This window comes from Sphingomonas changbaiensis NBRC 104936 (genome assembly GCF_000974765.1).
Taxonomy (GTDB): Bacteria; Pseudomonadota; Alphaproteobacteria; order Sphingomonadales; family Sphingomonadaceae; genus Sphingomonas_B; species Sphingomonas_B changbaiensis.
This window is the reverse complement of sequence record NZ_BBWU01000048.1, coordinates 109499-162695: the sequence shown is the minus strand read 5'-3', so window position 1 is coordinate 162695 and position 53197 is coordinate 109499. Positions and strand designations below refer to the sequence as shown.

General features: G+C 66.3%; 63 protein-coding genes, 1 tRNA gene, 1 pseudogene and 1 riboswitch (2 of these 66 cut by a window edge). Of the genes and pseudogenes, 36 read left to right on the top strand and 29 right to left on the bottom strand.

From position 1 onward, the window contains the following. Together SCH01S_RS13295 and SCH01S_RS13290 are read right to left on the bottom strand one after the other, a co-directional pair. Positions 1-222, bottom strand: the 5' portion of a protein-coding gene (locus SCH01S_RS13295; RefSeq protein ID WP_046349288.1) for a J domain-containing protein. Its footprint begins 54 nt before the window's first position; only the first 222 of its 276 coding nucleotides appear in the window; it begins with the start codon at positions 220-222; its stop codon lies off the left edge, out of view. After that, the gene (locus SCH01S_RS13290; protein ID WP_046349287.1) at positions 222-1007 is read right to left on the bottom strand and encodes a division plane positioning ATPase MipZ; all 786 of its coding nucleotides are present in this window, start codon (positions 1005-1007) and stop codon (positions 222-224) included. Before SCH01S_RS13290 ends, SCH01S_RS13295 begins: the two co-directional genes overlap by 1 nt. Before the next feature lie 84 nt (positions 1008-1091). Here SCH01S_RS13290 and panC point away from each other — a divergent pair, with 84 nt between their 5' ends. Then, the gene (gene panC / locus SCH01S_RS13285; RefSeq protein WP_046349286.1) at positions 1092-1940 is read left to right on the top strand and encodes a pantoate--beta-alanine ligase; all 849 of its coding nucleotides are present in this window, start codon (positions 1092-1094) and stop codon (positions 1938-1940) included. A gap of 75 nt (positions 1941-2015) precedes the next feature. Beyond that, positions 2016-2312 carry a hypothetical protein gene (locus SCH01S_RS13280; protein WP_046349285.1) on the top strand — a complete coding sequence of 99 codons (297 nt, stop codon included), beginning with the start codon at positions 2016-2018 and terminating at the stop codon, positions 2310-2312. 36 nt (positions 2313-2348) lie between these two features. Here SCH01S_RS13280 and SCH01S_RS13275 read toward each other — a convergent pair whose 3' ends face one another. From SCH01S_RS13275 to SCH01S_RS17360, 3 genes are all read right to left on the bottom strand, one after another. Next, positions 2349-3194 (bottom strand): hypothetical protein, encoded by an 846-nt coding sequence (locus tag SCH01S_RS13275; RefSeq protein ID WP_157032937.1) that lies wholly within the window; start codon positions 3192-3194, stop codon positions 2349-2351. Positions 3195-3384: 190 nt separating this feature from the next. Beyond that, the gene (locus tag SCH01S_RS13270; RefSeq protein WP_046349283.1) at positions 3385-3720 is read right to left on the bottom strand and encodes a hypothetical protein; all 336 of its coding nucleotides are present in this window, start codon (positions 3718-3720) and stop codon (positions 3385-3387) included. Positions 3721-3731: 11 nt separating this feature from the next. Further along, positions 3732-3866, bottom strand: coding sequence for a hypothetical protein (locus tag SCH01S_RS17360; protein WP_281174996.1), 135 nt, complete (start codon positions 3864-3866; stop codon positions 3732-3734). Positions 3867-4037: 171 nt separating this feature from the next. Here SCH01S_RS17360 and SCH01S_RS13265 point away from each other — a divergent pair, with 171 nt between their 5' ends. Further along, positions 4038-4901: a LysR family transcriptional regulator gene (locus SCH01S_RS13265; RefSeq protein WP_052733939.1), complete on the top strand. Its 864-nt coding sequence runs from the start codon at positions 4038-4040 to the stop codon at positions 4899-4901. Here the strand turns inward: SCH01S_RS13265 and ligD are convergent. Next, positions 4898-7414 (bottom strand): DNA ligase D, encoded by a 2517-nt coding sequence (ligD, locus tag SCH01S_RS13260; RefSeq protein WP_046349282.1) that lies wholly within the window; start codon positions 7412-7414, stop codon positions 4898-4900. The genes SCH01S_RS13265 and ligD overlap by 4 nt on opposite strands. 129 nt (positions 7415-7543) lie before the next feature. Then, the gene (gene ku / locus SCH01S_RS13255; protein WP_046349281.1) at positions 7544-8437 is read right to left on the bottom strand and encodes a non-homologous end joining protein Ku; all 894 of its coding nucleotides are present in this window, start codon (positions 8435-8437) and stop codon (positions 7544-7546) included. An 89-nt stretch (positions 8438-8526) separates the two neighbouring features. Between ku and pdxH the strand changes: the two genes are divergently transcribed. Further along, on the top strand, positions 8527-9105 hold the full coding sequence (gene pdxH / locus SCH01S_RS13250; protein WP_046349280.1) for a pyridoxamine 5'-phosphate oxidase: 579 nt from the start codon (positions 8527-8529) through the stop codon (positions 9103-9105). Continuing rightward, positions 9102-10037 (top strand): cation diffusion facilitator family transporter, encoded by a 936-nt coding sequence (locus SCH01S_RS13245; RefSeq protein WP_046349279.1) that lies wholly within the window; start codon positions 9102-9104, stop codon positions 10035-10037. The genes pdxH and SCH01S_RS13245 overlap by 4 nt, the downstream gene beginning before the upstream one ends. Before the next feature lie 117 nt (positions 10038-10154). Here the strand turns inward: SCH01S_RS13245 and rpoZ are convergent, their stop codons facing one another. Beyond that, positions 10155-10496: a DNA-directed RNA polymerase subunit omega gene (gene rpoZ, locus SCH01S_RS13240; protein WP_046349278.1), complete on the bottom strand. Its 342-nt coding sequence runs from the start codon at positions 10494-10496 to the stop codon at positions 10155-10157. Between the two features lie 104 nt (positions 10497-10600). On the opposite strand from rpoZ, the gene SCH01S_RS13235 reads away from it, so the two are divergent. Both SCH01S_RS13235 and SCH01S_RS13230 read left to right on the top strand, forming a co-directional pair. Then, positions 10601-11746, top strand: coding sequence for a phospholipase D-like domain-containing protein (locus tag SCH01S_RS13235; RefSeq protein WP_245612264.1), 1146 nt, complete (start codon positions 10601-10603; stop codon positions 11744-11746). After that, complete coding sequence (locus SCH01S_RS13230; protein WP_046349276.1) at positions 11743-12273, top strand: GNAT family N-acetyltransferase; 531 nt, start codon at positions 11743-11745, stop codon at positions 12271-12273. Before SCH01S_RS13235 ends, SCH01S_RS13230 begins: the two co-directional genes overlap by 4 nt. Here SCH01S_RS13230 and SCH01S_RS13225 read toward each other — a convergent pair. Then, positions 12270-12884: a class I SAM-dependent methyltransferase gene (locus tag SCH01S_RS13225; RefSeq protein ID WP_046349275.1), complete on the bottom strand. Its 615-nt coding sequence runs from the start codon at positions 12882-12884 to the stop codon at positions 12270-12272. The genes SCH01S_RS13230 and SCH01S_RS13225 overlap by 4 nt on opposite strands. Positions 12885-13081: 197 nt before the next feature. Between SCH01S_RS13225 and SCH01S_RS13220 the strand changes: the two genes are divergently transcribed. The 3 genes from SCH01S_RS13220 to ung all read left to right on the top strand — a co-directional run bounded on the left by SCH01S_RS13220 (position 13082) and on the right by ung (position 16751). Continuing rightward, positions 13082-14296, top strand: coding sequence for an MFS transporter (locus SCH01S_RS13220; protein WP_046349274.1), 1215 nt, complete (start codon positions 13082-13084; stop codon positions 14294-14296). A gap of 62 nt (positions 14297-14358) precedes the next feature. Further along, positions 14359-15990, top strand: coding sequence for a S10 family peptidase (locus SCH01S_RS13215; RefSeq protein ID WP_046349273.1), 1632 nt, complete (start codon positions 14359-14361; stop codon positions 15988-15990). A gap of 59 nt (positions 15991-16049) precedes the next feature. After that, entirely contained in the window at positions 16050-16751 is a 702-nt protein-coding gene (ung, locus tag SCH01S_RS13210; protein ID WP_046349272.1) for a uracil-DNA glycosylase, read from the top strand. Here the strand turns inward: ung and SCH01S_RS13205 are convergent. The 3 genes from SCH01S_RS13205 to SCH01S_RS13195 all read right to left on the bottom strand — a co-directional run bounded on the left by SCH01S_RS13205 (position 16740) and on the right by SCH01S_RS13195 (position 18193). Further along, positions 16740-17255 carry a 2'-5' RNA ligase family protein gene (locus SCH01S_RS13205; RefSeq protein WP_046349271.1) on the bottom strand — a complete coding sequence of 172 codons (516 nt, stop codon included), beginning with the start codon at positions 17253-17255 and terminating at the stop codon, positions 16740-16742. The two genes, ung and SCH01S_RS13205, sit on opposite strands and share 12 nt — an antisense overlap. A 68-nt stretch (positions 17256-17323) precedes the next feature. Beyond that, entirely contained in the window at positions 17324-17596 is a 273-nt protein-coding gene (locus tag SCH01S_RS15920) for a hypothetical protein (RefSeq protein ID WP_052733938.1), read from the bottom strand. 198 nt (positions 17597-17794) lie between these two features. Next, entirely contained in the window at positions 17795-18193 is a 399-nt protein-coding gene (locus tag SCH01S_RS13195; protein ID WP_046349270.1) for a DUF1801 domain-containing protein, read from the bottom strand. 80 nt (positions 18194-18273) lie between these two features. Here SCH01S_RS13195 and SCH01S_RS13190 point away from each other — a divergent pair, with 80 nt between their 5' ends. After that, a complete protein-coding gene (locus SCH01S_RS13190; protein ID WP_046349269.1) occupies positions 18274-18546 on the top strand; it encodes a hypothetical protein in 273 nt (90 codons plus the stop codon). 44 nt (positions 18547-18590) lie between these two features. Here the strand turns inward: SCH01S_RS13190 and SCH01S_RS13185 are convergent, their stop codons facing one another. The 3 genes from SCH01S_RS13185 to darT are packed head-to-tail and all read right to left on the bottom strand — an operon-like array spanning position 18591 to position 20722. Continuing rightward, the gene (locus tag SCH01S_RS13185; protein ID WP_046349268.1) at positions 18591-18968 is read right to left on the bottom strand and encodes a VOC family protein; all 378 of its coding nucleotides are present in this window, start codon (positions 18966-18968) and stop codon (positions 18591-18593) included. A 60-nt stretch (positions 18969-19028) separates the two neighbouring features. Next, a complete protein-coding gene (gene darG / locus SCH01S_RS13180; protein WP_046349267.1) occupies positions 19029-20069 on the bottom strand; it encodes a type II toxin-antitoxin system antitoxin DNA ADP-ribosyl glycohydrolase DarG in 1041 nt (346 codons plus the stop codon). 8 nt (positions 20070-20077) lie between these two features. Then, positions 20078-20722, bottom strand: coding sequence for a type II toxin-antitoxin system toxin DNA ADP-ribosyl transferase DarT (gene darT, locus SCH01S_RS13175; RefSeq protein ID WP_046349266.1), 645 nt, complete (start codon positions 20720-20722; stop codon positions 20078-20080). A 151-nt stretch (positions 20723-20873) separates the two neighbouring features. Between darT and SCH01S_RS13170 the strand changes: the two genes are divergently transcribed. Next, complete coding sequence (locus tag SCH01S_RS13170; RefSeq protein ID WP_169746397.1) at positions 20874-21935, top strand: PEPxxWA-CTERM sorting domain-containing protein; 1062 nt, start codon at positions 20874-20876, stop codon at positions 21933-21935. 30 nt (positions 21936-21965) lie between these two features. On the opposite strand, the gene SCH01S_RS13165 is transcribed toward SCH01S_RS13170, so the two are convergent. Together SCH01S_RS13165 and thiC are read right to left on the bottom strand one after the other, a co-directional pair. Further along, a complete protein-coding gene (locus SCH01S_RS13165; RefSeq protein WP_157032933.1) occupies positions 21966-22220 on the bottom strand; it encodes a hypothetical protein in 255 nt (84 codons plus the stop codon). 66 nt (positions 22221-22286) lie between these two features. Next, positions 22287-24131: a phosphomethylpyrimidine synthase ThiC gene (thiC, locus tag SCH01S_RS13160; RefSeq protein WP_046349263.1), complete on the bottom strand. Its 1845-nt coding sequence runs from the start codon at positions 24129-24131 to the stop codon at positions 22287-22289. 28 nt (positions 24132-24159) lie between these two features. Continuing rightward, positions 24160-24269: riboswitch (TPP riboswitch) on the bottom strand. Between the two features lie 32 nt (positions 24270-24301). Here thiC and SCH01S_RS13155 point away from each other — a divergent pair. Next, the gene (locus SCH01S_RS13155) at positions 24302-24946 is read left to right on the top strand and encodes a 2'-5' RNA ligase family protein (protein WP_157032931.1); all 645 of its coding nucleotides are present in this window, start codon (positions 24302-24304) and stop codon (positions 24944-24946) included. On the opposite strand, the gene SCH01S_RS13150 is transcribed toward SCH01S_RS13155, so the two are convergent. The 4 genes from SCH01S_RS13150 to SCH01S_RS13135 all read right to left on the bottom strand — a co-directional run bounded on the left by SCH01S_RS13150 (position 24939) and on the right by SCH01S_RS13135 (position 27974). After that, positions 24939-25481 carry an SOS response-associated peptidase family protein gene (locus SCH01S_RS13150; RefSeq protein ID WP_369385562.1) on the bottom strand — a complete coding sequence of 181 codons (543 nt, stop codon included), beginning with the start codon at positions 25479-25481 and terminating at the stop codon, positions 24939-24941. The genes SCH01S_RS13155 and SCH01S_RS13150 overlap by 8 nt on opposite strands. 75 nt (positions 25482-25556) lie before the next feature. Then, on the bottom strand, positions 25557-26366 hold the full coding sequence (locus SCH01S_RS13145; RefSeq protein WP_052733937.1) for a hypothetical protein: 810 nt from the start codon (positions 26364-26366) through the stop codon (positions 25557-25559). 22 nt (positions 26367-26388) lie between these two features. Further along, entirely contained in the window at positions 26389-27222 is an 834-nt protein-coding gene (locus tag SCH01S_RS13140) for a MipA/OmpV family protein (protein WP_046349260.1), read from the bottom strand. 50 nt (positions 27223-27272) lie between these two features. Further along, the gene (locus SCH01S_RS13135) at positions 27273-27974 is read right to left on the bottom strand and encodes a sterol desaturase family protein (protein ID WP_046349370.1); all 702 of its coding nucleotides are present in this window, start codon (positions 27972-27974) and stop codon (positions 27273-27275) included. A gap of 368 nt (positions 27975-28342) precedes the next feature. Here SCH01S_RS13135 and SCH01S_RS16560 point away from each other — a divergent pair, with 368 nt between their 5' ends. After that, a complete protein-coding gene (locus SCH01S_RS16560) occupies positions 28343-28795 on the top strand; it encodes a hypothetical protein (RefSeq protein WP_157032929.1) in 453 nt (150 codons plus the stop codon). A 298-nt stretch (positions 28796-29093) separates the two neighbouring features. Here SCH01S_RS16560 and SCH01S_RS13130 read toward each other — a convergent pair whose 3' ends face one another. Then, complete coding sequence (locus SCH01S_RS13130) at positions 29094-30821, bottom strand: FAD-binding oxidoreductase (RefSeq protein ID WP_046349259.1); 1728 nt, start codon at positions 30819-30821, stop codon at positions 29094-29096. A gap of 329 nt (positions 30822-31150) precedes the next feature. Here SCH01S_RS13130 and crtY point away from each other — a divergent pair, with 329 nt between their 5' ends. From crtY to SCH01S_RS13110, 4 genes are all read left to right on the top strand, one after another. Then, positions 31151-32266 (top strand): lycopene beta-cyclase CrtY, encoded by a 1116-nt coding sequence (gene crtY, locus SCH01S_RS13125; protein WP_046349258.1) that lies wholly within the window; start codon positions 31151-31153, stop codon positions 32264-32266. Continuing rightward, positions 32263-33768, top strand: coding sequence for a phytoene desaturase (locus tag SCH01S_RS13120; protein WP_046349257.1), 1506 nt, complete (start codon positions 32263-32265; stop codon positions 33766-33768). The genes crtY and SCH01S_RS13120 overlap by 4 nt, the downstream gene beginning before the upstream one ends. A 75-nt stretch (positions 33769-33843) precedes the next feature. Further along, the gene (locus SCH01S_RS13115; protein ID WP_046349256.1) at positions 33844-34425 is read left to right on the top strand and encodes an LOG family protein; all 582 of its coding nucleotides are present in this window, start codon (positions 33844-33846) and stop codon (positions 34423-34425) included. Continuing rightward, positions 34415-35350: a phytoene/squalene synthase family protein gene (locus tag SCH01S_RS13110; RefSeq protein ID WP_046349255.1), complete on the top strand. Its 936-nt coding sequence runs from the start codon at positions 34415-34417 to the stop codon at positions 35348-35350. The genes SCH01S_RS13115 and SCH01S_RS13110 overlap by 11 nt, the downstream gene beginning before the upstream one ends. On the opposite strand, the gene SCH01S_RS13105 is transcribed toward SCH01S_RS13110, so the two are convergent. Further along, positions 35325-35828: a sterol desaturase family protein gene (locus SCH01S_RS13105; RefSeq protein WP_046349254.1), complete on the bottom strand. Its 504-nt coding sequence runs from the start codon at positions 35826-35828 to the stop codon at positions 35325-35327. The genes SCH01S_RS13110 and SCH01S_RS13105 overlap by 26 nt on opposite strands. Before the next feature lie 97 nt (positions 35829-35925). Between SCH01S_RS13105 and sucC the strand changes: the two genes are divergently transcribed. From sucC to SCH01S_RS13090, 3 genes are all read left to right on the top strand, one after another. Beyond that, a complete protein-coding gene (gene sucC / locus SCH01S_RS13100) occupies positions 35926-37125 on the top strand; it encodes an ADP-forming succinate--CoA ligase subunit beta (protein WP_046349253.1) in 1200 nt (399 codons plus the stop codon). 100 nt (positions 37126-37225) lie between these two features. Beyond that, positions 37226-37975 carry an electron transfer flavoprotein subunit beta/FixA family protein gene (locus SCH01S_RS13095; protein ID WP_046349252.1) on the top strand — a complete coding sequence of 250 codons (750 nt, stop codon included), beginning with the start codon at positions 37226-37228 and terminating at the stop codon, positions 37973-37975. After that, complete coding sequence (locus SCH01S_RS13090; protein WP_046349251.1) at positions 37972-38907, top strand: electron transfer flavoprotein subunit alpha/FixB family protein; 936 nt, start codon at positions 37972-37974, stop codon at positions 38905-38907. Before SCH01S_RS13095 ends, SCH01S_RS13090 begins: the two co-directional genes overlap by 4 nt. Positions 38908-39065: 158 nt before the next feature. On the opposite strand, the gene SCH01S_RS13085 is transcribed toward SCH01S_RS13090, so the two are convergent. Beyond that, a complete protein-coding gene (locus SCH01S_RS13085; protein WP_046349250.1) occupies positions 39066-39923 on the bottom strand; it encodes an SDR family oxidoreductase in 858 nt (285 codons plus the stop codon). Between the two features lie 68 nt (positions 39924-39991). Between SCH01S_RS13085 and SCH01S_RS13080 the strand changes: the two genes are divergently transcribed. Then, a complete protein-coding gene (locus tag SCH01S_RS13080; RefSeq protein ID WP_046349249.1) occupies positions 39992-40603 on the top strand; it encodes a GNAT family N-acetyltransferase in 612 nt (203 codons plus the stop codon). A gap of 96 nt (positions 40604-40699) precedes the next feature. Here SCH01S_RS13080 and cobT read toward each other — a convergent pair whose 3' ends face one another. Further along, positions 40700-42526 (bottom strand): cobaltochelatase subunit CobT, encoded by a 1827-nt coding sequence (gene cobT, locus SCH01S_RS13075; protein WP_046349248.1) that lies wholly within the window; start codon positions 42524-42526, stop codon positions 40700-40702. 114 nt (positions 42527-42640) lie between these two features. On the opposite strand from cobT, the gene SCH01S_RS13070 reads away from it, so the two are divergent. Continuing rightward, positions 42641-43309 carry an Npun_F0296 family exosortase-dependent surface protein gene (locus tag SCH01S_RS13070; RefSeq protein WP_157032927.1) on the top strand — a complete coding sequence of 223 codons (669 nt, stop codon included), beginning with the start codon at positions 42641-42643 and terminating at the stop codon, positions 43307-43309. Here the strand turns inward: SCH01S_RS13070 and cobS are convergent. Both cobS and SCH01S_RS13060 read right to left on the bottom strand, forming a co-directional pair. Next, complete coding sequence (gene cobS, locus SCH01S_RS13065) at positions 43306-44310, bottom strand: cobaltochelatase subunit CobS (protein ID WP_046349369.1); 1005 nt, start codon at positions 44308-44310, stop codon at positions 43306-43308. The genes SCH01S_RS13070 and cobS overlap by 4 nt on opposite strands. Before the next feature lie 109 nt (positions 44311-44419). Then, entirely contained in the window at positions 44420-45097 is a 678-nt protein-coding gene (locus SCH01S_RS13060; protein ID WP_084689568.1) for a winged helix-turn-helix transcriptional regulator, read from the bottom strand. Positions 45098-45198: 101 nt separating this feature from the next. Between SCH01S_RS13060 and SCH01S_RS13055 the strand changes: the two genes are divergently transcribed. The 13 genes and pseudogenes from SCH01S_RS13055 to SCH01S_RS13000 all read left to right on the top strand — a co-directional run bounded on the left by SCH01S_RS13055 (position 45199) and on the right by SCH01S_RS13000 (position 52418). Further along, the gene (locus SCH01S_RS13055; protein WP_046349245.1) at positions 45199-45918 is read left to right on the top strand and encodes a DUF899 family protein; all 720 of its coding nucleotides are present in this window, start codon (positions 45199-45201) and stop codon (positions 45916-45918) included. Between the two features lie 16 nt (positions 45919-45934). Further along, positions 45935-46363, top strand: coding sequence for a VOC family protein (locus SCH01S_RS13050; RefSeq protein WP_174436041.1), 429 nt, complete (start codon positions 45935-45937; stop codon positions 46361-46363). A gap of 24 nt (positions 46364-46387) precedes the next feature. Continuing rightward, positions 46388-46684 (top strand): annotated as a pseudogene (locus tag SCH01S_RS17355) (DUF1428 domain-containing protein); the annotation flags it as partial. Between the two features lie 18 nt (positions 46685-46702). Beyond that, on the top strand, positions 46703-47119 hold the full coding sequence (locus SCH01S_RS17250) for a DUF1428 domain-containing protein (RefSeq protein WP_245612270.1): 417 nt from the start codon (positions 46703-46705) through the stop codon (positions 47117-47119). Between the two features lie 112 nt (positions 47120-47231). After that, a complete protein-coding gene (locus SCH01S_RS13040) occupies positions 47232-47717 on the top strand; it encodes a VOC family protein (RefSeq protein ID WP_046349243.1) in 486 nt (161 codons plus the stop codon). Positions 47718-47720: 3 nt separating this feature from the next. Beyond that, positions 47721-48404: a glutathione S-transferase family protein gene (locus SCH01S_RS13035; RefSeq protein WP_046349242.1), complete on the top strand. Its 684-nt coding sequence runs from the start codon at positions 47721-47723 to the stop codon at positions 48402-48404. Between the two features lie 25 nt (positions 48405-48429). Then, on the top strand, positions 48430-49206 hold the full coding sequence (locus tag SCH01S_RS13030) for a VOC family protein (protein WP_046349241.1): 777 nt from the start codon (positions 48430-48432) through the stop codon (positions 49204-49206). Further along, positions 49206-49865, top strand: a complete 660-nt coding sequence (locus SCH01S_RS13025; protein WP_046349240.1) for a glutathione S-transferase family protein — start codon at positions 49206-49208, stop codon at positions 49863-49865. The genes SCH01S_RS13030 and SCH01S_RS13025 overlap by 1 nt, the downstream gene beginning before the upstream one ends. Before the next feature lie 18 nt (positions 49866-49883). Further along, a complete protein-coding gene (locus tag SCH01S_RS13020) occupies positions 49884-50294 on the top strand; it encodes a VOC family protein (protein ID WP_046349239.1) in 411 nt (136 codons plus the stop codon). 13 nt (positions 50295-50307) lie between these two features. Further along, positions 50308-50766 carry an SRPBCC family protein gene (locus SCH01S_RS13015; protein ID WP_046349367.1) on the top strand — a complete coding sequence of 153 codons (459 nt, stop codon included), beginning with the start codon at positions 50308-50310 and terminating at the stop codon, positions 50764-50766. A gap of 3 nt (positions 50767-50769) precedes the next feature. Continuing rightward, the gene (locus SCH01S_RS13010) at positions 50770-51501 is read left to right on the top strand and encodes a DUF899 family protein (protein WP_046349238.1); all 732 of its coding nucleotides are present in this window, start codon (positions 50770-50772) and stop codon (positions 51499-51501) included. 32 nt (positions 51502-51533) lie between these two features. After that, on the top strand, positions 51534-52196 hold the full coding sequence (locus SCH01S_RS13005; RefSeq protein ID WP_046349237.1) for a glutathione S-transferase family protein: 663 nt from the start codon (positions 51534-51536) through the stop codon (positions 52194-52196). A gap of 148 nt (positions 52197-52344) precedes the next feature. Beyond that, positions 52345-52418: transfer RNA gene (locus tag SCH01S_RS13000), tRNA-Gly, on the top strand. Between the two features lie 5 nt (positions 52419-52423). Here SCH01S_RS13000 and SCH01S_RS12995 read toward each other — a convergent pair. Together SCH01S_RS12995 and SCH01S_RS12990 are read right to left on the bottom strand one after the other, a co-directional pair. Next, positions 52424-53089 carry a Fe2+-dependent dioxygenase gene (locus SCH01S_RS12995; protein WP_046349236.1) on the bottom strand — a complete coding sequence of 222 codons (666 nt, stop codon included), beginning with the start codon at positions 53087-53089 and terminating at the stop codon, positions 52424-52426. Between the two features lie 29 nt (positions 53090-53118). Further along, positions 53119-53197: the final stretch of a PhzF family phenazine biosynthesis protein gene (locus SCH01S_RS12990; RefSeq protein ID WP_046349235.1), read on the bottom strand. The gene runs 755 nt beyond the window's last position; 79 of the gene's 834 nt are visible here — the last part of the coding sequence; its start codon lies off the right edge, out of view — the gene reads right to left on this strand; the stop codon is at positions 53119-53121.

Genomic DNA, 53197 nt, shown 5'->3' with positions numbered 1-53197 from the left:
GGTGCGCCGCGCCAATTCGATCGTCCCGCCCGCGTCCGGATGCACGCGCGCGATGATGCGGCGGTGCGCGTCGCGAATCTCGTCCGATCCGGCGTCGGCACGAAGGCCCAGCAGCTCGCGCGCTTCGGTGAGCGGCATCGTCGTGCGCCGCCGCTGCTGATTGCCCCGCCACCAGAAGACGACCAGCGCCGCCAGCATCAGCAGCGTTAGCAGCTTGCCCATCAGGCGGCGGCGCCGATCCGGTCGGGGAGCGCCAGGCCGGAGACGAGCTCACGCAGCTCCTGCCGCGCGGCGACATGGCCGAGGCCGATGTCCGGAATCTGACCGATGTCGAGCATGGTCAGCCCGCTCGGAAACAGTTCGCGATAGATGACGCGTTCGCCGAGTCCTGGGATGATGCGGAAGCCGACTCGCTTCGACAGCTGGTTCAGCGCCTCGCCGACGCGGCGCATGTTGCGCGCCTCGATGTGCTGCATGCGGTTGCGAAGCACGATCCAGTCGATCGTTGCGCCGTCAGTCTTCGCGCGCGCCTTGCGTGCGTCCCAGATCAGCTCCGAATAAAAGCTCGGCCGGCTGACCTTGTAGTTCTCGGGGTCGACCTGCCCGATCAGGTCGAAGTCGACGAAGCTGTCGTTCATCGGCGTGACCAGCGTGTTGGCCATGGTCGCGGCACGCCGGGCGATCGGATCGTCACGACCGGGCGTGTCGATCACGACGAACTCGGCGTTCGCGGCCGCTTCGGCCAGCTTGGCATCGAAACCTTCTTCGCTCGTTCCGTCGACGACTGCGAAGACTGGCTGCGGCAGCTCGACGCCCCGGCGCTTCATCGTCGCGGCGCGATTCTCGAGATAGCGCGCCAGCGTGCGCTGCCGGTGATCCAGGTCGAGCGCCGCGACCGTGCGGCCCTGGGCGGCCAGGGCGACGGCGACGTGGACCGCCGTCGTCGATTTTCCCGTGCCGCCCTTTTCATTTGCGAAAACAATGACGTGCGCGCCGTGCAAGGCCATGCGACCGCTTTCCATACTCAGGTTACTTGATCGAGCGCATCGCGCCCCCCTATTGAGCCCCGTTCATATCAGTCCAGAGTCACCGTGCAAACCATCCGTCAGCTCAAATCGCTTCGGAAAGCGATCGCCGCGCTTCGCGCCCAGGGGGGCAAGGTCGCGCTCGTACCGACCATGGGCGCGCTCCATGCCGGTCATATGGCGCTGGTCGGCGAAGCTCGGAAGCGGGCCGGCCATGTCGTGGTCTCGATCTTCGTCAACCCGAAGCAATTCGGACCGAATGAAGACCTGGCCTCATATCCACGCCGCGCCGCCAAGGATTCGGCGATGCTGAACGAGGCCGGCGTGGCGGTGCTGTGGGTGCCGGACGTCGAGGCCATGTATCCAGCAGACTATGCGACCAACATCTCTATCGCGGGCGTGAGCGACGGGTTGGACGGCGCCGCGCGGCCGGGCCATTTCGACGGCGTGGCGACAGTCGTCGCGAAGCTGTTCAACCAGGTGCGGCCCGATGTCGCGCTATTCGGCGAAAAGGACTTCCAGCAACTGGCGGTGATTCGCCGGATGGTCGCGGACCTCGATTTCGGAATCGAGATCGTCGGCGTGCCGACAGAGCGGGAGGAAGATGGCCTCGCCCTCTCGTCACGCAACGTCTATCTGACGCCCGAAGAGCGCGTGCAGGCCCGGGCCCTGCCCCGTGCGCTCGGCGCGGCCGCAGCGGCGATCGAAAGCGGAGGCGATATCGCCGAGGCGCTGGCGCGGGCGGAAGCCGCGCTGATCGAGGCCCGATTCCAGTCGGTCGATTATGTCGCGCTGTGCGATGCGGCGACCCTGCAGCCGGTCACGGCGCTCCAGGGTCCGGCGCGGTTGTTGGCAGCGGCGCGCATCGGCGCGGCCCGGCTAATCGACAATGTGCCGGTCATGCCTAAGCAATAATCACCCAATCGCGTTAACCATTCTTCAAAACCCTCACCCCAGTCTGTGCCATGCAGCAGAAGGGGATTTGCTGAGATGGGTAGCAGCTACAAAAGCGCCGCATTCCTGATTGAGAGCCGCCTTGCGGGCGCCGCACGCGGCGACGCGGATGCGTGTTTCGATCTGGGCATCGCCTATTCGTCGGGCGCCGGCGGCCTCGAAGTCGACCTGGTCGAAGCGCACAAATGGTTCAATCTGTCGGCCCTGTCGGGCTCCATTCGCGCCGCCGAATGCCGCGCCGAAGTCGCCGACGAAATGACCGCGCGCGAGATCGCCGAGGCGCAGCGCCAGGCCCGCGCCTGGCTGAACGCGACGCAGCGCCGAGCGGCCTGACAAGTTCCCCTCCCTCGAGAGGGAGGGGTGATCACCTTACTTTCCTGCTTCGCCGTCGTCCGTTTCGAGCGCGGCGAGCGCTTCGCGGAGCGCCTTTGCGGCATCGCGGACGGCCTTGATGCGATCGGGCGCGAGCGCCGGCTTCGGCACATCGACGGCCGCGACCTGGACCGGCTGCGCCTCGACGGCCTTTTCCGGCATCGGCGCAGGCGGCGGGGGCGCCGCTTCGGCCACCTTCACCGCATTCGGATCGACCGCGACGGCCGGCCCTTCCGGCTCGACCGGCGCGAGATCCGGCCATTCGTTCTGGGCCGCTTCCTGTGCGACCTGCGGCACCGGCTCGGGCTGCGGCACCACTTGCGGCGCAGGCGCGAGTTCTGCCCGGCGGGCGGCATATCGCGGCTCGGGCGCGCAGAGCACGGCATCGTCTTCGTCGGGCACCGACTGGATCATGTCCATCAGCCCGCGTTCGGAGACGTAGCCCGCTTCGCGCAATTCGGCCGCGGCATCCGCACACCGATCGGGGGTGAAATCCGCGTCTGAGAATTGATTGCCCAGCGCGGTTTCATATTCCGAAAAGGCGTTCAGGCCGGCGGCCGGACCGCGGGTGCGGATAAAATGTTCGCGCACCAGGGCCTGCTTTTCCGCGATCAGCTCGCGGTTGGCGCGGACGAAGCGGTTGTAATCGACGCCGATGCCGGGTTCCTGATCCCGGCAGTTGAGCATCGCGACCAAAAGCGATGTCTTGAACCGCTGGACCTTCAATGCATCCAATTCGCTGCCCTGCCAGCAATCCTTGTCGAACGAACCGACGCTTGCGTGCAGCGGCGCGGACGCGCACGACAACAGCAGCGCTAACGCGCTGAAACGACGACCAATCATGTGATGTCCCCTTCATGGCCGGCGCCCGCCTACCGCTCTTACGGTCGAGGAGAGTCGCCGGATGTGAGACTATCACATCACTTATCCACAGCAACGGCAAGCCGTTCAGAAAAGGCGGTAAATCCCGCCCGTTTCTGTTCAGGAACGATCAGGCGAGTTTCCAACGCGATATTGCGAAGCCGGAACAATATCAGGCGGCAAGGTCCAACCGATCCGTGGCGTCGGACGTGACCAGTTCTATGAGCATGGCTTCGCCTATCCAAAATTCTACAAGCCCGCTTCGATGCAATTCCTCGGCGTGGAAGCCGTGCGCACAGGCGATCTCCATCACTCCTTCGACCGGCATCGCGGTTTCAAGCAACAGGCGCGCGATTCCCGCGCCCGACGGATTATCCGGCCGGCCCTCGAGAACGTGAACGGCGCCGCCGACCGTCCAGACATTCCCCGCGCGCATGCTTGTGGGAGCGGCCAGCAGGACGGCCAGCGCCGCCGCCGTGCGCTGCGGATCTTCCGCGTGAACGATCATCGGCGCCGCCCTCAACGCTGCACGGAGAGGATCGCAAAGAGCAGCAGCAGGCCGCCCATGCTGAGAAAGATGCTCGCAAGCACGGCAAGGCCGTCGTTTGGCGCCGGTGGAGGATGCGTTCCAGTCAGAGTCACCATCGTCTTCATACTCCGGACAAAGCTCCGCCGCGGCCGAAAGCGCTATGTCGCCGGGCACAGGAAGAGGGTCGATCGCGGTGTTCGCCGGCATTCCGGCCGGGCCCGCTCTAGCGGCGTCGGCGCTGGACAGACAATCGACGATCCTGCAGACTCGTTCTGCAAATCTGCAGAAGGGGCGGCATGCGGCAGTGGGAATGGAGCGATGTGCGCTGCTTCCTGGCGGTCGCCCGCCACGGCGCGACGCTGCGAGCGGCGAAGGAGCTGGGCATGAACCAGACCACCTGCGCCCGCCGGATCGCCGCGCTTGAGGAAGCGCTCGGCCTTCGCCTGTTCGACAAATCGGGCAGCGGTTATGAGCTCACGCCGGCAGGGCGCGACCTGATCGAATGCGGCGAGCGCCTGGAGGATTCTGCCGACGCGTTCGCTGCTGCGGCCGGCGCCCTGAACCGCGCCGCCAGCTTCGCGCTGAAGCTGACGACCGTCGATGGCTTCGAGCACCCGCTGGTCGCGCCCGCCGTCGCTGCGGCCCGCCGCAAGCTCCCCGGCCTGAGCGTCGAGATCGACGTCGGCAGCGAGCGGCGCGACCTTCTCCGTGGCGAGGCCGACCTGGCGGTGCGCGCCGGGCCGGAGCCGGACGAACTCGGCCTGGTCGCCCGCAAGCTCGCGCAGACGCCGTGGGGGCTGTACCGCCACCGCGATTATCCGGACACGGTCACGCCAGAGACGATGCTGGATCACCCGATTGCCAGCGTGGACGGGTACCCGCTCGAATCGACCCGCGCGCTCGCGCCCCATGTGCGGATCGTCCACGTGACCACCAGCCTGACCGGCCTGCTCGCGGCGTTGCGCGGCGCCGATTGCATTGCGGGCCTGCCGCTGTTCGTCGGCGACGCGGAGCCGGACCTGGTCCGTTGCGGCACGTTCGATCCCGACCGTTCAGGACTATGGGCTGTTTACCCGGAGCGGCTGCGCGGGCGGCAGGAAATCCGGGTGCTGGTCGACTGCCTTGCGGACCAGGTGAAAGCGCTCGGCTGGCCCGCCTAGAAATCGGGCAGCACCTGATCCGCGACGCCCCAGCCATGCAGCGCGCGTGAATTGGCCCGCGCCACCAATTCCTCTCCATCCAGCACGGTGAAGCGACCGGCGGTGTCGAGGTCCTTCAGCTCTTCCCAGCTGACCGGCGCCGCGACCGGCGCATGCGGGCGCGCGCGGGCGGCATAGGGGAGGATTGCGGTCGCGCCGCGCTGGTTGCGCAGATAATCGACGAAGATGCGGCCGACGCGCTTGGCCTTCGACATGTTGGCCACGAACCGCTCCGGCTCCGATTGCTCCAGCGCCAGGGCGAACCGGTGCGTGAAGTCCTTCACGGCCGGCCATTCGGCCTTGGGCCTGAGCGGCGCGACGACATGCACGCCCTTGCCGCCGGTCAGCATCGGGAAGGTGACGAGGCCGAGGTCGCCGAGATAGCGCTTGAGGTCGAACGCCGCCTTCTTCACCTGCTCGAAGCCAAGCCCTTCGTCGGGATCCAGGTCGAACACGACCCGATCGGGCTTCTCGATATCGGGCACCAGCGAGCCCCAGCCGTGGAGCTCGATGGTCCCCATCTGCACACAGGCCAGCAGCCCTTCGGCCGAGTCGACGTAAAGATAGTCCTCGGTCGACCCGTTCTTCTCCTTGACCGGCACATGATGCACATGCCCGCCGAAGCTTCCGGAATCATGTTTCTGAAAGAAGCACTTCTTGGCCCGGCCTTGCGGGCAGCGCACCAGGCTGATCGGCCGGTTGGCGAGCCAGGGCAGCATGATTCCCGCGACCTGCGCATAATAGGTGGCAAGCTGGCCCTTGGTGATGCCGGAATCCGGATAGATGACGCGCTCGGGATTGCTGATCTTGATGCTGAGTTCTGGCGCCGCGGGTGGCTCGATCGGCCGTTCCGGCGCGACATCGGCCGGCTTCTTGTCCTCGCGCAGAGCGATGAAGCTGCCGTGACGCACGACATTATCGGCGGTGAATTCGGTGAAAGCGATTTCGGCGACCAGCTCCGGCTTCACCCAGCGGGCCCCGCGCACGGCTGCGCGCGGCGCCTCGACGGTCGGCTTGTCGGTCTTCAGCTTGTCGAGCTTCGCGCTCAGCTCCTCGATCAGCTGCGCGTTGAAGCCGGTGCCGACCTTGCCCGCATAGCGCAGCTTGCCGTCCTCATTGAGGCCCAGCAGCAGCGCGCGGAATCCGCGGCCTCGCGCCTCGCTGGGTGTCCAGCCGACGATCACGAATTCCTGGCGCTGGATGCACTTGATCTTCAGCCAGTTCTGCGTGCGCTTGCCGAGATAGGCGGCGTCGGCCCGCTTGGACACGATTCCTTCGAAGCCCTCGCGGCACATCGCCTGGAACAGCTTTTCGCCCTCGCCGATCACATGCTCCGCGAACAGGATTGGCTCCTCGGCAGGGATGATCGTGCGCAACAGCTCCTTGCGTTCCAGATTGGGCAGCCGCTTCAGGTCTTCGCCGTCGAGCGAGAGAAGGTCGAACGCGAACATGGTCAGGTCGCGGCTGCCGCGCGTCAGTGCATCCTGCAGCGCCGAGAAATTGGGCTTGCCGGCCTGATCTAGCGCAACGACTTCGCCGTCGATCAGCGCGGCGCCGACGTCCAGCTTGGCGGCCGCCTCCGCAATGACGGCGAATTTGTCGGTCCAGTCCAGCCCGCTGCGGGTGAACACCTTCGCCTTGCCGCCGCCGACCGCGAGCAGCACACGATACCCGTCATATTTCGCCTCATGCAGCCAAGTCGAGCCGGCCGGCACCGTGTCGACCAGTGTGGCGAGCTGGGGGGATTCGAACTTCGGCAATCCTCCCCGGGACGGGGAGGGGGACCGCGCCGCAACGCGGCGTGGTGGAGGGGGCCCAGCCTTCCGCTGCTTCTGACCGGGGCCCCCTCCACCACGCTTCGCGTGGTCCCCCTCCCCGTCCCGGGGAGGATCTTTTCCCGCCGCAATCTCGTCCATGGTCCGCCCGGTGCTGACGCTCGTCAGGCAGCGATCCACCAGGTCGCCCGAGCCGCCCGCATAGTCGTCGTCGATCTTGCGCAGCAGCCAATTCTCGGTTCGCTCCTTCGGCCGCGGCTTCAGCCGGATCAGCAGCCATTCGCCCTTCATCCGTTCACCATCCAGGATGAAGTGCAGGTGTCCCTTCTCCAGATCCTTCGCGCTCTTTCCTTTGACCGGCGCCCAGGTGCCCCGGTCCCACAGCATTACCGTGCCGCCGCCATATTCCCCTTTCGGGATGGTGCCTTCGAAGGTCGCGTAGGACAGCGGATGGTCCTCGGTCCTGACCGCAAGGCGCTTGTCCTCGGGATCGAGACTGGGGCCGCGCGTGACCGCCCAGGATTTGAGCACGCCGTCCACTTCCAGCCGCAAATCCCAGTGGAGGCGCGTCGCATCGTGCTTCTGGACCATGAAGCTGTGCCCCGCCGCCTTGGCGACGGTACCGGCCGGCTCCGCGGTTTTCGTGAAGTCCCGCTTGGCGTTGTAACGGGCAAGGGGATCGGTGCGGGCGGCGGCCATGGCTTAGTCCTCCCCACCCGGTTTGGCCTGAGCCTGTCGAAGGCCTCCCTTCTCCTTCGAGCGTCGAACAAAGGGACGGGAGGGCTTCGACAGGCTCAGCCCAAACCGGTGCGGGGGAACAGGCATGAGCTAACCCGCCGCCCTCTTCTTCGCGGGAGCCGCCTTCTTCGCGGGCGCCTTGGCCGCCGGCTTCCGGGCCGGCTTCTTCGTCTCGGTCTCGCCGCTTTGGGCGCCTGGCCGCTCCAGCGACTTCTTTAAGGCCGCCATCAGGTCGACGACATTGGAGCCGCGGCTGGGGGCTGTTTCCTCCGGCTCGGGCGCGACCTTGCCGCCCTTGGCCTTCAGCTTTTTTTGCACCAGCTCCTTCAGCGCATCGACATAGCGATCGTGGAACTGATCCGCCTTGAACGGCGCTGTCTTCTTGCTGATCAGCGTTTCCGCGAGGTCGAGCAGTTCCTCGTCGGGCTTCGTGTCCGGAATATCGCGGAAATAGCCCTGCGCCTTGTTGACCTCGTCGGAATAACGGAGCGTTTCCAGGATGATGCCGCGCCCGCACGGCTTCAGGCTGATGATGTATTCGCGGCCGCGCAGCGTCAGCTGGCCAAGGCCCACTTTCTTGGTGCGCTTCAGCGCCTCGCGCAGGACGATGAACGCTTCCTCGGCAAGATCGTCGGCGGGGACAACGTAATAGGGCTTTTCGAAATAGAGCACGTCGATCTCGTGCGCGTCGACGAACTGGGTCAGCTCAAGCGTCTTCTTCGATTCCAATTTGACCGCGTCGATCTCGCTTTCGTCGAGCAGGACATAATGTCCTTTCTCATATTCGAAGCCCTTCCGGATATCCTCCGGGTCGACCGGTCCCACGCCGGGTGCGACCTTTTCATATTTGATCCGCTTGCCGGTCGGCTCGTGGATCTGGTGGAACTGGATCTGCGCGCCGCTCTTCGTCGCCGAATAGAGCTCGACCGGAATCGAGACGAGCGCGAGTCTGATCTGTCCCTGCCAATAGGCGCGTGCGGCCATGAGTCACCTTCGTTGCGAGACCGATTCAATCGCCGGAACGCCCGGTGGTTCCTTGCGGGGCCTCGCCGCGCCACTTAAACGCGCGAGAAATGGAGACCGACCCGCTCGATCTGTTCCGCGACTGGTACGCCCAGGCGCGAGAGACGGAGATCAACGACTCGAACGCAGTGGCGCTCGCCACCGCGGATGCCGCGGGACGGCCGTCGCTGCGCATGGTGCTGCTGAAGGGCTTCGATGAACGGGGTTTCGTCTTCTACACCAACCGGGAAAGTCGGAAGGCCGGCGAGCTGGCCGCCAACCCGCACGCGGCGCTCCTCTTTCACTGGAAGTCGCTGCGCCGCCAGGTCCGGATCGAGGGGCCCGTCAGCCTGGCTTCCGACGAAGAGTCGGACGCCTATTTCGCCTCGCGCAGCCGCAATTCCCAGCTCGGCGCCTGGGCGTCGGACCAGTCGCGCCCGCTCGACCGTCGCGAAACGTTCGACCAGCGGTTCGAGGCGATGCAGCGCCGCTTCGACGGCCAGCCGGTACTGCGGCCGCCGCATTGGGGCGGCTATCGCGTGATGCCCGAGCGGATCGAGTTCTGGCAGGACCGCGCGCACCGCTTGCACGAACGGCGGCTGTTCGAGCGCGCCGGCGACGGCTGGCGTGAAGGCTTGCTCTACCCATGAGCGACCCCCGCCTGAAGGAGCACGGCTCGCTGACCGCCCGCGCGGCGATCGCCAGCGTATCGATGGCGCTCTTCCTGCTCGCCCTCAAAGCCTATGCGGCGTGGACGACCGGCTCGGTGGCGATGCTCGGCTCGCTTGCCGATACCGCATTCGACGTCTGCGCATCGCTGATCACGCTCTACGGCGTGCGCCTCGCCGCCCAGCCGGCGGACTATGACCACCGTTTCGGGCACGGCAAAGCCGAGGCGCTGGCGGCCCTGGTCCAGGTCGCGCTGATCGCGGTTTCTGCAACGGGGATATTGTGGCGCGCGGTCGAGCGGCTGCGCAGCGGCGGCGAGACGCAAGGCGCAGAATTCGGCATCGGCGTATCGGTCGTCGCGATCCTGTCGACGTTCCTGCTCCTCGCCTATCAGCGTCGGGTGATCGCGCGCACGGGATCGGTCGCGATCCACGCCGACAATGTCCATTACCAGTCGGACCTGCTGCTGAACGGCAGTGTCATCGTCGCGCTGGCGCTCGAGCAATTCGTCGGCCTGCGCGGCGCCGATCCGGTGTTCGGGATCGGCATTGCCGCCTGGCTGGGCTGGGGGGCGTGGAAGGCGTCGTCGGAAGCGATCGACCAGCTGATGGACCGCGAATGGCCCGAGGAGCGGCGCCGCCGGTTCGTGGAGTTGGCCAATGCGCAGGCGGGCTTTCGCGGCATTCACGACCTGCGCACGCGGACCAGCGGCGCGCATGATTTCGCCCAGTTCCACGCCTGGGTAGACCCGAACATGACGATCGCGGAGGCGCATGACGTCGTCGAAGCGGCCGAGCAGGCGCTGCACGCGGCGTTTCCGGGCGCGGAAGTGCTGATCCACCTCGATCCCGAAGGGCAGATCGACCGCGCCGGGCATCATGACGAGGATTTGCGCGAGACGCCGGAGACGTGAGGCGCGGCATCAACAAAAGAAAAAGGCGCGGGAATAAATCCCGCGCCGTCGGTCCGGCTTTGCCGGCCGGCCGGAGTTCGCCGGCTCTTCGCCTAAGCTGCGCTTAGGCTCGGCGGCTCACTCGTAATCCCCGCCCATATTCTGGTTGCGGGGCGGAGCGGCGGCGGTGAGGCGCAGCGCCTCGGCCTGCTGCGCCAGCGAGCCCAGCTCGTCCACCGCATCGTCGTCATCGACCTGCACGCGCTGCAGGCTGCTGACCAGCGTGTCGTGCAGGCTGTCCGGGCGGATCGTCTCTTCGGCGATCTCGCGCAGGGCCACGACCGGATTCTTGTCGCGGTCGCGATCGATCGTCAGCTCGGCACCGCCCGACACCTGCCGCGCGCGCTGGGCAGCGAGCAGCACCAGGTCGAACCGGTTCGGGACCTTGTCGACGCAATCCTCGACGGTAACGCGCGCCATTGAACGCTCCAAAAATTCGCGACTTCGGGAAGGGGCGCGACATAGGGAGCATGGGGCCCTGAGTCAACTTGCACGTCTCGCCGCCGTCGCGCATGAGGCAAGCCGTGCAAGGGGAAAGCGACAGCTTCGAAGTCGACGGCAACCGCCTGACATTGCTGGTTGCGCCGCGCGACCGATTGACCGGATTGCTCGCGTTGATCGAAGGCGCGCAGGAAAATCTGCGCCTTCTCTATTACACCTTCGCCGACGACCATACCGGCGGACGCGTCCGGAACGCGCTGGTCGCCGCCTGCGAGCGCGGCGTGCAGGTCAGCCTGATCATCGACGGCTTCGGCAGCGATCCGGAGGACGCCTTCCTGCAGCCGCTCCGCGACGCCTGCGTCGACATCTGCCGGTTCCTGCCGCGCTACGGACGCCGTTTTCTGCTGCGCAACCACCAGAAGCTCTGCATCGCAGACGAAAAGCGGCTGGTGATCGGCGGCTTCAACATCGAGGACGCTTATTTCGAGGGTCCGGAGGAGAATGGCTGGCGCGATCTGGGGCTGATCGTCGAGGGCCCGGCGGCCGGCCGGCTGGTCGGCTATTTCGACGCGCTGTCCGCCTGGACCAAGCGGCCCAAGGCCCGCATGCGTGACCTCAGGCGCGCGCTCCGCCGCTGGAGCGAGCCCAAGGGCAAGGTGCGCTGGCTGCTCGGAGGGCCGGCGCGGCGGCTGAGTCCCTGGGCACGCACCTTGCGAACCGACATGCTCGGCGCCCGCTCGATTTCGCTGATCGCCGCCTATTTCGCCCCCAGCCCGGCGATGCTCCAGCGGCTCGATAAGGTCGGTATTCGGGGGCAGGCCCGAGTGATTACCGCCGCGAAATCGGACAACAGCACAACCATCGCCGCGGCGCGGTTCACCTATCCGGGGCTGTTGCGAAAGGGCGTGCGCATCTTCGAATATCAGCCGTCGAAGCTGCACACCAAGCTCTACATCATCGACGACGCCGTCCATATCGGCTCTGCCAATTTCGACATGCGCAGCCTGTTCCTGAACATGGAGCTGATGCTCAGGATCGAGGATCGGGCCTTTGCAGAGCGGATGCGCAGCCTGTTCGACCACGAACTGCAGGACAGCGTCGAAATCAAGCTGAAGGACCTGGCCGGCTGGGGCCACACGCTCGCCCGCGCGCGCAATGCCGTCGCCTATTTCCTGGTCTCGACGCTCGACTATGGCGTGACCCGTCGCCTCAACATCGACGCGGAATGACATTCACGCTCCGCCCCGCGGTCGAAGCCGACCTGCCGGCCCTCCGGCTTCTGATGAATCGGGCAATCGACACGCTGCTGCTGCCCTGGTTGGATGCGGCGCAGGTGCGCGCCAGCCATGCGATCATGGGGCTCGACACCCAGCTGATCGCGGACCGGACCTATTTCGTCGTCACGTCAGACGACGCGTTCGCGGGCTGTGGCGGTTGGAGCCGCCGCGCGACGCTTTATGGCGGGGATCACAGCACCGATCTGCGCGAGCCGCGACTGCTCGATCCTGCAGCGGAGCCGGCCCGGGTCCGCGCGATGTACACCGATCCGGCCTTCGTCCGCCGTGGCATCGGGCGCATGATCCTTGAGGCCTGCGAGCAAGCCGCGCGGACAGAAGGCTTCAGCGCCGCCGAGCTGATGGCCACGCTGGCGGGCGAGCCGCTTTATGCCCGGGCGGGGTACAGACCGATAGAGCGAGTGACCGACGCCACGGGTGGCGCGCCCGTCCCGCTGATCCGGATGCGGAAGAGTCTCTAGCCCTTGCGCGCCCAGAACAGGCGCATCGGCGGGATATTGAGCCACTCGAACCCGCGCTCGATCGCATGGAAATGCGGACCGATATAGTCGGCGACCTTGGCGGAGACCTGATAGACCAGGAACGCGCCATCCATCTTCAGCACCGCCGCGGTCTCGCGCGCGATCTGGTCGCCGACGCCGTCCGGCAAAGTCGAGAATGGCAGGCCCGAAAGCACATAATCGGCCTGGTCGAATCCGAAATCGGCGATGATTCGCCGCACGTCCGCCGCCGAGCCGCGCACGGCATGGAAACGCGGGTCGACCACTTCCTTGCGCAGGAACGTGACGAAGTCGGGATTGGTGTCGATCGCGATAAGAGTCGCGTCCGGGCCCAGCCGATCGAGGATCGGCCCGGTGTAGGTGCCGACGCCGGGACCATATTCGACGAACAGCTTGGCGCGTCCCCAGTCGACGGGAGCGAGCATCTTGTCGACCAGCGCTCGCGAAGAGGGGATCACCGATCCCACCATCGCCGGATGCTTCAGAAACCCCTTGAAGAACAGAGCCAGCGGATGGCTCGGCCGGCGCCGGGGGAGAGCCCCGGCCTTCTGGCCGGCGGAGGAAACGGGCATTGACGAACCTCTTTCTTCGTTTCAGCGCCGTCGCAAATCTTTCAGACACTTGCAACCGTGCTTCCGGCCGACCCCGCTCTGTTCTATCGCGCCTGCTGATGAGGGCGGACAGCATCGCGGCAGGGCACCGGGGTTCGGGCACAACGCAGGGTGAGGCAGTTGGTGCCCCGCCTCCTTTCGCGCTGCTGTTCCTCGTCATGCTGACGATCGCGGCCGGAAACACCGCGCTGCAATCGGTGCTGCCGGCGCTCGGCCGCTCGCTGAAGGTGCCGGACAATGCGGTCGCCGCCGCCTTTTCGGTGTCGGCGCTCGTCTGGGTGATCTCGGCCCCGTATTGGGCGCGGCGGTCGGACCGGCAGGGTCGGCGACGGATGGTGCTGTTGGGGCTGTTCGGCTTCTGCTCGTCGGTCTTCCTGTGCGGCACGTTCCTCGCTGCGGGCATCCTCGGCTGGCTGGCGCCGCTGCCGGCCTTCGGCTGCTTCATCATCGCCCGGATGCTGTACGGCACATTCGGGGCCGCCGCTCCTCCGGCCGCGCAGGCGATCGTCGCCGCCGGCACCTCGCGCGAGGAACGGACAAGGGCGCTCACCCTGCTCGCCTCCGCCTTCGGGCTCGGCACGATCCTGGGGCCGGCGCTCGCCCCGTTTTTCGTGCTGCCGATCGTCGGCCTTTCGGGACCGGCGTTCGTCTTTTCGATCTTCGGCATGGGCATGCTGCTGGTCACGTCGCGCCTGCTGCCCGACGATGCGCCGGGCAGCGCCCACGGCGCCGCGACCAGCTATCCGTCGATCGGCGGCGAGCCGACCGGCGCCAGCGTCCGTGCCGCGACGGCGGAAGACCGGGGAAAATCGATGCCGCTGACGGAGCCGCGGATCTGGCCGTGGATGTTGGTCGGACTTGTCACCGGACACGCGCAGGCGATGACGGGCCAGGCGATCGGCTTTCTGGTCATCGACCAGCTTCACCTGTCGGCAGCGCAAGCGGCGGCGGAAACGGGTGTCGTGCTGATGGTCGGCGCAGGCTCGGCCCTGCTCGCGCAATGGGGGCTGATACCGAACCTGAAGCTCCGCCCGCGCGAACTTGCCATTTCTGGCGCGATGCTGGCGGCGGTCGGCTGCGTGCTGACCGGCCTCTCGCATTCGCTGCACATGCTGGCGGTCTCCTACGGCCTGGCCTCGCTCGGCTTCGGCTTTCTGCGCCCCGCCTTCACCGCCGGCGCATCGCTTGCCGTGGGGCATCGCGAGCAGGGCGCGGTCGCGGGGCGCACGACCTCCGTCAACGGCGCCTGCTTCGTGCTTGGCCCCTCGATAGGCGTCGGGCTCTACCAATTCTGGGGGCCTCTTCCCTACTGCGTGGCCGGGGCGGCGCTGGTGATCATGCTTCCCTGGCTGTGGACGCGGCTAAGGCCCTGATTGACCGGCGGGTTTCGAAATTGCATGGCCTCTCTCGGGTGGTCGAGGAGAGAGGCAAGAGGATGCGTTCGACGATCGCGCTGATAATGTTGATGACAGCAGTGGCAGCCCCGGCACAGGAGCGCGCCCCCGACAAGGGCCCCGCCGCTTCCAAGATGGCCAAGTCCCATCAGGAAGAAATGATCGCCGACGCGGAAGACGCCTGGGTCAAGCCGCCGGTCGACGAAGCAAGCGCGGTCAGCCACGGCGCGGTCACCGTCGGCGGCCAGCGCATCGCCTATACCGCGACCGCCGGAACGCTGACGATCCGCGACAATGACGGCAAGCCGACGGGCTCGATGTTCTATACCGCCTATACCAAGGACGGCGCTCCGCCCTCGTCGCGGCCGGTGACGTTCTTCTACAATGGCGGGCCCGGCTCTGCGACCGTGTGGCTGCACATGGGCAGCTTCGCGCCGGTCCGCGTGACGACCGCCAATCCGGAATATATCCGTCCCGCGCCGTACGGCTTCGGGCCTAACCCGCATTCGCTGATCGACAAGACCGACCTGGTGTTCATCGACGCGATGGGCGCGGGCTGGTCGCGGCCGCTGGGCGCCAAGACTGGCAAGGATTTCTGGGGCGTCGACCAGGATGCCGACGCCTTCGCCCGCACGGTCGAGCGCTATGTGACCAAGGCCGGGCGGTGGTCCTCGCCCAAATTCCTGTTCGGCGAGAGCTATGGCACGCTCCGGAACGGCGCGGTCGCGGCGCTGCTGGAGGAACGGGGCCTGAGCCTCAACGGCATCGTCTATCTGTCGTCGATCATGAACTATGGCGTGCGGCAGCCCGGCTATGACGCCAATTACCTGGCGCTGTTCCCCGGCTATGCAGCGACGGCCTGGTATCACAACCATCTCCAGAATCGGCCGGCCGACCTGGAAACTTTCCTGCAGGAAGTGCGCGCCTTCACCGCCGGGCCCTATGCCGCGGCCCTGGCCAAGGGTTCGACGATCAGCCCCGAAGAGAAGCGCCAGATCGCCGAGCAGATGTCGAAATATATCGGCATCAGCCCGGACTTCATCCTCCGCGCCGACCTGCGCGTCGACCTCAATCACTTCCGGACCGAGCTGCTGCGCGACCGGCGGCTGGTGATCGGGCGGTTGGATTCGCGCTACACGCTGATCCCCGGCGACGCCAATGCCGAGCGGGCGGAGGACGATCCTGCCTCCACCGCGATTTCCGGTGCGTTCGTGTCCAACTTCATGGACTATGCAAAGAAGACGCTCGGCTATCAAACGGCGATGCCGTATAAGATCTCGGCCCACGACAAGGGCTTCGACTGGGATTGGAAGCACCGGCCGCCGGGCGACAATTATCCGCAGAACACCCCCAACACCGCCGTCGACCTGGCCTATACGATGCGCACCAATCCGTATCTGAAGGTGCTGTTCCTGAACGGCTATTACGACATGGCCACGCCGTTCTTCGGCACCGAATTCGACGTCAGCCACATGCTGCTGGAGCCGTCACTGCAGAAGAACGTCGCGTTCAAATACTATGAGTCCGGCCACATGGTGTACGTGAACCCGGCCGAACTGGCGAAGATGCACGACGATCTGGCTGTCTGGTATGACCAGACGCTCGCCGACGCCCGTTCCAGCCAGCCGCCCGCGGCACCGGTCGCGCGATCGGGCGGGTCGGGGCCGCACTAAGGCCAGGGCTGCCTCGCTCAATTTGACACCGCCGCCGCGCTTGCGGATGCCGGCGGCCGATGGGCGAGATCAAACTGCATCCGGGCTGGCTGGACCCGCTTCGCGGCGAGTTCGCCAGCCCGTATATGGCCGAGCTGCGCGCTTTCCTCGTCGCCGAGAAGCAGGCCGGCAAGCACATCTTCCCGAGCAGCGGCGAGTGGTTCCGCGCGCTCGACCTGACCCCGCTCGATCAGGTTCGGGTCGTGATCCTAGGGCAAGACCCGTATCACGGGCCCGGCCAGGCGCACGGCCTGTGCTTTTCCGTGCGCCCCGGCACCCGCATCCCGCCGAGCCTGGTCAACATCTACAAGGAGATGGAGGCGGACCTGGGCATCCCGCCCGCGCGCCACGGCTTCCTGGAGCATTGGGCCAAACAGGGCGTGCTGCTGCTGAACAGCGTGCTGACGGTCGAGATGAGCCTGGCCGCATCGCACCAAGGCCGCGGCTGGGAGCGATTCACCGACGCGGTGATCCGGCTGGTCAACGCACGCGCAGAGCCAGCCGTGTTCCTGCTTTGGGGCAGCCACGCGCAGAAGAAGGCGGCGTTTGTCGACTCGACCGACCGCGGCGGACGGCACCTCGTTCTCAAGGCGCCGCACCCGTCACCGCTCTCCGCTCATTCCGGCTTCTTCGGCTGCCGCCATTTCTCCCAAGCCAACGCATTCCTCGAAAGCCGCGGGCAGACGCCGATCGACTGGGCTTTGCCAGCGTCAATCGAATAATTGGCCTTGCCTGGGCCGCAACGGCCAGCGGCCGAGTTCGACGTGCCCCCGCCCATGGATGCTTTCGATGAGAAGCAGATGTGTCGCGCGCAGAACGAACGGTGTGATCACCCGGCTGCTTCTGGCGGGGCGGCCGTATGCCAGCGAGATGTGCGGATCGGCAGAATAGTCCGGGAAAGGGATATTTGCCCCCCGCAGATGACGCTGCAGGTCCGTTCGGAAGGCCTTGAACGCACGCACCGCGGTGGCCCGCAGCGCAGCGCCATTGAAGCGGTTGAAGGCGATTACAAAGGGCTCACCGCAAAATCGTTCTATGAGAGTTCGGACACGCTGAACGCCGCCGGCGTCCATTTCGCTGCGGTCCCAAAGCGGCAGCACTGTGCTGTGGAGCCGGTCGTGCGGGTAGTCGGTGGGCAAGCCCTGCTCGTATCTAAAGCACTCGATCGCTTGCGCCAGAAGGCCGTCCGGCTTGAACATGAAGTAAATGGGACGGTCGCCTGTCATGGATATCCTGCTCGACTCGGTTCAGATGTTCGTATTATGTTCTCGCGTTCGTCGAGTCGAGCCGCACCCTATTCGAGCGACCCGCCGCGGAGCGGGCCGAGGCTGCGCAACGGAGAATAAGGGCTCGCCTCGTTCGCGTCATAGTCAACGATTCGGACGCAGCTTTGCGCCTGCCGATGACTCGCCCCCGCTTGCCACGGCCTGGCGGAGGGCTCGCCGCCGGAGAGCTTGGTCAATCGGAAGCACTTCCATTCCGGCGCGCCGAGCGGACCGCGGCTGGTCTCGCCGCCGGTCTGATAGACAAGCGCGACCGCGTCGCCGCCGCTCTGGCCCAGGATCACAGGACAGATTTCGCGCTGGTGCCCGTCATAGGTGCAATCGAGCGGAACGCGATTTTCGATCGCCCGGCGAGCAGAAGGTAGAGCGATTCGGGCATGCCCGAGTTCCAACGCCCGCGCGCCGGATGCGTTCGCAGGAAGGCAGCTCATCCCCGGCTAGAATTAAATGGAAGCGATGTCGGACGCGGGGAGGATCGCAGGCTAGGCCAGAGCGCGGCGCACATCGTCATAGGCGCGCGTGATCAGCGCGGCGATTGCCGCCTCGTCGGGCGCCTCGCCGGCGCGGAGCTTCAGGTGGCGCATGCGCTTGCCTGTCCCTTGCAGGAGCCCGGCGGGATCGGGCAACAGCGCGCCGCGAAAGAAGCCGATCGCAGCGTGCGCGGTGAACGCGTTTACACAGCCGAAGGGCGCGTCGGCCACGCAGGCGACCGGACAGCCATCGTGCAGCGCCTCGCGCACATCGCCGCCGCACGCGCGCATCCGATCGAACCACGGCCTAACGACCCAGCGCAGCGGATCGGTCAACGCGAACCACGCCTCGATGCGCGGGTCGCGGGGCCAGGTCGAGCCGATGCGGAACAGGGCGTCGGGGCGGATCATCGGGGGGCCAATATAGAGCGAGCTGCCGGCGTTAGCGGCAGACTATCGGAAGAGCGCACTCGCCGCTATCCTGTCCGGCTGTGCAGGTCGACGCAGTGCCAAACGAGACGCTGCCCATGAGCCGGAGCCGCAAGAAATCGCCCTTCACGGGCTTCACCACCGCGCGCAGTGACCAGCCCTGGAAGGCCGAGGCGGCGCGCGCCTTTCGTCACGCCGCGGCGCAAGCGCTGCGGCTCGATCCGGGTGGCGTGGCGCTGCCGGTCAAGCGCTCGGCGCGCGTGAACCCGTGGGATGCGCCGAAGGACGGAAAACAACGGATTGCCGAGCCGGGATGGAAGGATTTGCGCAAATGACGGCGCGGCGGGCAAGGGGCGCCGCGGCCGGCCTGGACGGCTGATCATGCCGGCCCGATCAGGTCCCACCGATTGCCGTAAAGGTCCTCGAAGACAGCGACCATGCCATAGGGCTGCTCAGCGGGTTCGCGGACGAAGCGGACGCCGTTGGCCGTGAAGGCGCGATAGTCGCGCCAGAAATCGTCGGTGCGCAGGAACAGGAACACGCGTCCGGCCGCCTGGTCGCCGATAAACCGCGCCTGCTCCGGTGTCGCCGCGCGGGCGAGGAGGATCGAGGCGCCGTTCTCGCCCGCGCCCGGCGGCGCGACGACCACCCAGCGCTTGTCCTGCTCGGGCTGGTAGCTGTCCTCGACCAGCGTGAAGCCGAGCACGCCCGTGAACCAGGCAATCGCCTCGTCATAGTCGCGCACGATTAAGGCGATGTGGGCGAGGAATTGGACTCAGGTAACGATCGGGATTGGAGCGGCGCTATCCTCCCCGCCTTAATGGCCCGTTTGAAGCCAGCCGTTCTCTTTGAGCGCGTTGAACGCGATTGTGATTTGGCGAGGTGTGAACGCCTTCTTACGGTCGTTCCACTTGTACACTCTCGCGGCTGCCTCCTCCGCCGTACGGGCGCCCTCACGCGTCGCTACCCAGTGCACCGTCGCCAGCAACTCAAGCCCATAAGGCGTCTCGTAGCCGTCCACCAACTTCGCCACTCGGTTGAAGTGGTTCTGAGTGGCTGGCTCATTAGCCAATTGTGCCTCCGCATCCTCAACTACACCCGGGATGATTGTGAGCTCCTTGGTTGGTTGGTCTCCACCGTCTTGATAACCAGCAACGAAGTGGCCTTCTACCCGGTGAAGCACATGAGACAGATTAGTTGCATACGGCCCATAGTGATGCTTAATGTAATTCAGTCGAAGTGGCTGCCCAGCTTCCTGCATAAAGTACATAAGCTTCTGGACTTCAATCAAGGTGACAAAAGGGTCCATAAGACCTTGCAGATAACGGTGCATCAAGGTCACCAAAGCCGCACGTCCGGGCGTCATTTGAGGCACCGATGACGCCCTTATCGTATCGGGGGCGCCCTTTGGCTCGAATATAATAATCCGAACGCCGGGGAGATTTTGAAGGGCCGTCTTGATGCGGGGAAGTACATCACTCCATTCTAAGCCGCCAAGCCCCGCTCCAAGTGGGGGAATGGCTACGGACTTGATGCCGCGATCCTTGATTTCGCGCGCGAGAGCGGCCAAACCAGCTTCGATATCCTCAATGCGGCTCTTACCCTTCCAGTGGCGCTTGGTCGGAAAATTGATAATAAACCGCGGTGTGAATTTCCCTGTTTCGAAAACGAACATCCTACCAGGCTGAACCTGCTCCAAATCGCAGGCTGCCTTGTAGGCCTTGAAGTTGGCAGGATAAGCATTTTTGAATTGCAGGGCGATACCGCGCCCCATGACGCCGACGCAATTGACGGTATTCACAATCGCTTCCGCGTCCTGCTTCAGGATATCTCCTGTCTTGATCTCGATTTCTGCCATAAACGTTCTCAGTAATACCATTGCGGTCTTATATAGGTGTTCGGGCGATGGGCCGCACCAGCCAAGGCTTGACCGACTTGCTGACCTACACCCTGATTGATTACGGCAATCTCTTCGACCAACCCCCAAGGGAACTGCATCTCGAGCAGAAATTCGGCCTGCTTTTCTTCCTTAGTTGGGCTACCTGCCCAGTGGTTCGTCTGAACTGATGCCCACTTGATCTGATCAAGCTGGTCCAAGCTGGATCTGTCTTCAAAATAATATGACCCCGCATTGGACAGAGTGAACGCCCAGCGTCGTTGATTGGCTTGCGCCCAATCAACTGCGGCTTTCAGGTCGGCGACGAGGTGCACAATCGGTCCCTGCCCCCCCTGATAGGCAAGCTCCGGATTTCGTCGGTGGATCAGATATAGCATGACAGAACGTGGACAGAAGTAAAATGGGACGCACTGCCCAACGAAAACGGCAGGATGGCTGGACAGTCTCAACTCGTTCAGCCGGCGCGTCTTGATGTTGTTCATACCGATCACGGTCCCGGCAGGACCGCGCTGAACCATCACCGCATCCGACCATAGACAGCCATCTGCTATGATGGAGGACAGCTTGTCCACGTGGACAATGTGATAAATTTTCGGGTTCTCAGGCACCGCCATATCGGCATTGATAGCCGATCCGGCTGACAGGTAAATGAGGGCAGTCGTCCGGACCGAACACTCGCGGCCCCAGTTGCCGCCGCCCCGCTTTCGTGATTTGATCCCCCGTCACAGGGGACTCGCTATGCTCATGCGCTTGATATTGCCGGTTGTGGCCGTGCTGGGGATGGGTGCGGCCGCCCAGGCCGCCGACGTGGCGACGGGGACGGCGTCGCTGGCCTCCAACGTGAAGGGGTTCGGCACGCCGGGCCAGCAGGAGCAGGCGAGCTTTTTCGCCTATCCGGGCTTTGCCGGCGGGGTGCGCGTGGCGTTGGGCGACGTGACCGGCGACGGCGTGGCGGACTATGTGACCGGTGCGGGCGTGGGCGGCGGGCCGCATGTGAAGGTGTTTGACGGCGTCAGCCTCGCCGAAGCGCGCAGCTTTTTCGCCTATGATCCCGGCTTTACCGGCGGCGTGTTCGTCGCGGCGGGCGACGTGAACCATGACGGCATCGCCGACATCGTCACCAGCAGCGGCGCAGGCGCGGCCAGCGGGCAGGTCAAGGTGTTCGACGGCGCCGGCGGCGCCGAAATCCGGAATTTCACGCCCTATCCCGGCTTTGGCGGCGGCGCGCGCGTGGCGGCAGGCGACCTGGACGGCGACGGCTTTGCCGACATCGTCACCGGCGCCGGGCCGGGCGGCGGTCCGCACGTCAAGGTGTTCAGCGGGCAGACCGGCGCGGAGCTGCGCAGCTTCTTCGCTTTCGCCCCGCAATTCGCCGGCGGCGTCTCGGTCGCGGCGGGGAGCTGGGGCGGCGAGCAGGCGATCTTCGTCGGCGCAGGCCCGGGCGGCGGGCCGCAGGTGAAGGTATTCCGCATGGCGGACCTGAGCGAGCTCGCCAGCTTCTTCGCGTTCGCGCCGGGCTTTACCGGCGGCGTCAATGTCGCCTGGGGCGATTTCGACGGCAGCGCGGCGCTGTATGTTGCCGAGGCCACGAACGGCGACACGGTGCGCGTGTTCGACGCGCGTGCCGGCGCGGGGCTGGGCACGCAGATCGGCGCGTTTCAGCCTTACGGACCGGGCTTTCCGGGCGGCATCGAGGTCGCGGCCGCACCGCTGAAGGCGCCCGCCGTGCCGGAGCCGGCGAGCTGGGCGCTGATGATCGCCGGGTTCGGGCTGGCCGGCGCGGCATTCAGGACGCGCCGGCCGGGCCTTCACTCCGCCGCACTGTAGAGCGCTGCGGTCAGCAGGCCGACCGCTCGATCAGCCTTCGGTGCGGACGCCTTCCTTCGGCCAATCCTTGTCGACGTCGACGCCCTGCCTGGCCCAGTGGTCTCGTGTCCAGCACTGGACGTGCTCGATCAGGGTGCCGGTCGTGGCCGCCATCCACATGCAGTAGCGGGTTTCGACGGTGCCGGCCGGGGCCGTTGCCGGCCGGGGCCGGTCCTCGCTGGCGGCCCAAACCGGAGTCGCGGCGGCGATCACGCTCAAGGCCAGAGCGAGCTTCCTGTGCGCCACGTCGTTTCTCCTCGGTAGCAACGCCGGCACGTTCTCTTACCACCAATGCGGACGGCGCGCGACCGACTACTCCGCCGCCGGAAGGTAGATCTCGCCGCCTTTCTCGCGGAAGGTTTCGCTCATCTCGGCCATGCCGGCTTCCGCCTCCTCGACCGCCAGGAAGGTTTCCGCGCCTGCATTCTGCTTCGCCGCGAAGTCCCGGACTTCCTGCGTGATCTTCATCGAGCAGAATTTCGGGCCGCACATCGAGCAGAAATGCGCGGTCTTGGCGCCTTCCGCGGGGAGGGTCTGGTCGTGATATTGCTCGGCGGTGTCGGGATCGAGCGACAGGTTGAACTGGTCGCGCCAGCGGAACTCGAAGCGGGCGCGTGACAGCGCGTCGTCGCGGAGCTTGGCGGCGGGGTGGCCTTTCGCCAGGTCGGCGGCGTGGGCGGCGAGCTTGTAGGTGACGACGCCGACCTTCACGTCGTCGCGGTCGGGCAGGCCCAGATGCTCCTTCGGGGTCACGTAGCAGAGCATCGCGGTGCCGTACCAGCCGATCATCGCGGCGCCGATGCCGCTGGTGATGTGGTCGTAGCCCGGCGCGATGTCGGTGGTGAGCGGCCCCAATGTGTAGAAGGGCGCCTCGCCGCACGCCGCGAGTTGCTTGTCCATATTCTCCTTGATCTTGTGCATCGGCACATGGCCGGGGCCCTCGATCATCACCTGCACGTCCTGCGCCCACGCGCGCTTGGTGAGCTCGCCGAGCGTATAGAGCTCGGCGAACTGCGCTTCGTCGTTGGCGTCGGCGATGCTGCCGGGGCGGAGGCCGTCGCCCAAGGAATAGGCGATGTCATAGGCCTTCATGATCTCGGTGATCTCGTCGAAGCGCTCGTAGAGGAAGCTCTCCTTGTGGTGCGCGAGGCACCATTTTGCCATGATCGAGCCGCCGCGGCTGACGATGCCCGTCACGCGCTTCGCCGTCAGCGGCACGTAGGGCAGGCGGACGCCGGCGTGGATGGTGAAATAGTCGACGCCCTGCTCTGCCTGCTCGATGAGGGTGTCGCGGAAGATTTCCCACGTCAGGTCCTCGGCGATGCCGCCGACTTTCTCCAGTGCCTGGTAAATCGGCACGGTGCCGATCGGGACGGGGGAGTTGCGCAGGATCCACTCGCGCGTGTCGTGGATGTTGCGCCCCGTCGAGAGGTCCATCACCGTGTCGGCGCCCCAGCGGATCGACCAGACCATCTTGTCGACCTCGGCGGCGACGTCGCTGGCGACGGCGGAATTGCCGATATTGGCGTTGATCTTGACCAGGAAGTTGCGGCCGATCGCCATCGGCTCGGATTCTGGGTGGTTGATGTTCGACGGGATGATCGCGCGGCCGCGGGCAACCTCGTCGCGGACGAATTCGGGGGTGACGAAATCGGGGATGCTCGCGCCCCAATCCTGGCCGTCGCGCTCGCGGACCAGCTTCTCGCGGCCGAGATTCTCGCGCTCCGCGACATATTCCATCTCGGGCGTGATGATGCCGCGGCGAGCGTAGTGCATCTGGCTGACGTTCATGCCCGGCTTTGCCCGCAGCACCGTACGGCGGATGTTCGGGAAAGGCTGGACGCCGCCCGAACGGTCGGGGCCGAGCTGGCCATTGTCCTCGGGCCGCACCTCGCGCTGCGTCACGTCCACGACATCGCCGCGGGCGCGGATCCAGTCGCGGCGGAGTTCCGGCAGGCCCGCCATGATGTCGATGCGGGCGTTCGGGTCGGAATAGGGACCTGAGGTGTCGTACACCCGCAGGCTCGGCTCGCCGGACGAGGGCTCGAGATCGATCTCCCGCATCGCGACCTGCAGCGGGCCGACATGGACTTTTCGCGAGCCGCGGATCGGGCCGGTGGTGACCTTCAGTTCGGTGCGGGCGGGCATGTCGGCCATTCGTCTCTCTCCACAAAACGGACGGAGAGTGTCTGGCGACCTCCCTCCCTCCGCCGGTCTCAACCGGATCAGGTTCGGCGGGTCGAAGGCTGCTGCCTCCCTCTCAACCGCGCGTCAGCGGTCCCCCGGGGATGACGCAACCTTAGTCGCAAATCCGCGGGACTGAAAGGGTGCCCGCGACGGATTCGACTCCAACGAGCGATGAGAACATAATAAGAACATTCCACGAGTCGGAGGCTGCCATGCGCCATGCCAATTTCTATCGCTACTTCCTTGGCGTCAGGCCGAATCCCCTGCTCCGCCAGACGCTTGTCCGGATCGCCGCGCACGCCGGGCAGAAAATGGACCCGGACCTTTTCCACCTGACGCTGTGCGTGATCGCGGAGGCCGAGGAACGAGACCCGTTCCTGCTGCCGCGGGTCAGGGCTGCCCTGGCGGATCAGGAGCTCTGCGCCTTCCGCGTGGCGCTTGGACGCGTTCGCGGCGGCCGGAAGGGCGCTCTGGTCCGGACGCGTGGCCGGCAGGATGAAATCCAGTTTTTTTACCGCCTGCTGCTGCGCCTGCTGGCGACGCGCGGTATCGAGCCCAAGCACCGCAAATCGGGGCTGCATCCGCACATCACCCTCGGGCATGATGCCTGCACATTCGAGCCCTTCAAGATGGCCTTCGATTGGTTTCCCGACGAGCTGCTGCTGATCGAAAGCGAAGTCGGCAGGACCAGACACAATGTCATCGGTCGCTGGCCGCTGTTGCCGCCGCGGCAGGGCCTGCTGCCGCTCGACGAGCCCGCGCCGGCGTGGCGGCTGGCTAGTTGATCTGCTCCACCGCCAGGCTCCCCGCGGCCAGCGGCTTCAGCAGGTCGCGTGCCGGCTCGGCCGGGTCGAGCCAGCGGGACCAGTGACGGGGCGGCAGGATCACGATCGAGCGGTTGTGGTAGGGGGCGACATCGGGCGCGGGCTCGCAGGTCAGCATCGTGAACGCTTCGCCCACCGCCGGGTCCGCCCGCCACAAACCCGCGATGCCGAACATATCCGTGCCGTTCAGCGTGAACAGCCATTTGTGCTTGCGCTTCGACGCCGGATCGCTGTGCGCGGTGAACTCGTAAAAGCCATCGGCGAGGATCAGGCAGCGGCCGCTGGCGAAGGCGCGGCCGTCCGAGCGGAAATTATAGACCGGCTTTCCGCCCGGCCCCGGCCAGCTCCAGCGGCGCTGGACCAGCTCCGCGCCGTCGATTGAGGCGCGCACGATCGGCGCGCGGTCAGTGATGCGGATATCGTCGCGCGGCCCCAGGTTCGGGCGGCCTTCCGGATAGGCGACGGCAAGGCCGGCCCGCTCCAGGGCCTTCTCCACACCGACAAGCTCCGTGCGGAGGCGGTAATCACTGCACATTCCGGTCTTATAAGCCGGCCCCGGCGGCCAATGCCATCAGCTCGTCGACGGCGAGAAGGTCGCCGCGCCGTCGAGGAAGAAGATTTTGGTCGTGCCGGCAAAGCCCGAATCGGCGCCGATCACCAGCCAGAGCTGTCCGTTGGCATCGCTGGTGACCAGCGGCGCCGTGGCGCCCGTGGTGAGCGTCTTTTCCGCATAAAGCGGCTGCGCGCAGGTGCCGGAGGCGGCCGTCTGCGCGAAATTGCCGAGCACCGCCGCATTCGCGCCGCCGGTCGCCTGGTTGCCCTTATCGAAATTGACGGTGACGCGGTTGGCTTGGGTGACATTGGCTGGCGCCATCGGCGTCGCGCCCGCCTTGATCGTCACATTCTCGCCGGGACCGCCGGGGCAGCCGGGCGGGGCGTTAGTCGCGAAATGGAGCGAGACGGTTACCGAATAGGGAGTGTTCGGGGTCAGGCCGGTCACGAGCTTCCAGATGTAGAGGAAGACATCGTTCGACGGATTGGCGCCCGACACCGCGAAGCCGGAGAGATTGCCGAGCGGGCTCGGCAGCCGTTCCGGCATCGCGCTGAACATGACGGCGCTTTCCTGACCCGGCACATAGTCCGAGAAGCCGGCCTGGAAGCCGTTGCTGTCGTTTGCGAAGGAGAATTCCGCGACCACCGAACGCTGGGTCGGGAGCGGAGTCGGCGTGGGCGCCGGCGTGGGCGACGGTGCCGGTTTCGGAGTCGGCGTGGGACCGGGCGGGACGGTCTCGATCGGGCTCGGCATCATCGTCGACCCGTCGCCGCCGCATGCGCCGAGCAGCGCGACCGCGGCCATGCCGAGCAGAAGACGGATACGCATGGTTCCTCTCCGGCCCCCCGGTTCAGAACGTGTACGCCAGCCCCAGGCCACCATAAAACTGATCGCGGTCGCCGACAATCGCGACGATCGGGGAGCGGGCATAGCGATTGCCGACCCGGTAATAGCCGCCGCCGCCGACCATCGACAGGCCGTGGGTCAGGTCGCCCGTCAGCGACAGGTTGACGAGCGCGGTCGCGCCCCAGCCGAGCATGCCGGAACGGCGGGCGCTGAAGGCCGGCAGTCCGCTCGCGACCGAGCCCGCCGGCGTGACGGTGAAATAGTAATCGCCATAATCCCTGCCGACAAAATCGGCATAACCGCTGACCAGCACATAGGCTTTGCGGCTAAGCGGCGTGCCGTAGCTGATCGCCGGCGTGATCTTATAGCTGTCATGCGCCCCGGCGACGTCATGGGTATAGGTGATGTTCGCCGACAGCGTGTCGTAGGGGCTGGTAATGATGCCGGTCTTGGCGATGCCGACATATCCGCCGAGCTCGATCGCGGTATCGAGCTCGCCCAGCGCCCGGACCTGCGGATCCCGGATCGCGCGGGTGCGGTTCAGATTGACCGCGGCGACCGGGCCGAACTGCAGGTCGATCGCGTGGGGATCGCTGTTGCGGATCAGGTCGACGCTCGCCTGTGTGCCGCGAAACTGGAAGTGGAAGCCGGAGACGCTGCCCCGCACGCCGATCGCGGGCACGACCAGATAATCGTCCGAGCCGACATAAGAGGGGACATAGGCCGCACCGGCGGCCACGGTCACCGTCTCCTTCAGTAGCGGATCCTCGACTGCGGTCTGCGCGGCGGCGGGGGCGGCGGCGGCAAGCGACGCGATGGCGACAAGAGCTGACTTCACGAGCGCTTCCCTCTCTCTCCGATACGGGGGCGCAACGTCCCGGCTGCGGATCAGTTGCGTCGGGCCGGCCGGTCGAAGCTGCCGAGCCCCCGATCCGTCCCGCACAGCCGGTCCCAGACGCGGAAATACAGGCCGTAGTTGCAGCGATAATGCTGGTGGTGACGCTGATGGTGGCTGGCGGTGATCAGCCAGCGTCCGATCGGCCCATGCACGACGGCCCGCGGAAACATTTCCCAGCCCATGTGATTGGTGACGCCCATCACCGTCATGATCGCCAGCACGACGCCCAGCATCGCGACATGGATCGGGATCAGGAAGACGAGCGCGGGGATCACCACCGCGCCGGTCAGCGCCTCCAGCGGCGAAAAGCTCATCGCGGCCCAGGCCGTCGGCGGCCGGCTGGCATGGTGGACGGCATGGGCAAGACGGAACGGGCGCGGCCGGTGCATCCAGCGATGGGTCCAGTAGAACCAGCTGTCATGCGCCGCGAGATAGAGCAGCATCGACACCGGCATCCACCAGAGCGGCCACGCACCGGGATCGGCATAGATCCGCGTCCAGCCGCGCGCCTGCCAGCCCCAGGCAATGATGCCGGCGGGAACGCCGTAGATCGCGGCGGAAGCCAGCGACCAGCCAATCTCCCGCCCGATCTGCGGCTTCAGGCCCGCATAAAGGCCCGGCCGCACCGCCCGCGTCGCGACTGCAAAGGCGCCGCTCACCGCCAGATAACGGACGCCGACGATCACCGTCATCGCAAGCGCGGAGAGAAGGATCGCGGCCACAACAGACGCTTTAACGCAAAGCGCACGACGCCGGGAGAGCGCGCAACGGGCTGGTGCGAAACCGACCCACTGTGGATGTTGCCCCTCTCCAATCGGGAGAGGGCGACTCGCGCACAGCGCGAGCGGGGTGAGGGTGATGGAGCGAAGCGCAAGCGAGCCTGAATGCGCCGTCGCCCCCACCCTCCCACTCGCTTCGCGAGCGGGCTCCTCCCTCTCCCAACGGGAGAGGGCTGAACGTCTGCTTCTCACCCCTTTGCGAACGTGAAGAGCGGGCTGGCTTAGGGCGGCAGCAAACGACCCATTGCAGACATTCGAAACCAGGCATACGCCTTCGTTTGATGTTGGATTTTCTGTGGCACCTTCGAGGTTCTGTGACCCTGTCCTCGGCCGCGGGACATGACGTAACATTGGATCGATTAGAGGTTCTGCTCGAAAAGCAGGGTAAGCCGTTAGCTGAACGAACTTCGAGTAGGATTAGCTTCGATGACCCGCTCTGGCGCAATCCTCTTGGGGCGAACTGGCGTCCGCTGGTGATCTACGATCACGGCCGTTTCTGGGTTGAGCAGGGACCGGGCGAACGACGGCTGCGCTATGACCTTAGAAGTTTGCACGGCATGGTCTTCTGCCTCTTTGCCGCAGGCATGTTCTTTTGCATCGGCCTAACAGGCGGAGGCGTGTTGAGGGCGGCAAAATTCGCTTTGTTCGCATTCGGTTGGCTCTATGGCATGAACATGGTTCTGGCGCTGATCCGCGTTCCTCTGCTCATCCGAAGGACGGTTCGCGCAACATAGCCTCGCTGATGCGCCGTCCTCTCACGTTCCGAGCCCATGTCCGCCTCCCACCCATTGCGGACGTCAGCAGTAAAAGGCAGGTCCGAACAGATGGGATCCCTGTTCGACCTTCTGGCCGATCTGTTCGGGTTCGCTGTCATTGATGCCATTCAAGAGAATGGGGTTGGACGGGATGCCTGGTCACATTGCTCGCGGTCCTCTGCCTGATCGGCTTCGCGGCGATCTTCGTTATCGCAATCTAACCTGGTCCGTCCGGCGGTTCCCACCTTTGGCGGACGAGCGCCGCAGCACGGGCGGGCTATAGCGTGGCGCCTACACAATTATGGCCGGTGAAGAGGTTGCCGGGATCGTATTTGCGTTTCGCGGCGAGCAAGCGGGGGTAGTTATCGCCCCAATAGGCGCGTTGCCAGTCGCGGCGGAAATAGTCGGATTCGGACATATAGCAGCCCGCATCCGGCACGAGCTTGCGGAACGGCGCCATTGCGCGGGTGACGGCGGCGGCCTCCTTGCGGCCGGTGACGATATCGGGTTCGTGTCCCGGGATGCCGGGCCAGGCGGGCGGGCCGTCGGCGGCGATGATCAGCAACGCGAAGGCATCCGCGACCTGAGGGTTCATCGCCGTCTCGCGTGCGGCCGCGATTGCGTCGGACGTGCCGCCGGCAAGCCCCTTGTTCGTGTGCAGACTGAGGCTCCATTCGGCCGCGGCGGCAACGATGGCATCAACCAGAGATGGCCGGCGCGCGGGATCGAGCAGATCCTTGGGCAGCCAGGCGGACTGATAGGCGTGGAGCACCTGCCCCGCCTCGCCGCGGTTGGTGGCCCAGAAGACATGGTCGGGTGAAGCGCCGGGGCGGTCGTCGGGCAGCACCACGCCCGGCAGTGCGCGCAGGAATTTCGGATCCCAGAAGCGCCGCGCATCCGCGGCCAGCACCAGCGGCTCGGCGGCGAGCCTGTAGTCCTGAGGACGGTCCTTGATCCACGACAGCAGCGGCTCCCAGGTCGCCCGGATGCCCTGCTCGTCTAGGCTGTGGCAGAGCATCGACACGTCCATCCGCCGGCCGGGGCTGAAGCGCAATTGCTCGCCCCATTCGGGCCGGAACAGGGCTTCGGCGTAGAATGCCATCGTCCGCGCGACGAGAGCGCGCCAGGCGGCGGCGCTTTGGGCCTGCACCGAGAACAGGATCGCGCCGATCGTCGGGGGCAGCGCGTGGGTGCGCTGGGTCACCCGCGTCACCACGCCGAAGGTGCCGCCGCCCCCGCCGCGGAGCGCATGGAACAGGTCCGGATCGCGCCACGCATTGGCAATGCGAAGCCGGCCGTCGGCCGTGACGAGTTCCGCCTCCAGCAGATTGCCGGCGCCGGTGCCGAACGTCTTCGACAGGCTGCCGAAGCCGCCGCCCTGCACGAACCCGGCCACGCCGACCGTCAGGCAGCCGCCACCCTGGACGTACCGCCCACCCTCGACCGAGACGGCGCGATAGACGTCGCCCCAGATCGCGCCGGCGCCGATCGAGACCGCCGGCTGCGGAGGCGTGCCGGCGGGGGCGCCTTCGGGCACGAAGCCGTCGTGCAACGCGACCGCGTTCATGCGGCGGGTCCAGATCAGCAGCGAGCCGGCGGCGTTCGAATTGCCGAAATAGCTGTGGCCGCCGCCTTTCACGACCAGACGGACGCCATGTTCGCGCGCGAAGTCCACGGCGGCGGCGACATCGGCTGCGGATTCGGCCGCGACCGCATAGTCGCTGGGCTGCGAAGTCCAGGCGTCGGTCCAGCCGAGGGTCTGCGTCAGGCCGGGTTCGTCGCCGAGATAATAGGGGTTCTTCAGCTTTGCGAAGAGTGCATCGGCGCCCTGCCCGCCGGAGCGCGCGCATTCGGCAAGCGGCGAGTGGACCACCATCAGCCGATCGCCGAGCCGGCGCCGCAGCGACTCCCAGGCCGCAGTGTCGGGCCGGGCGAATGCCGCCCTAGGCAGCGCCGCCAGCACCGGTGCGGCCGCCATCAGCTTAACGATGCGCCTGCGATCCATCGCCGTCCCCCGGATTGACCCGGCACCTTGTCGCAAGGCAAGCCCCGTCGGGCAATCGGCTTTCGCGCCGCATTCGGCACTGCGATGGAGGGGTATCGATGGGCCGGTTCGTTCCGGCGGCTGCGGTCGCGCTGGCAGTGGCGGCGGCGTTCGGCGCGGACACGGCGCTCGCAGCGCCTGCCGGCAACGGTGCGTGTCGCTGTCGCGCGCGGAGGCGGCGGCGCTCTTGCGCCGCAAGGTGGGATCGCGGATCGTGCTGAGCGGACAGTTTGCCGGCAAGGATGGGGCCAAGAGCTTGATACTCCGCGAGCTGATCCGGAATTAACCGCGTGACCGGAACCCATCCCTCGGAGATTTCCATCCTGGGCGGCGGACTGGCGGGCGGGCTGATCGCCTTCGCACTGAGCCAGCGGCGGCCCGACGTGCGCGTGACGCTGATCGAGCGCGGCGAGACGCTCGGCGGCAATCACATCTGGTCGTTCTTCGACAGCGACATTGCCGAGACGGACCGGTGGATCGTCGAACCGTTCGTGACCCGCCGCTGGGACGGGTACGAGGTGCGGTTTCCCGGGCAGCGGCGGGTGCTGGCCACCGGCTACAATTCGATCGAATCGGAGCGGTTCGACCGGGTGCTCCGGGAACGGCTGCCGGAGGGCTCGGTACGGTTGGGTGCAGCGGAGGATCCGGAGGGGGCGGCGATCGACGCGCGCGGCGCCGGAGACCTCGGCACGCTCGGCCTCGGCTGGCAGAAATTCATGGGGCGCGTGCTCCGCGTTGAGGGCGGCCATGGCCTTGCGCGGCCGGTGGTGATGGACGCGACCGTTCCGCAGATCGACGGCTACCGCTTCATCTATCTGCTGCCCTTCGATGCAGAGCGCGTGTTTGTCGAGGACACCTATTACAGCGACACGCCGGACCTGGACGTGGTGGCGATCGGGACGCGGATCGACGACTATGCGACGGCGCAAGGTTGGCGGGTCATCGGACACGAGCGCGAGGAAACGGGCGTGCTGCCGGTGGTGATCGGCGGCGATTTGGATGCCTATTGGCGCTCGACAGGCGAAGGGATCGCAAAGGCAGGCATGCGCGCGGGACTGTTCCATCCGACGACGGGATATTCGCTGCCGGACGCGGTGCGGCTGGCGTCTGCAGTCGCGAAGGCGCCGGATCTCTCGCGCGAAGGGCTGGCCCGGCTGACGCGGGATCATGCCGCACGCGCGTGGCAGGCGCGCGGTTTCTACCGGCTGCTCGATGCCATGCTGTTCCGCGCGGCCAAGTCCGGCGAACGCTACCGCGTGCTGGAGCGCTTCTACAGGCTGCCGGAGCCGCTGATCGGGCGCTTCTATGCGGGGCAATCGTCATTCGCCGACAAGGCACGCATCCTGACCGGGCGACCGCCTGTTCCGCTCGGCCGGGCGGTGGCAGCCATTATGGGCCGGCGATGAAGCGCGCTGTGGTGATCGGCGCCGGTTTCGGTGGATTGGCGCTGGCGATCCGGCTGCAATCGGCCGGCGTGCAGACGACCGTCGTCGAGGCGCGCGACCGGCCCGGCGGGCGCGCCTATGTCTGGGAGTGCGAGGGGTTCACCTTCGATGCCGGGCCAACCGTCGTCACCGATCCCGACTGCCTGAAGGAGCTGTGGGCGCTGACCGGCCGGGAGATGGCCGAGGATGTCGAGCTGGTGCCGGTCGCGCCCTTTTACCGGCTGACATGGCCGGACGGGACGGTGTTCGACTATTCGAACGATGATGCGCAACTGACCGCCGAGATCACGAAGCTGAACCCGGCCGATGTCGCGGGATACCGGCGGTTCCTGGATTATTCCGCCGGCGTCTACCGCGAAGGATATGTGAAGCTGGGCGCGGTGCCGTTCCTCGACTTCGGCTCGATGTTGAAGGCGGCACCCGCTCTCGCACACTATCAGGCGTGGCGATCGGTCTATTCGGTCGTGTCGTCCTTCGTGCAAAACGAGAAGCTGCGCGAGGCGCTGAGCTTTCACACCTTGCTGGTCGGCGGCAATCCGATGACGACCAGCGCGATCTATGCGCTGATCCATAAGCTCGAACGCGATGGCGGGGTGTGGTTCGCGTTGGGTGGGACCAACCGGCTGATCGCGGCCATGGAGCGGCAGTTCGAGCGAATCGGCGGCACGCTGCGGCTGGGCGATCCGGTGACGCAGATCGAGACGGCAGACGGACGCGTCACGGGCGTACGCACCGCGAGCGGCTGGCGGATGGACGCGGATGCCGTCGCCTCCAACGCCGATATCGTCCATTCCTACCGCGACCTGTTGGCCGGTTCGGCGCGCGGCCAGCGCGAAGGTCGACGCCTGGAGAAGAAGCGCTTCTCGCCGTCGCTGTTCCTGGTGCATTTCGGCGTGCGCGGGACATTCCCCGAGCTGCCGCACCACATGATCCTGTTCGGGCCGCGTTATCGCGGGCTGCTCGATGAAATCTATCGCGGCGACGCGCTGCCGGACGACTTTTCGCTCTATCTCCATCATCCGAGCGCGACCGATCCCGGCATGGCGCCGGCGGGTCATTCAACCTTCTACGCGCTGGCGCCGGTCGGGCACCTCGGCCGGCTGAAGATCGATTGGGATGTCGAAGGCCCGCGCCTTGCCGACCGCATCCTGGACGAGGTCGCGCGGCGGATCGGCGTGCCCGACCTGAAGGACCGGATCGTCACCCGCTTCCACTACGCCCCGCCCGATTTCGCGCGCGACCTGAACGCCCACCTCGGCTCCGCCTTCAGCCTCGAGCCGGTGCTGACCCAAAGCGCCTGGTTCCGCACGCACAACCGGGACGACGTGATCCCGAACCTGTATTTCGTGGGCGCGGGCACGCATCCCGGCGCGGGCATTCCGGGGGTGGTCGGCAGCGCGAAGGCGACGGCGGGATTGATGCTGGAGGCTCTATGTTCCCCTCCCGCTTGCGGGAGGGGCTAGGGGTGGGCAATGGCGGCTTATGAGCATCGCCCAACCTTCCCACCCCCGGCCCCTCCCGCAAGCGGGAGGGGAGAAGTGAAAAGACTGGCAGTTTATTGCGGCTCGGCCACCCCCGCGGATCCTTCTTACGTCGAACTCGCCCGCACTGTCGGGCGCTCGCTCGCCGAGCGCGGCATCGGCGTCGTCTATGGCGGCGGCAAGCTCGGGTTGATGGGGGCGATTGCCGACTCCGCACTGGCGGTCGGCGGCGAAGTGATCGGGGTGATCCCGGAGGCGCTGGTCAACGCCGAAGTCGCGCATCGCGGGCTGACGCAGCTTCACACCGTCCAGACGATGCACCAGAGGAAAGCGCTGTTCACCGATCTGTCCGACGGCTTCCTGACCCTGCCGGGCGGCGTCGGCACGATGGACGAGCTGTGGGAAGCGGTCAGCTGGGCGCAGCTCGGCTATCACGAAAAGCCGGTGGGGCTGCTGAACGCCGGCGGCTTCTACGACCATTTGATCGCGTTCAACGCGCACATGGCACAGGTCGGCTTCGTGCGGCCGCAGCATCGCGGAATCATCCTCGTGGATGCGGAGCTGGACGGGCTCCTCACGAAGATGACGGCGTACCAGCCGCACCAGACCATCTTCCGCATGACGCAGGATGAGCTGTAGCCGCCCAACACGCGACGCCCTCGTCGCGACCGCGCGCGAGTCGATCGCGCGGGGGTCGAAGAGTTTCGGACTCGCCAGCAAGCTGTTCGCGCCGGAAACGCGGGAACGGGCGTGGCTGCTCTATGCCTGGTGCCGGGCGTGCGACGACCTGGCGGACGGGCAGGATCATGGCGGGACGCTGAGCGCGGTCGGCGACCCGGCAGCGCGGATCGCGGCGATTCGAGGCCTGACCGCTCGCGCGCTGGATGGGCAGTGGGTGGGGGAAGCTTCGTTCGACGGCCTGCGCGTGCTGACCGAAGAGGCGTACATCCCGCGCGCGCTGCTCGACGACCATATCGCTGGTTTCGCGCTGGACGCCGAAGGCTGGCGACCACGCACCGAGGCCGACCTGATCCGCTATTGCTACCATGTCGCGGGGACGGTGGGGCGAATGATGGCGCTGCTGATGGGCGTGGCGCCGGACGATGCCGATACGCTGGAGCGAGCCGAGCATCTTGGGCTGGCGTTCCAGTTCGCGAACATCGCCCGGGACGTGCGCGAGGATGCCGAGGGCGGCCGGTGTTATTTGCCGAGTGAGTGGCTGGAGGAACACGACATCCGTTCGTTTCGAGCGAAGTCGAGAAACGATAGCGCGCCGGACGGGCGCTTCTCGACATCGCTCGAAGCGAACGGAGAAAGAGAAAAGATTGCCGCCCTCACCCGCCGGCTCGCCAACCTGGCAGCGGATTACGAAGCGAGCGCCCGTATCGGCGCGCGCCGGCTGCCGTTCCGGTCTCGCTGGGCCGTGCTTGCGGCGGCCGGCATCTATGGCGAGATCGGGCGCGAAGTGGCGCGCCGCGGCGCCGAAGCGCTCGATTCGCGCGTAACGATCAGCAAGCGCGCGAAGCTCGGCTGGGTGATCAAGGCATTCCGGCAGGCGCTCTGACGCCAGCGCGATTGCGGCGCGCGAGTTCGGCTTTCAGTGCCTCGGGCCGCGGCGCGAACAGGAAGCCGAAGCTGACCGTCCCGCGTTTGGTCTCGACGGCATGGTGCAGCTGGTGCGCCTGCACGATTCGCTTCATGTAATCGGAGCGCGGCACGAAGCGGTGGTCGAGGCGCTTGTGCACGATCACGTCGTGGAAGCCGAAATAGATCCCGCCATAAGCGGCGATGCCCGCGCCGACCCATGTCGCCCACACGCCCCAGCCGAGCTGCACGCCGCCCAGGATCAGCAGGATCGAAGGAATCGCGAAGATGACGGCGTAGAGGTCGTTCAGCTCCCATCGGCCGGCACGCGGGCGGTGATGGCTCTTGTGCAGGAACCAGCCGGGCCCGTGCATCACCCAGCGATGCGCGGCATAGGCGACGCCCTCCATCATGGCGACGGTGAGCAGGAACAGTACGGGGCCGAGCCAGACAGGCATGCCTGCAATATAGGCCCGCGCGCGCCGGTCTCAAACGCGCCTTGGCAAGGCGGCCCTCGCATGCTTTAGGCCATCCCCGAACGGAGAAGCGCATCCCATGAACATTCACGAATATCAGGCCAAGGAATTGCTCGCGAAGTTCGGCGTGCCGGTGCCTGCCGGTTACGCCGCGATGAGCGTCGAGGAAGCGGTGGAGGCGGCGAAGCAACTGCCCGGGCCGCTCTATGTCGTGAAGGCGCAGATCCACGCCGGCGGCCGCGGCAAGGGCAAGTTCAAGGAACTCGGCCCCGATGCCAAGGGCGGCGTGCGGCTGGCGAAGACGCTCGATGAGGTGCGCGCGGCGGCCGCCGACATGCTCGGCAACACGCTGGTCACCGTGCAGACCGGCGAGGCCGGCAAGCAGGTGCAGCGGCTTTACGTCACGGACGGCGTCGATATCGCCAAGGAATTCTACCTGGCCGTGCTCGTCGATCGCGGCACCGGCCGGATCGCAATGGTCGCTTCGACCGAAGGCGGCATGGACATCGAAACGGTCGCGCACGACACGCCCGAGAAAATCCACACGCTCGATATCGACCCGGCGACCGGCTTCATGCCGCATCACGGCCGCGCGGTGGCGGCGGCGCTCGGCCTGACCGGTGACCTCGCCAAGCAGGCGGCGAACGTCGCGTCAAAGCTCTACGCCGCGTTCCTGGGCACCGACGCCAGCCAGATCGAGATCAACCCGCTCGCGGTGACGGACGACGGCAAGCTGATGGTGCTGGACGCGAAGGTCGGCTTCGATTCGAACGCGATGTTCCGCCACAAGGACCTGGCCGAGCTGCGCGACGAGAGCGAGGAAGACCCGGCCGAGCTCGAAGCGTCGAAATACGATCTCGCCTACATTAAGCTCGACGGCAATATCGGCTGCATGGTCAACGGCGCCGGCCTCGCCATGGCGACGATGGACATCATCAAACTGAACGGCGCCTTCCCGGCCAACTTCCTCGACGTCGGCGGCGGCGCCAGCAAGGAGAAGGTGACGGCGGCGTTCAAGATCATCCTGTCCGATCCGGCGGTGAAGGGCATTCTGGTCAACATCTTCGGCGGCATCATGCGCTGCGACATCATCGCCGACGGCATCATCGCCGCGGCGAAGGAAGTGCATCTGTCCGTGCCGCTGGTCGTCCGGCTCGAAGGCACGAACGTCGAGGAAGGCAAGCGCATCCTCGCCGATTCTGGGCTGGCGATCGTGCCGGCCAACGACCTGGGCGATGCCGCACGCAAGATCGTCGCGGAGGTGAACAAGGCGGCGTGAGTTTCAACCCGTCACCCCGGCGAAGGCCGGGGTCCACCTGCCTTCGAAAAGAAGGTGGATCCCGGATCGAGTCCGGGATGACGAAGAGGAGAAGCGGGAAATGAAAATCCTCGTCCCCGTCAAACGGGTGATCGATTACAATGTGAAGCCCAGGGTGAAGCCCGACGGCACCGGCGTCGACCTGTCGAACGTCAAAATGAGCATGAACCCGTTCGACGAGATCGCGGTCGAGGAAGCCATTCGCCTGAAGGAAAAGGGCGCGGCGACGGAGATCGTCGCGGTCTCGATCGGGCCGGCCAAGGCGCAGGAGACGTTGCGCACGGCGCTCGCGATGGGCGCCGACCGCGCGATCCTGATCCAGACCGACGACGAGGTCGAGCCGCTGGCCGTCGCCAAGCTGCTGAAGGCAGTCGCGGACGAGGAGCAGCCGGGGCTCGTCATCCTTGGCAAGCAGGCGATCGACGACGATTCGAACCAGACCGGACAGATGCTGGCCGCGCTGATGGGCCGGCCGCAGGGCACGTTCGCGTCGAAGGTCGACGTGTCGGGCGACAGCGTCTCGGTTACGCGCGAAGTCGATGGCGGCCTCGAGACCGTCAGCCTCAAGACGCCGGCGATCATCACCACCGACCTGCGCCTCAACGAGCCACGCTATGCGAGCTTGCCCAACATCATGAAGGCGAAATCCAAGCCGCTCACACAGAAGACGCCCGCCGATTACGGCGTCGACACCACGCCGCGCCTCAAGACGCTGAAGGTCGCCGAGCCGCCGAAGCGCCAGGCGGGCAGCAAGATCGCCGACGTGGATGAACTGATCACCAAGCTCAAGAACCTGGGAGTGGTCGCATGAAGACGCTGGTTCTCGCCGATCACGACAACAAGGTGCTGAAGGACGCGACGCTCTCCGTCGTGACTGCCGCGGCAAAGCTGGGCGAAGTGCACGTGCTCGTCGCCGGCAATAATTGCGAGCTGGTCGCCGATCATGCCGCGAAAATCGCGGGCGTCGGCCTGGTGCTGCTCGCCGAAGATGCGGCCTATGAGCATGAGCTGGCGGAGAATGTCGCGCCGCTGATCGTCAACCTGATGAGCGACCGCGACGCGTTCCTCGCGCCGTCAACCTCCACCGGCAAGAATGTCGCGCCGCGCGTCGCTGCCTTGCTCGACGTGATGCAGATTTCCGACATCCTCTCGGTCGAAGGCCCGGACACGTTCACGCGGCCCATCTATGCCGGCAACGCGATCGCGACCGTTCAGTCGAGCGACGCGAAGAAGGTCATCACCGTCCGCGGCACCGCGTTCGAGAAGGCCGCGCGCGAGGGCGGCAACGCCCAGGTCGAGAAGATCGGCACGACCGGAGACGCCGGCCTGTCGAGCTTCGTCTCGGCCGAGCTCTCGAAGTCCGAGCGCCCGGAGCTGACCAGTGCGAAAGTGATCGTCTCGGGCGGCCGCGCGCTCCAGAACGGCGAGAATTTCCACGCGCTGATCGAGCCATTGGCCGACAAGCTCAAGGCTGCGGTGGGCGCGAGCCGCGCAGCGGTGGACGCGGGCTATGTGCCCAACGACTATCAGGTCGGCCAGACCGGCAAGATCGTCGCCCCCGAAGTCTATATCGCGATCGGCATTTCCGGCGCGATCCAGCACCTTGCCGGCATGAAGGATTCCAAAACCATCATCGCCATCAACAAGGACGAGGACGCCCCGATCTTCCAGGTCGCGGACATCGGCCTGGTCGGCGACCTGTTCAAGATCGTGCCGGAACTGACCGAGAAGCTGCCGGGGTGACTTCTTTCCTCTCCCTTGAGGGAGAGGAACAGCGGAGCTTAGTCGCGAAGCGGCTTAGCGCAGCTAGGAGAGGGTGGTTGGCCGCGTACCACAGCACCCTCTCCCCGCTCGGCCCCGCAGGGCCGAGTCGCCCTCTGCCCTGTAGGGAGAGGGTTAAACTAGCTCCCCACAATCTCTCCGCCATTCGGGTGCAGGACTTGGCCCGACATGTAGCTACCGTCCTCGCAAGCCAGGAACAGGAAGCTCGGCGCGACTTCGTTCGGCTGGCCGGGGCGGCCGATCGGGGTATTCTTGCCGAAATCCTTCAGCTTGTCGGGCGTGGCGCCGCCGCTGGGGTTGAGCGGCGTCCAGATCGGGCCGGGTGCGACGCCGTTCACGCGGATGCCGTCCTTGATCAGGTTCTGGCTCAAGGAGCGCGTGAAGGCGGTGATCGCGCCTTTGGTCGCCGAATAATCCAGCAGCTCCTTCGAGCCCTTGTACATGGTCACGCTCGTCGTGTTGATGATCGCGGCACCCTTCTGAAGGTGCGGGCGGGCGGCCTGGACCATGTAGAACATCGCGAAGATGTTGGTCTGGAACGTGCGCTTCAGCTGCTCTTCGGTGATCCCTTCGATGTCCGGATCGGCGTGCTGCTCGCCGGCATTGTTGACCAGGATATCAAGGTGGCCAAGCTCCGCGACGGTGCGGTCCACCGCCTGCTTGGCGAAATCCTTGTCCCCGATATCACCGGCAATCCGGATCGCGCGGCGGCCTTCCTTCTCGACGATGTCGCACGTCATCTTCGCATCGTCATGCTCGCAGAGATAGACCACCGCGACGTCGGCGCCTTCCCGTGCGAACAGCGCGGCGACGGCGCGGCCGATGCCGGAATCGGCGCCGGTCACCAGCGCGACCTTGCCTTCCAGCCGACCGGAGCCGGGATAGCGCGGCTGCCATTCGGGCTTGGGCTCGAGCTGAGACTCGTGGCCGGGCAGCGCGTCTTCATGAACCATCGGCTTCACGTCGGTATCGGTCATCGCGGCTCTCCTGCTGGATTTGGTCGGGCAAACGCGCGAATGCGGCGGGTGTTCAGCGGGAGAGGGCTATGGATTTGCGAGGCGTGCGGCTGGAATTCGGACCGGTCGCGCTGGAGCCGATCGAGGAGCGGCACCGCGAGCCGCTGCGTGCGGCGACCAACGCGGACCGCGACGTGTGGGACCTCTATCCCTACTCGATGGCCGATCCGCATTTCGACGGTTTCTGGATAGGGCTGCGCGCCCGGCAGGCGAGCGGGGCCGCACTCCCCTTCGCCGTGAGCCTGGACGGCGCATGCGTCGGGATCAGCTGCTATCTGAACATCGAGACAGCGCAGGCCGCATGCGACATCGGCGGGACCTATTACCGGCCCGACGCCCGCGGCGGCGTGGTGAATCCAGCAGCCAAGCTGCTGCTGCTCGGCCACGCCTTCGCAAGCGGCGCACGGCGCGTGGCGTTCAAGGTCGACGCACTCAACACTCGCTCCCGCGCCGCCGTGTCGAAGCTGGGCGCCGTGCAGGAAGGCATATTGCGCCAGGATCGCGTAACCTGGACCGGGCGGGTGCGGGACACGGTCGTGTTCTCGGTGCTGCGCGACGAGTGGCCGGCGGTGGAGGCTGGGCTGCGGGACCGCCTTACCCCCTCTCCGATAGGGAGAGGGCGACTCACGCCGCAGGCGTGAGCGGGGTGAGGGGATCGTGCCTGTCCGGATACTCTCGATCCCCTCACCCGGTCGGGCTATCGCCCGACTCGACCTCTCCCCATGGGAGAGGTGGGATCAAGGCGCGTCGAACAGCCCCGCCAGCTGCTCCACCATCGTGCCGCCAAGCTGTTCCGCGTCCATGATCGTGACCGCGCGCTGATAATAACGGGTCACGTCATGGCCGATGCCGATCGCGGCGAGTTCGACGGGGGATCGATTCTCGATCCAGGCGATCACCTGGCGCAGATGCTTTTCGAGATAAGAGCCGCTGTTTACCGACAGGGTCGAATCGTCGACCGGCGCGCCGTCGGAGATGACCATCAGGATCTTGCGTTCCTCATGGCGACCGATCAGCCGCTGGTGCGCCCATAGCAGCGCCTCGCCGTCGATATTCTCCTTCAGCAGCCCCTCGCGCATCATCAGGCCCAGGCTCTTGCGCGCGCGGCGCCACGGCTCATCGGCCCGCTTGTAGACGATGTGGCGAAGGTCGTTGAGCCGGCCCGGCTGGGGTGGACGGCCCTGGGCCAGCCAATCCTCGCGCGCCTGCCCGCCCTTCCAGGCGCGGGTGGTGAATCCCAATATCTCGGTCTTGACGCCAACCCGCTCCAGCGTGCGGGCGAGAATGTCGGCGCTGATCGCCGCGATCGAGATCGGCCGGCCCCGCATCGAGCCCGAATTGTCGAGCAGCAGGGTCACGACCGTGTCCTTGAACTCGGTGTCCTTTTCGATCTTGTAGCTGAGCGAGTGCGCCGGGTTGACGACCACGCGCGCCAGGCGCGCAGCGTCGAGCAGCCCTTCCTCCTGGTCGAAATCCCAGCTGCGCGACTGCTGCGCCATCAGCCGGCGTTGGAGGCGGTTGGCGAGTTTGGTGACGGCGCCCTGCAAATGCACGAGCTGCTGGTCGAGATAGGCGCGCAGCCGCCCAAGCTCGTCCTCGTCGCATAGCGCGCTCGCCTCGATCACTTCGTCGTGGCGCGTGGTCCAGATCTTATAGTCGAACTGCGGCGACAGGTCGGAGAACGGCCGGTTCGGGCGGACCGGGAGCATCCCTTCGTCGCCGTCGTCGCCCGCTTGGGATTCGCCCTCGGCTTCGTAATCCTGCTCGGCCTCGCCACTTTCGTTGTCGGTGTCGTCGCCCTGCTCGGTCTCGGCGCGGGACTGGATTTCGCCGTCGGCGCCGGACGCGCTTTCGTCCTGGTCGTCGCCTTCCTCGCCTTCGTCCGGCTCGTCGCCCTCGCCGTCCTCGTCCGTCTCCTGGTCCTCGGTGGGCTCCGCCTCGGCATCGACGAGTTCGAGATCTTCGAGCAGCCGGGTCGTCAATTTGGCGAAGGCGGACTGATCATCCAGCGCGAGCGCCAGCGCGTCGAGATCGGCGCCCGCCTTCTCCTCGATCCACGGCCGCACCAGCCCCAGTCCGGCAGCGGCCGCCTGGGGTGACGCCTGACCGGTCAGCCGCTCGCGCACCAGCAATTGCAGCGCGGTCGACAACGGCACTTCGTCGGCGGAGCGCGCGCGGGTGATCGGGTCGGAGCGCATCCGCATGTCGAGAGCGTGGCCGAGATTGGCCGCAATCCCGGCCATGCCCTTTGCGCCGACCGCCTCGATCCGCGCGGTCTCGACCGCATCGAACACCGCGCGGGCGATGGTGTCGATCGGCGCGCCCTTCGCATGCAGCGCCGCATCATGGTGGCGCAGCCGGAGCGCAAAACTGTCGGCGAAGCCCCTGGCTTCCGCGACCTGCTCGGGCGGCAGCGAGCGCGCCGGCATTGGCACGCGCATATTCTTGCCGGCCTGGGCCGGGGCATCCGCCGTGAAGGCCAGCTCCACCTCCGGCTCGTGCGCGATTGCGCGCGAGGCGCCGGTAAGGACGGAGCGGAAGCGGTCGAGAGGTGAATCGGCCATGGGCGCCAATGTGGCCGGACCGCCCGCCGTTGCAAGCGGGGAAGCGCGACTGCCTAACCATCGGTCAACCTTCTGCGGCTATGGGCAGGGAAAGACCGGATTCTGGGGGAAGCGATGACGCGTGGTTTGATGATTGTCGGTGCGGCGCTCGCCGCGAGCGTGGCTGTGCCCGCCGGAGCGTGGGTTTCGGTCTATGTCGAGACTTCGCCCGTGCACCAGGCGTCGATCGCGGCAGGCTCGCTGCTCGAGGATTTTGCGGCCGCGGTCGGCGCGCCGTTCCGTTCGACCTTTGGCAGCTCCGATTTCGGCGCCCGGTTCGCTGGCTTCAACCTGAGCGGCCCGACCGCCAGCGGCGACACGTTCGGCGCGAGCGCCTATGCAGCGACGAGCAGCAGCGCGAGCATCACGTTCGACCGCGCCGTCAAATATCTGAGCTTCCGCACCGCCGCGCTGGACGGCAACGACACGATGGAGCTGTTCAGCCGCGGCCGCAGCCTCGGCTATTACAACCTGGTCGACAGCGCCGCCGCCGCGGGCTTCGGCAGCGATCCCGCGCGGAATGAGGGGCCCTATACCTACGTCAACTTCTTCACCGACGAGGGCTTCGACGAAATCCGCTTCACCCAGAGCGCCGGCAGCTTTGCGCTGGATGATGTTGCCGTGGGCCAGATCACGGCCGTGACCGCCGTGCCCGAGGTGCAGACCTGGGCGATGCTGATCCTCGGCTTCGGCGTGGCCGGCACCGCGTTCCGGATGCGGCGGCGCGCGGTCCGGACCGCCTAAGCCTTCCCGACCACGCTTTCCGGCAGATCCTTGCCGAACACGCGCTGGTAATATTCCGCCACCAGCGGCCGCTCGGCCTCGTCGCACTTGTTGAGGAACGACAGGCGGAAAGCGAAACCGACGTCGCCGAAGATCAGCGTGTTCTGCGCCCAGGTGATGACGGTGCGCGGGCTCATCACGGTCGAGATGTCGCCGGCGATGAAGCCTTGGCGGGTCAGATCGGCGACCCTGACCATGTTTTCGACCTGCTTCTTGCCTTCGGGCTGATCATATTCGCCGGACTTGGCGAGCACGATCTGCGCCTCGACCTGCGCCGGCAGGTAGTTGAGCGTGACCACGATGTTCCAGCGATCCATCTGGCCCTGATTGATCTGCTGGGTGCCGTGATAGAGGCCGGTCGTGTCGCCCAGGCCGACCGTGTTCGCGGTCGCGAACAGGCGGAAATGATGGTTGGGCCGGATCACCCGGTTCTGGTCGAGCAGGGTCAGCTTGCCCTCGGTCTCCAGCACGCGCTGGATCACGAACATCACGTCGGGCCGGCCGGCGTCATATTCGTCGAAGACGAGCGCGACGGGATGCTGCAGCGCCCAGGGCAGGAGGCCTTCGCGGAATTCCGTCACCTGTTGGCCGTCGCGCAGCACGATCGCGTCGCGGCCGACGAGGTCGATGCGGCTGATATGCGCGTCGAGGTTGATGCGGATGCAGGGCCAGTTCAGCCGCGCTGCGACCTGCTCGATATGGGTCGACTTGCCGGTGCCGTGATAGCCCTGGATCATCACCCGGCGGTTGTGCGCAAACCCGGCCAGGATCGCGAGCGTCGTGTCCGGATCGAACACGTAGGCGGGATCGAGATCGGGCACCCGCTCGTCCGGCTCGCTGAACGCGGGGCAGACCATGTCCGTGTCGATCCCGAACAGCTCGCGGACGCTGACCTGGCGGTCGGGCGCCTCGAGAATGGTCGTCGAGCGGCTGTCGGGCTGGGTATTGGCGAGATCGGTCATCATCGGTCCGTGGCTGGCGGCGGGTCTCCCTAGCGCCAGTCGCATGGCTTAGTCGAGACGTGTCGCTGATGGCGGGGGAAATGGGGAGCCGGCGGAGCCGATCCAAGCGTCAGGCGACAGGCGGCGCGATCTTCGGCGGCAGCGCGAACAGATCGATGAAGCGCTGGGCGAGGTCGCGATTGCCGGTGAAGCGCAGCAGTCCCTCGGCCTCCGCCTCGGTCATCGGCCATTTGCCGTAGAAGAGGCGCACCAGCGTGGTCGGATCGCATTCAAACACTGCATCGGCGGCGGCGGTCTCGCCGCGCTGGATGTCGAGCCCTTGCCGGTCCAGCCGCGCAACGAAGGCGTCGTTCGGGAAGCGGAACGCGAGCGTCATCGCCAGGTCGCCACGGTCCGGCGCGAGCATCGTGCGCAGCGACAGCATCGCCGAAACCGGCGACAGCGGCAGCATCGGGTCGTGGAGCGGCGACCGGGTCGCCCAGCGGCCCATTTCCTGGAAAATCGGCTCGCTCTCATAACCCCAGGGCGTCAGCTCATAGACCTGGACGGAAGCGGGCGGCGGCAGCTTGCGGCGGCGGAGGATGCCCACGGCTTCGAGGCTTTCGAGCCGCTGGGTCAGGACATTGGCGCTGATCCCGCCCAAGGTCGAGCGCAGCTCGGAGAAGCGGCGGGGCCCCAGCATCAACTCGCGCATGATCAGCAGCGACCAGCGTTCACCGACGAACTCCAACGCGAGCGCGGTCCCGCACGCATCATCATACCAACGGCTCTTACCCTTCTGCTCCATTTCAGTTCTTTTTTGTAACATGCTAGTTGCTTTTAATAACTGAGTCGCGCATCAGGGTCAAGAAGTGATTCGCGAAGATCACTCGCACAAGGGAGAGGGAAATGCGCGACACCGCGACATTGCCGCCGCCGGAGCAGCTGAAGCCTGCGCGGGAGATGGCGGAAGCCAATCCGAATCGCTGGCCGGGAGAAAGTGCCGAATACCGTCGCGCGCGGACGGCGCTGCTGGCGGAGGAAATCGAGCTCCGGCGCCAGATCCAGCGCGTCGCCGAACATCGCCGCGCCTTGCCGCCCGGCCCCGTCGCCAAGGATTATCGGTTCCTGGACAAGGACGGGAGCGAGCTGACGCTGGCGGACCTGTTCGGCCGCCACGACACGCTGGTCACCTATTTCTGGATGTACGGGCCGGAACGGCAGCGGCCCTGCCCGATGTGCACCTCGTTCGTCGGCTCGCTCGACATCCCCGCGCCCGACATCGAGCAGCGCGTCGCGCTGGCGATCATCGGCCGCTCCCCGGTCGAACGCCAGCTCGCCGTGGCGCGGGAGCGCGGCTGGACGCACCTCGATTTCTACCAGACCCTCGGCGAGGATTTCGCGCGCGACATGGGGCTCATTGTCGATGGCGGAGAAGGCGCGGGCGTGTACGTCTGGACCCGAGACGGCGGCACGGTCCGCTTGTTCTGGGCGACCGAGGGCGGTCCGGAAACGGCCGATCCCGGCTTCGATCCGCATCTGGCGCCCGATCCGACGCCGCTCTGGAACATCCTCGACATGACGCCCGAAGGCCGCGGGGCCGACTGGTATCCCAAGCTCGAATATTGATCCGAGGAGAGATGAGATGTCGAAGATGATCTTCGTGAACCTGCCCGTCCGGGATCTGGACCGCTCGGTCGCCTTCTACGAAGCGATCGGCTGCACAAAGGACGCGCGCTTCTCCAATGATCAGGCCGCGATGATGGTCTGGTCCGACACGATCAGCTTCATGCTGCTGACGCACCCCTTCTACCAGGGCTTCACGTCGAAGACGATCGCGGATGCGCATGCGACCAGCCAGGTGCTGCTGGCGCTGTCGTTCGACAGCCGCACCGAGGTGGATGCGATCGTGGCAGCCGCACTCGGCGCCGGCGGCCGCGAGCTTCATGAGCCGGAGGATCTGGGCTTCATGTACAGTCGCGCCTTCGAAGACCCGGACGGCCACGGTTTCGGCCCGCTGTGGATGGACGTCGATGCCGCGGTTGCCGCCATGCCCCAGAACGAAGCCGCTTGAACTGGACGGCAAAGGGAGAGGACCATGACCTATATTGAGGGATTTGTCGTGCCCGTGCCGGCGGCCAACAAGGAAGCCTATTGCATGCATGCGAACTCAGTCGCTTCGCTGATCCATGAATGCGGCGTCGTACGGATGGCCGAGGGTTGGGGCGACGATGTGCCCGAGGGCAAAGTCACCGACTTCAAGGGCGCGGTGAAGGCCGAACCGGGCGAGACGGTGGTCTTTTCCTGGTTCGAATATCCGTCGAAGGCGGCGCGTGACGCCGCCAATGAAAAGATGATGAGCCACCCCGGCATGCATGAGATCGGCGCATCGGCGCCGTTCGACGGCAAGCGCATGATCTTCGGCGGCTTCGACGCGATCGTCGAGGAAGGCGCAGGGCATGGCGGCTATGTCGACGGCTGGGTCGTACCGGTGCTTCCCGGCAAGAGCGAGGCATATCGTGCGATGGCCGCAAAGGCCGCGCCGATCTTTCGCGAGCATGGCGCCACGCGCGTGGTCGAGGCGATCGCGGACGACGTGCCGAAAGGTAAAGTCACCGATTTCTACCGCGCGGTGAAGGCAGAGGACGGCGAGACTGTCGTCTTCTCCTTCATCGAATGGCCCGACAAGGCGACGCGCGACGCAGGCTGGCAGAAGGTGATGGCGGACGAGCGGATGAAGCCCGATGGCGACATGCCGTTCGCAGGGCCGCGCATGTTCTGGGGCGGCTTCGAGCCGATCATCAATAGCGCGGCAAAGGTGCCCGCATGAGTGCCGCGCGCAGCCTGCTCATCGCATTGGCGGGCTATCTGGTCACGGCCGCAGCCATGCTGGGCCACAGCGCGGCCATTGGCGCGCCGCCCTTCGCTTGAGGAGAGAAACGATGTCCAAGATCACGCCCACGCTCTGGTTCAACGGCGGCGTCGAGGAAGCGGCGGAATTCTATGCTTCGCTGCTGCCCGACAGCCGAATTGATTCGATCAACCGCTCGCCGATCGACACGCCCTCGGGCCCGGCCGGCAAGGTGCTGACGGCGATCGTCACTTTGGCCGGCCAGCGCTTCTGCCTGCTGAACGGCGGCCCGGCATTCCCGCAGACCGAAGCGGTCTCGTTCATGATCGAGACCGACAACCAGGAGGAAACCGACCGGCTGTGGGACGCGATCGTGGGCAATGGCGGCCAGGAAAGCATGTGCGGCTGGTGCAAGGATAAATGGGGCGTGTCGTGGCAGATCACCCCGCGCCGCCTGCTTGAGCTCACCACCGACAAGGACACGGAGCGCGCCAGGCGGGCGATGGCGTCGATGATGACGATGCGCAAGATCGACATCGCGACCATCGAACAGGCCGCCGACGCTGTTCCGGCCTGAGCGATGACCGCGACGATCACGGCCTATGACTGGGCGCCGGACGAAGGCCGCGGCTTGGTGCGCGACATGCGCGTGCGCTGGGCGCTGGAGGAAGTCGGCCAGCGCTATGACGTGCGGCTGCTGTCCTGGGGCGAGCAGAAAGGGTCCGCGCACCGCGCGCGCAACCCGTTCGGCCAGGTGCCGGCCTATGAAGATGACGGGCTCGTCCTGTTCGAATCGGGCGCGATCGTGCTTCACATCGCGGACAATCATCCGGGCCTGTTCGCGGAAGACCCGGCGGCCCGCGCACGCGCGATCGGGTGGATGTTCGCCGCCCTCAACACGGTCGAGCCGGTGGTCTGGGATCTGGTCATGGTCAAGGTGATCGAACGCGATCAAGACTGGTCGAAGGCGCGGCTTCCGGGCGTCCTTACGCGACTCCATGAACGGCTGGACGAGCTGTCCGCGCGATTGGGCGACGCCGAATGGCTGGACGGGCCGTTCAGCGCGGGCGACCTGCTGATGGTCGCGGTGCTTCGCAACCTCAGCGGTTCGGGGATCGTCGAGGCATACCCCAATCTCGCAGCCTATATCGCCCGCGGCGAGGCGCGGCCCGCCTTTGTCCGCGCGCTCAAGGCATTGAGGGCAGACCTGACCGGCAAAGCTCCCGCAGGCTGGCCGTCGTCAGCGAAGACCGCCCGAACCTGACATCACAAGCGAGAGGATACATGCAATGAGCAACGGACCGGCGCCATTTATCTGGTACGAACTCGTGACCAGCGATGCCGACGCGGCGCAGCGTTTCTATGAGCAACTGGTCGGGTGGTCGGTCGCGCCGGCCGGCGGCGATCCCAGCGTCAATCATGGCTATCGCATCCTGACTGCGCCCGACGGGCAAGGCGTCGGCGGCATGATGAACCTGCCATCCGGCGCGCCGATGCCGCCCTGCTGGCTGGGCTATATCGGCGTCCAGGATGTCGATGCCGCCGTCGAGGACGCAAGGGCCGCCGGCGCCGGAGTCCACATGGCGCCGCAGGACATTCCCGGCGTCGGCCGCTTCGCCCTCCTGGCCGACCCGCAGGGCGCGCCTTTTTATGTGATGCGCGGCAACAGTCCGGAACCGAGCCGCGCCTTTTCGCGCGAGGCGGTCGGCCATTGCGGCTGGAACGAGCTCGCAACCAGCGATCAGAAGGCGGCCTTCGCCTTCTACACCGGTCAGTTCGGCTGGACCGATGGCGGCAGCATGCCGATGGGAGACATGGGCGATTATCAGTTCATCAACGACGCCGACGGGATGATCGGCGCGATGATGACCCGAGCGCCCGGTGGCCCGCCGCCATCATGGCTATTTTATTTCCGCGTCGCCGACATCGACGCGGCCTCGGCGAAAATCGCACCTGCCGGCGGCTCGATCTTGCATGGCCCGACGGAAGTGCCGGGCGGTGACTTCATTGTCGTCGGCATGGACCCGCAAGGCGCGGCCTTCGCGCTGGTCGGAGCGAGGAAGTAATGGCCATGGAGCTCTTCGGGCACGCCTTTTCGTCGTACACGTGGAAGGCGCTGATCGCCTTTTACGAGAACGATCTCCCGTTCACTTTCCAGTCGCTCGGCCCCGATACGCCGGAGATCGGCGCGCGGTTCGGCGCGCTGTGGCCGATCGGCAAATTCCCGCTGCTGGTCGATGACGGACGGACGGTGATGGAATCGAGCACGATCATCGAGCATCTTCAGCTGCGCCATCCGGGGCCGGTCCGGTTGATCCCGGACAATCCGGAACAGGCGATCGAGGTGCGGATGCTCGACCGGATTTCGGACAATTACGTGATGGGCAACATGCAGCGCGTCGTGGCCAATGCGCTGCGCCCGCCGGAGCGCCGCGATGCGGTCGAAGTGGAGAACGCAAAGGCGGCGCTCGAGACCGCCTATCGCTGGCTCGACGGGTGGATGGCGGGCCGGGACTGGGCGGCCGCCGGGCAGTTCAGCCTCGCCGACTGCGCGTTCGGGCCGGCGCTGTTCTACGCCGATTGGGTGCACCGGATTCCGGAGGAGTGTGCGAATGTGACAGCCTATCGGGCGCGGCTGCTTGCCCGGCCGTCGGTCGCGCGCTGCGTCGACGAAGCACGGCCCTACCGGTCGTTCTTCCCGCTCGGCGCGCCCGACCGCGATTGAAGAAAAAGGAGAGCAAGGATGGAGACTCAGCCGCCGATGGGCGGGCTCACCCCGCACCTGACGATCATCGACGGCCGTGCGGCCGAGGCGATCGACTTTTATGGCCGCGCGTTCGGCGCGACCGTGCAGAACCGCGTTCCGGGACAGGACGGCAAGCGGCTGCTGCATGCGCATCTGACCGTGAACAACGCCGCGCTGATGCTGAACGACGACTTCCCCGAATATCGCGGCGGCAACCCCGAAGGGGCGCCCGCAGGCGTGACGCTGCACCTGGAAGTCGACGATGCCGATACATGGTTCGAACGCGCGGTCGCTGCCGGCGCGGAAGTCGCCATGCCGATCGGCGATCAATTCTGGGGTGCCCGCTACGGGCAGGTCCGCGATCCGTTCGGCTATCGCTGGTCGATCGGCGGTCCGCTCAAGAAGTAAGGGGAGAATGACGATGAACGAGGATCTGGAGCTGTCCGTCACCCGCCTGATCGACGCACCGGTGGACGTGGTCTGGCGCGTCTTCACCGAGCAGACAAACGAATGGTTCTGCCCCAAGCCGTGGCGCGCCGAAGTCGACTGGGACCTGCGCGCCGGCGGCCGCTCGTCGACCGTCATGTACGGGCCGAATGGCGAAGAGAACCGGATGGACGGCATCATCCTGGAGGCGATCCCGGGCAAGCGCGTCGTCTTTACCGACGCGTTCAAGGGGGATTGGATGCCGCAAGGCCCGTTCATGGTCGGCATCTTCGAGTTTTCGGATGAGGGCGGAAAAACCCGCTACACCGGCCGGGCCCGCCATTGGACGGACGTCGCCAAGCAGCAGCACCAGGCGATGGGCTTCGCCGACGGCTGGAGCAAGGTCGCCGAACAGCTGGCGGAACTGGCCGAAAAGGCGAAGGCGGAGGCCTGATCCATGGCGGACGATTTCGCGCGCATGGCTTTCCCCAACGAAAGCCCCGCCTATCGCGCCGCGCGCAATGCGCTGCTCGACGCCGAGATCGCGCTCCGCCGCCAGACCGAAGCCGTCGCCGCGATGCGCCGCGCGCTCCCTTCCGGCGGCGAAGTGCCCGAGGATTATGTCTTCGAGCGGATCGGCGCGGACTTCCGGCCTGAGCAGGTGGAGCTCTCCGAACTATTCGGCGACCATTCCACGCTGCTGCTCTACAGCTACATGTTCGGGCCGGAACGCGACGGCCCCTGCCCTGGCTGCACGCATCTGCTGGACTGCATCGACGGCGCCGCGCGGCACGTCCCGCAACGCGCGGCCCTGTACGCGGTCGCCCGGTCGCCCATCGCGCGGCTCGCCGGCTGGGCGCACGCGCGCGGCTGGAATCACCTCCAGCTGCTGTCGACCGCAGGCAATGATTATCCCGCGCACTATTACGGCAACACCGCCGCGCTGACGCCCGCGATGCGCGCCGAACGCGGTCATGCGGACGGCAAGACCTGGGACGAGCCGATGCTGAATGTCTTCCGAAAGGACGGGGACACGATTCGCCACGTCTGGGCCAGCGAGCTGGTCTTCGCCCCCGATGATCCCGGCCAGAACCACCGGGCCCTCGACTTCATCGATCCGGTCTGGGGCCTGCTCGACACGACGCCCGAGGGACGGGGCGACACCTTCTTTCCGAAGGTCGACTACTAGTCCACGTCACCTGCCAGCAAGCGAGGCTGTCCATGACGGTTGATCCGCAGTCCGATATCGTCGTCAGCGCCTATCAATGGGTGCCCGATTTCGCCAAAGGCCATGTGCGAGACCTCAGAGTGCGCTGGGCGCTTGAGGAAGTCGGCGCTGCCTACGCCGTGCGCCTGCTGGACGTGACGGCGGACCGCCCCTTCGATTACCTCCGCGAACAGCCGTTCGGCCAGGTTCCGGCCTATCGCGACGATCAGGTGCGGATCTTCGAATCGGGCGCGATTGTCATGCACATCGCGGAGCGCTGGCCCGGCCTGCTGCCCGCCGACCCGGCTGGCCGCGCCAGGGCGGTCAGCTGGCTGGTCGCCGCGCTGAACAGCATCGAACCGATCACCCAGCAGCTCGCCGAGATCGACTTCTTTCACAAAGGCGCAGCCTGGACCGAGGAGCGCCGGCCGCAGGTGCTTGAGCAGGCGACGAAGCGCCTCGAACAGCTCGCAGCCTATCTTGGCGATCGCGACTGGCTGGAACGGGCGTTCACGGCCGGCGACCTGATGATGGTCGCGGTGCTGCGCATCTTCGACGGCACGCCCGCCCTCGAGTCCCATCCGGTGCTCGCCGCCTATGTGAAGCGCGGCGAGGCACGGCCGGCGTTCCAGCGCGCGCTCGCCGCGCAGCTCGCCGACTTCAAGCAGGCAGCGTGACGTCCCGGCCCGGATCGACAGCGCCCGCGCTCTTGCCGGCGAGGGCGAGCGCAGCTAGATCGGCACGGTCCGGTTCGGAATTCCATCTCGGAACGATTTGAAATCCCGACCGGGCCAGCCTCTGAAATCGTCACGAATTCAGCGGCTTGCGGGTATGATGTAATGGTAGCCTGTCAGCTTCCCATGCTGAACGCGCGGGTTCGATTCCCGCTACCCGCTCCAGCTGCTCAGGGCTTGTCGGCCCAATAGCGCATCAACCGTTGCTGGAAGAGCTGCATCCGGGTGAAGTTCTCTGCGCGCATGCCGAGGCCTTCAAGGGCTGCGATCTCGTTCACCTCGTACAGCATTTCGCGGCGGAACGGGTCGGCGACGCGGCTCTGGACGAACGTGATGGCGACGAGCCGCTGGCCCTGCGTGACCGGCGCGACCTCGTGCAGCGTATCCGACGGGTAGACGATTGCACTGCCGGCCGCGCCCTTGAACGGGATGGAGCGGGTGCCGAGGTGGATGACGAGTTCGCCGCCCCGATATTCGCCCGGATCATTGACGAAGATCGTGCAGCTCAGGTCGGACCGGATCGGGCCGCTGGGCAGCGGAATGAAGGCGGCGTCGGTGTGCGCGCCATAGCGCATCCCTGCTTCGTAGCGCGTCAGCATCGGCGGCGCGATCGCGACCGGCATCGCAAAGTTCCGGAAATCCTCGTGCGCGCCCAGCGCCTGGATCAGAAGCTGCGATGATTGCTGGTAGCTCGACTGGTCGTGGAGCTGCAGGTTCTGCTTGGCCGTGTTGTGCGGATTGGTGATGCGCCCATCCACGAACGGTGCCGCCGCCGCGATCGCGCGAAGCTGGCGGAGCTGTTCCGCGGAGAGGAGATCGGGAATTTCCTTGAACATCGCCACCGCATAGCCGCGCCCGCGGCGTTTCAGAAGAGTGCGCGGCCCTTGAACAGCGTCCTGGTGGCGCCGCCGATCCAGACCTGGCCGTCGGCCAGGCTGACCGAG

Coding starts and splice junctions, on each gene's coding strand:
- SCH01S_RS13290 (WP_046349287.1), bottom strand. CDS start 1,007: ATGGCCTTGCACGGCGCGCACGTCATTGTTTTCGCAAATGAAAAGGGC.
- SCH01S_RS13280 (WP_046349285.1), top strand. CDS start 2,016: ATGGGTAGCAGCTACAAAAGCGCCGCATTCCTGATTGAGAGCCGCCTT.
- SCH01S_RS13275 (WP_157032937.1), bottom strand. CDS start 3,194: ATGATTGGTCGTCGTTTCAGCGCGTTAGCGCTGCTGTTGTCGTGCGCG.
- SCH01S_RS13270 (WP_046349283.1), bottom strand. CDS start 3,720: ATGATCGTTCACGCGGAAGATCCGCAGCGCACGGCGGCGGCGCTGGCC.
- SCH01S_RS17360 (WP_281174996.1), bottom strand. CDS start 3,866: ATGAAGACGATGGTGACTCTGACTGGAACGCATCCTCCACCGGCGCCA.
- SCH01S_RS13265 (WP_052733939.1), top strand. CDS start 4,038: ATGCGGCAGTGGGAATGGAGCGATGTGCGCTGCTTCCTGGCGGTCGCC.
- ligD (WP_046349282.1), bottom strand. CDS start 7,414: ATGGCCGCCGCCCGCACCGATCCCCTTGCCCGTTACAACGCCAAGCGG.
- ku (WP_046349281.1), bottom strand. CDS start 8,437: ATGGCCGCACGCGCCTATTGGCAGGGACAGATCAGACTCGCGCTCGTC.
- pdxH (WP_046349280.1), top strand. CDS start 8,527: ATGGAGACCGACCCGCTCGATCTGTTCCGCGACTGGTACGCCCAGGCG.
- SCH01S_RS13245 (WP_046349279.1), top strand. CDS start 9,102: ATGAGCGACCCCCGCCTGAAGGAGCACGGCTCGCTGACCGCCCGCGCG.
- rpoZ (WP_046349278.1), bottom strand. CDS start 10,496: ATGGCGCGCGTTACCGTCGAGGATTGCGTCGACAAGGTCCCGAACCGG.
- SCH01S_RS13230 (WP_046349276.1), top strand. CDS start 11,743: ATGACATTCACGCTCCGCCCCGCGGTCGAAGCCGACCTGCCGGCCCTC.
- SCH01S_RS13225 (WP_046349275.1), bottom strand. CDS start 12,884: ATGCCCGTTTCCTCCGCCGGCCAGAAGGCCGGGGCTCTCCCCCGGCGC.
- SCH01S_RS13220 (WP_046349274.1), top strand. CDS start 13,082: ATGCTGACGATCGCGGCCGGAAACACCGCGCTGCAATCGGTGCTGCCG.
- SCH01S_RS13215 (WP_046349273.1), top strand. CDS start 14,359: ATGCGTTCGACGATCGCGCTGATAATGTTGATGACAGCAGTGGCAGCC.
- ung (WP_046349272.1), top strand. CDS start 16,050: ATGGGCGAGATCAAACTGCATCCGGGCTGGCTGGACCCGCTTCGCGGC.
- SCH01S_RS13205 (WP_046349271.1), bottom strand. CDS start 17,255: ATGACAGGCGACCGTCCCATTTACTTCATGTTCAAGCCGGACGGCCTT.
- SCH01S_RS13195 (WP_046349270.1), bottom strand. CDS start 18,193: ATGATCCGCCCCGACGCCCTGTTCCGCATCGGCTCGACCTGGCCCCGC.
- darG (WP_046349267.1), bottom strand. CDS start 20,069: ATGGCAGAAATCGAGATCAAGACAGGAGATATCCTGAAGCAGGACGCG.
- darT (WP_046349266.1), bottom strand. CDS start 20,722: ATGGCGGTGCCTGAGAACCCGAAAATTTATCACATTGTCCACGTGGAC.
- thiC (WP_046349263.1), bottom strand. CDS start 24,131: ATGGCCGACATGCCCGCCCGCACCGAACTGAAGGTCACCACCGGCCCG.
- SCH01S_RS13145 (WP_052733937.1), bottom strand. CDS start 26,366: ATGCGTATCCGTCTTCTGCTCGGCATGGCCGCGGTCGCGCTGCTCGGC.
- SCH01S_RS13135 (WP_046349370.1), bottom strand. CDS start 27,974: ATGACGGTGATCGTCGGCGTCCGTTATCTGGCGGTGAGCGGCGCCTTT.
- SCH01S_RS16560 (WP_157032929.1), top strand. CDS start 28,343: ATGTTGGATTTTCTGTGGCACCTTCGAGGTTCTGTGACCCTGTCCTCG.
- SCH01S_RS13130 (WP_046349259.1), bottom strand. CDS start 30,821: ATGGATCGCAGGCGCATCGTTAAGCTGATGGCGGCCGCACCGGTGCTG.
- SCH01S_RS13120 (WP_046349257.1), top strand. CDS start 32,263: ATGAAGCGCGCTGTGGTGATCGGCGCCGGTTTCGGTGGATTGGCGCTG.
- SCH01S_RS13110 (WP_046349255.1), top strand. CDS start 34,415: ATGAGCTGTAGCCGCCCAACACGCGACGCCCTCGTCGCGACCGCGCGC.
- SCH01S_RS13105 (WP_046349254.1), bottom strand. CDS start 35,828: ATGCCTGTCTGGCTCGGCCCCGTACTGTTCCTGCTCACCGTCGCCATG.
- sucC (WP_046349253.1), top strand. CDS start 35,926: ATGAACATTCACGAATATCAGGCCAAGGAATTGCTCGCGAAGTTCGGC.
- SCH01S_RS13095 (WP_046349252.1), top strand. CDS start 37,226: ATGAAAATCCTCGTCCCCGTCAAACGGGTGATCGATTACAATGTGAAG.
- SCH01S_RS13090 (WP_046349251.1), top strand. CDS start 37,972: ATGAAGACGCTGGTTCTCGCCGATCACGACAACAAGGTGCTGAAGGAC.
- SCH01S_RS13085 (WP_046349250.1), bottom strand. CDS start 39,923: ATGACCGATACCGACGTGAAGCCGATGGTTCATGAAGACGCGCTGCCC.
- SCH01S_RS13080 (WP_046349249.1), top strand. CDS start 39,992: ATGGATTTGCGAGGCGTGCGGCTGGAATTCGGACCGGTCGCGCTGGAG.
- cobT (WP_046349248.1), bottom strand. CDS start 42,526: ATGGCCGATTCACCTCTCGACCGCTTCCGCTCCGTCCTTACCGGCGCC.
- SCH01S_RS13070 (WP_157032927.1), top strand. CDS start 42,641: ATGACGCGTGGTTTGATGATTGTCGGTGCGGCGCTCGCCGCGAGCGTG.
- cobS (WP_046349369.1), bottom strand. CDS start 44,310: ATGACCGATCTCGCCAATACCCAGCCCGACAGCCGCTCGACGACCATT.
- SCH01S_RS13060 (WP_084689568.1), bottom strand. CDS start 45,097: ATGGAGCAGAAGGGTAAGAGCCGTTGGTATGATGATGCGTGCGGGACC.
- SCH01S_RS13055 (WP_046349245.1), top strand. CDS start 45,199: ATGCGCGACACCGCGACATTGCCGCCGCCGGAGCAGCTGAAGCCTGCG.
- SCH01S_RS13050 (WP_174436041.1), top strand. CDS start 45,935: ATGTCGAAGATGATCTTCGTGAACCTGCCCGTCCGGGATCTGGACCGC.
- SCH01S_RS17250 (WP_245612270.1), top strand. CDS start 46,703: ATGATCTTCGGCGGCTTCGACGCGATCGTCGAGGAAGGCGCAGGGCAT.
- SCH01S_RS13040 (WP_046349243.1), top strand. CDS start 47,232: ATGTCCAAGATCACGCCCACGCTCTGGTTCAACGGCGGCGTCGAGGAA.
- SCH01S_RS13035 (WP_046349242.1), top strand. CDS start 47,721: ATGACCGCGACGATCACGGCCTATGACTGGGCGCCGGACGAAGGCCGC.
- SCH01S_RS13030 (WP_046349241.1), top strand. CDS start 48,430: ATGAGCAACGGACCGGCGCCATTTATCTGGTACGAACTCGTGACCAGC.
- SCH01S_RS13025 (WP_046349240.1), top strand. CDS start 49,206: ATGGCCATGGAGCTCTTCGGGCACGCCTTTTCGTCGTACACGTGGAAG.
- SCH01S_RS13020 (WP_046349239.1), top strand. CDS start 49,884: ATGGAGACTCAGCCGCCGATGGGCGGGCTCACCCCGCACCTGACGATC.
- SCH01S_RS13015 (WP_046349367.1), top strand. CDS start 50,308: ATGAACGAGGATCTGGAGCTGTCCGTCACCCGCCTGATCGACGCACCG.
- SCH01S_RS13010 (WP_046349238.1), top strand. CDS start 50,770: ATGGCGGACGATTTCGCGCGCATGGCTTTCCCCAACGAAAGCCCCGCC.
- SCH01S_RS13005 (WP_046349237.1), top strand. CDS start 51,534: ATGACGGTTGATCCGCAGTCCGATATCGTCGTCAGCGCCTATCAATGG.
- SCH01S_RS12995 (WP_046349236.1), bottom strand. CDS start 53,089: ATGTTCAAGGAAATTCCCGATCTCCTCTCCGCGGAACAGCTCCGCCAG.